Source organism: Pseudoalteromonas sp. G5_S1_54_S4 (genome assembly GCF_054968565.1).
Genome location: NZ_JBQKUL010000019.1, coordinates 1 through 57,671, shown reverse-complemented (window position 1 = coordinate 57,671; position 57,671 = coordinate 1). Strand labels below are relative to the sequence as shown.

Sequence of the window (57,671 nt, the reverse complement as noted above, 5' to 3'; positions counted from 1 at the left end):
CGACACTACCAATAAACAAAGAGATAGGTGCAACCAAGTAAACTGGAAGTGCTACAATCATGGCCACGCCAACAAAGGCTTCTAAAAATGGATATACATAAGCGTAAGGAATCACTTTCATGGCGAGTAAGTCGTAAGTGATAAAGGAATTTGAAAAACTGGTTAAATCTTGTAGCTTTTGAATGGCTAGTACCGCCATTGTTAATGCCACGAAAAGCTCAAGTGTATACATGCTTAATCCTGCACCGCTCAACGAAAAGGCTAAACTGAGCAACAAGGTAACCGCAAAAATCGCTATCACAGGGGTATAGGTTGTACCTTGCTGACCGGCAGGGGATTTATTAAAGTACTCTCTGAGTTCATCATAACCACCGATACGCTCATCATCTATAAATGTTTGTGGTGTTGTTTTTACATCGTATTTTTGTTTGAAGGTATCGGTATCGGCTCTTGAGGTGAGTAAATGATCGTCTACTTCAAAGCCTTGACGTTCAAGTAAATCTTTAGATTTTAAACCAAATGGGCAAATATGTTCATCGGTTGCCATTCTATACAATTGGGCTGACTTGGCCATATTTTACTCCTGTATATTTATGCCAATTTGCAATAATATTTAATCATTTTGAGGGGGCAGATTAGACGCTAACAGCGTTAAAAACGTCTCATTTAGAACAACTCAATAACGAAATTTTTTGCCTTGCTATCGACACGATTTTCCTCCCTCAAAATAGCTCAGTTAATTAAGCGAATTGGTATTAGAGGGGTTAACTGAGTTATATAACCTTGAAAGATCAACAGACCCTAAGTGTAAAATTTACAACATGTGCCGTTTTATTGTTAATAAACTCAGTGGTACAGGCTATGCGTTCAAAAATCAGGCCGCTTTTAATGCTTTAAGCGCTGAAGGGGGACTTGCAGCGCGTGCCAGCTAATTAATTATAAAGCTATAGGAGGGGCTGTTGAATCTCTGACAACCAGTTCTGGTGTGTATAGTTTAATAATATCGCGGTCATTGCCATTACGAATTTGAGCTATCAGTAAGCTGGCTGCATCTTCAGCAATTTTATTATTTGGCTGATGCGCTGTAGTGAGCTTTGGCCAGGTTTGACGCGAGAATGGACTATCCTCAAACCCTGTTATAGAAAGTTCACTGGGTATATCAATGTTCATTAATCTGGCTGCAAATAACGCACCGGCGGCTATTTCATCGTTACATGAGACAATAGCGGTTGGCCTGTTTTGTTGATTAATGAGTGTTTTAGCACCTTCAACCCCGGATTCAAATGAGTATTCGCCATCAATAATTAAGCTAGGGTCTATAGTAATGTCGTATTGTTTTAAAGCCGCTTTGTAGCCCTCTAAGCGCTCTTTGGTGGAGTTATGTTCGCTGCCACCGGCTAAAAAGCCAATGCGCGTGTGGCCATTATTTATAAGGTGTTCGGTAATTGATTTAGAGGCGAGGTTATCGTCAATCATAATACAGGGCGTTAATGTATCGGGGGCGTCGTGCCCCGATAAAATACGCACAACTTTTAGGTCAAGCTGTGTCAGCTTTTCAACAAAATGTGGCATCTCTGAAAATGGCGGCGTGAGTAAAATACCGGCAATTCGGGTGCGTTTTATCATGCTGGTTATTTCGTCAATAATATGTGCTTCTTTGGCATCGCATGGGTGGATAAGTAGTTCAAACCCTTGCTTTTTACACGCATCTAAAATGCCGTTTTGCATATCTATAATATAGTAGGCATTTGGATTGTCGTAAATGTAAGCAATGCTGTAAGCTTTTGTTCCTGCGAGACTTCTTGCAGCAAGGTTAGGCTGAAAGTTCAACTTTTTAACCGACGCCATGACTTTCTCACGGGTGTTGTCACGCACCGAGGTTTCGTTATTTATTACTCGTGATACCGTTTTTATTGATACCCCGGCATCTTTTGCCACGTCGTTTATTGTTGTTCTCATAGGCTTAATAGACCTTTACATATCATTTTGGGTACTAATTTATCTTTATCGGTTAACAACTACAGCAAAAGCAGTTAACAGTGCTCGGTTTTTATTATTTGACGGCTAAATTATAAAGACATCATTGAATATTAACAGTTAATTTATACGCCTTTCTTGTGAGAATGGTAGATAAAGTTTTAGGTAATAATTTAGTAATATTTAAATTTAATTTAAATACAATAGTTTAAAAGAATATTAAGCACATACATGTAAATTTTTTGTATCTTTTTTGCCCTTCTGTGTAGCTATAAAAGAAAAAAAAGGATACATTAACAACTTGATGACAGCGTTGTCATAAATTGGTGCGCGCTGTTAATTATTATTTAAACCCTAAGGTAGCGGATTGTGTGCGCTAAGGTGGCAATTGCTAGATGTGAATAGTGATTGATTTAAAAGCGGGATTAATTTAAGTACCTGAAAGAGATACTTGAGTGACTAAGTTAATAACAACAGAGGGAAAGTAGCGAATGAAGATTAAATCATTACTGACAGCATGCTGCTTAGCACTGGGTTTGAGTGCGTGTCAGGGCAATGTTGATGAACAAAATACGGTATCGGTTCAGCTAAGCCCTGCAAACGATAGCGCCGTAGAGTTACTTGCTAAAACCTTACAAATAAAATATCAGCAGGTTGATAACCGTCCATCAGCACAGTGCGATCCAGATATAGAAAACGGTCACTGTTTTAAAGCGTATTTACATTTAACCGCCAACTCGGCGATTAACGTTGACCAATGGAAAATTTACTTTAGTCAAATTACACCTATTCAAACCGCGGTTAGCGATGAATTTACTATTAAACGCGTTAATGGCGATATTCATGTCATTGAGCTTAAAGACGGGTTTACTGGCTTTAAAGCGGGTGAGACTAAAACGATTACTTTTTATGCGCACTTTTGGTCATTATCGCAAAGCGACGCAATTCCTAATTATATAGTTGTTAATAATAATGACACCGCTAAAGTGATTGAAAGCACAAAACCTAAAATTGACCCAGAGACAGGGTTAGAGGTGTTGCCACATGTTATGCCTTACACCGATTATGAACGTCAGTTTAAACGTACCGCGAATGATAAAACGCAGTGGCTTAGCGCTGAACGCTTGTTTGAGCGCAATGAAAAATATGACTTTTCTGCTTATTTAACGTCGCAAAATCAAGTGAGCAATGTGATTGCTCAACAAATTATTCCGACCCCACGTTTTAGCGAATTTAGCCAAATTCAAACGCTAGATATAAGCCAAGGGCTTAATATTAACTACTCAGGAATAGATAAAACACACTTATCTGCCGCAACACAAAGGTTAGCACTACTAGGTATTAATATAAGCGATGATGCAGCGGCTATTAAGGTCACACTTAATACAGTAACTAAAAATGATGAATTTGAAGGCAGCTATAAGTTAGCGATTAAAGCTGATGAAATTGTGATTAATGCCGCTGATGAAGCGGGCATTTTTTATGCTTTGCAAAGCTTAGCGAGTTTGTATCAGGTTAACAGTAATATGTTACCAGTGGGAGAAGTAATTGATGCACCGCATTATCAGTTTAGAGGTGTGTTGGTGGATGTTGCGCGTAACTTTCGCGACAAAGGCTTTATTTTAAAGCTGCTTGATCAAATGGCGGCTTATAAACTTAATAAGCTGCATTTACATTTAGGTGATGATGAAGGTTGGCGTATAGAAATCCCATCACTTCCTGAACTTACAGATATAGGTGCAAAGCGCTGTTTTGATCAAAGCGAGCAACAATGTTTAATGCCACAGTTGGGTGCAGGGCTTGATACTTCTAGTGCAGCAAACGGCTATTATTCGGTGGCTGATTATCAAGAAATACTTAAAGCGGCGAGTGCGCGTCATATTCAAGTGATTCCATCACTTGATATGCCAGGGCATTCTCGCGCTGCAATTAAAGCCATGCAAGCGCGTTATAATAAATACATAAAACAAGGCGATAAACAAAAAGCCGAGCAGTTTTTACTCTATGATCCGCTTGATACAACCGTGTATTCGTCGGTACAGCACTATAACGACAATACAATTAATGTGTGTTTAGACTCATCGTATGCGTTTATTCGTGAAGTAATGGAACAGGTAAAAGGCATACACAGTGATGCACAGCATCCGTTAACCCGTTATCACATAGGCGCCGATGAAACCGCCGGAGCGTGGGTTGACTCACCAGCTTGTGCTGATTTTATTAAACAAAATAAGTTAGAAATTACTGAAGCGAGTCAGCTGGGCAGCTATTTTATTGAACGTATTGCGAATATGTTGGCTGATATGAATATTGAAACCGCTGCATGGAGCGATGGTTTATCGCATACTAATCCAGAGAATATGCCAGAGGTTGTACAAGGTAATAGCTGGGATTTATTAATGTGGAACGGCCATCAACGTGCCCATGAATTTGCTAATAGAAATTGGCAAGTGGTACTCTCGTCGCCAGATGTGCTGTATTTTGACTTTCCGTATGAAGCAGACCCACAAGAGCACGGCTATTACTGGGCTTCAAGGCATATAAATACCGAAAAAATATTTCAGTTTATGCCAGATAATTTACCTATTCATGCTGAATTTTGGCTCGATAGAGAAGATAAGCCTTATGTAGCTGATGACACGTTAAAGCATGATGAGCAAGGCAAGGTAGTATCAGCGCCTTTGGCAAAAGATAAACGCTTTATTGGTATTCAAGGGCAGTTATGGAGTGAAAATACGCGCACCAATAATATGGCCGAATATAAGCTCTTCCCACGGTTATTATCGTTGGCACAAAGAGCATGGCATAAGGCAGATTGGGCGGTACCGTATGATCACAATGGCTTTGTTTATAGCCAACAAACAAATCGCTTTAGCTCAGCATTAAAACAGCAGCGCGATCAGCAATGGCAGACTTTTGCAGCCACAATGGGACTAAAAGAATTTCCTAAGCTAGAAATGGCTGATGTGCATTATCGTCTTGCAAATGCGGGCGCAAAAATTGAGAACGGCATGTTGTACGCCAATATTGCCTACCCTGGTTTGGTAATTGAATACAAACAAGGAAGCGGCCAATGGCAAACCTATAAACAACCCGTCAAAGTAACACAAGATGTATGGATTCGCTCTAAGACTCCATCAGCAAGTCGTGTAAGCAGAAAGCTCAAAGTAACGCACCGATAAGGTGCGTTTTCCTTTAAATTATTGAAGATGAAAGAAGTTATTTATTTGTAAATAAAAATAATGACAACGCTGTCATTTGTGCTAGTATAAGATTCATACAGTATGACAGTCCGGTTTTATTTTCAGTGTTTTGCAAAACGGTCGAACAAATTAAGAGGCAAAAATGATCACCAACAATATTAATAACAATCAACTCTTTGTGGGGATCGATGGCGGTGGCACTAAATGTAAAGCAATTATCGTCAATAGCTGTAATGAAATAGTAGGCACCGGTGTGGCAGGCCCTGGTAACCCGTTACATGGATTTAGCCAAGCAACGCATTCCATTGAGCAATCAGCGCGTTTAGCCTTGCAAGATGCAGGACTCAAAGAGACGCCTTTATCTGCATTAATCGCAGGGGTTGGCCTAGCGGGAGTTAACTTACCAAGTTTGCATAATCAAATGACCCAGTGGCAACACCCATTTAAAACTATGCATTTAACGACTGATTTACTCATTGCTTGTATGGGCGCTCATCAAGGTAGTGATGGCGCAGTGATGATTGCAGGTACTGGCTCGTGTGGATTTTCATACGTTAATGCTCAATCGTTTATGATTGGTGGTCATGGTTTCCCACACGGTGATAAAGGCAGCGGTGCATGGATAGGCTTTACTGCTTGTCAGCAGGTGTTGTTAAGCCTAGACAAGTTAATCCCAAGTGGTGCGCTTACTAATTTGATTATGAAGTATTTAGAAGTGCGTGATGCAATGCAACTAGTTGAAGTGATTGCGAATAAACCCGCCGCCTTTTTTGCGCAACTTGCAGGTTGTGTTTTTCAATCAGCACAAGCAAACGATGCCATTGCGATTGCCATTTTAAAAGAAGGTGGCGCGTACTTAAGCGATATTGCACGTCAATTATTAGATAAAAACCCACCAAGGCTTTCGTTTATCGGTGGCTTATCAGCCGTGATGACAACATGGTTAGATCCAGACATTCAAGCTATTTTATCAGCCCCATTATCGTCACCAGAAATGGGGTCTGTACTTTACGCTAAACAACAGCACGTTAATTACAGCAGCCAGGAGTTATGATGTTTAACACCCTAATGGAAAAAGAAGCGGCGCAAACGCCAAATGTTATTGAAAAGCAAATTATTGCCAACCAACCTTTAGTGGAAAAAATTGGTCATAAGCTTCGCGATATGGCCCCTAAGGTGGTGATGATGATTGGTCGCGGTTCATCAGATCATGCTGGCGTTTTTGGTAAGTACTTAATTGAAATTGAAGCCGGTGTACCGGTCAGTTCAGCAGCGCCATCAGTGGCGAGTGTATATAGTAAAACATTAAAGCTTGAAGGCGCTGTGGTGATTGTAATTTCTCAATCAGGACGCAGCCCAGATATTCTCGCTCAAGCAAAAATGGCGAAAGAGGCGGGCGCTTATTGTATTGCACTGGTTAACGATGAAGCGTCACCATTGCAAGACATAGTAGATGATTTTGTCCCCCTTAAAGCCGGTGATGAAATTTCGGTGGCGGCAACAAAAAGTTACTTAGCCACGTTATCGGCATTGGTACATATTGTTGCTAATTGGACGCAAAATGAGTCATTATTACAAGGGCTTAAAGAGCTGCCTAGCGCGCTTGATGCAATGATAGACTCGCCAACTCAGTTACAGCCTAGTGAGTTTGCAAACATTAAGAACATGGTGGTATTAGCCCGTGGTTTAGGGTTTTCTATCTCAAAAGAAATGGCACTTAAGCTTAAAGAAGTGTGTGCTATTCATGCTGAGTCATTCAGTAGTGCAGAATTTTTACATGGTCCGGTAACCTTAGTTGAGCAAGGGTTAGTGATTTTAGATTGCTCGGTTGATGATGAAACTAAAGAGTCACATCAGCAGCAAATTGCTGAGGTTAAAAAACGCGGTGCACACGTGATTAGCCTTAATCAAAACGGTATTAACGTACACCCTCGATTAGCGCCATTTTTAGTATTGCAGCGTTTTTATCTTGATGTGGCAAAAGTAGCGTTAAGCCGTGGTTTTAACCCTGATGAGCCTAAGGGGCTTAAAAAAGTAACAAGGACATTATAAATGTCAGTAAAACGTATTCATGTAGCAGAGTTTTTTGATGGCGAGCAATTTGTTAACGACAAAGTGTTGAGCATTGATGCGGGTATTATTACGGCAATAGATGATAACGTGCAACAGGCAGATGAGCACCTAACGGGGTTAGTTGCGCCAGGCTTTATTGACTTGCAAGTGAATGGTGGCGGTGGTGTATTGTTTAATCGTACTAGCAGTGTTGCTGGGGTTAAACAAATGCTGCTGGCACATGCCAAGTATGGCACAACTGCCATGTTGCCGACTTTAATTACTGACACGGTTGAAGTGATGCACCAAGCAGCCGATGTCATTGCTGATGCTATTGCTTTGCAGACTCCCGGTATTATTGGCATTCACTTTGAAGGCCCGCACTTATCTGTTGCAAAAAAAGGCGCTCATAGTGCTGATTATATTCGCCCTATTTCTGAACAAGAATGGCAGGTATTATCTCGCCAAGATTTAGGTAAAGTGGTGGTAACAGTTGCACCTGAAAATGTTCTGCCAAGTGATATCGCTAAAATGCGTGAGGTAGGCATACACGTTTGTTTAGGTCATACCAATGCAAGCTTTGCTCAAGCTCAGCGCGCGGTTGATGCTGGCGCAACCGGATTTACGCATTTATATAATGCTATGTCGCCATTACAGGGGCGTGAGCCAGGTGTTGTAGGCTGTGCATTATTAAACGATGACACCTATTGCGGCCTAATTGTTGATGGGCATCATGTTGATTACGCTGCATGTCAGCTTGCGTTAAAAGCAAAGCCAATGGGTCGTGTTTTTTTAGTCACTGATGCGATGCCACCAGTGGGTACGAATGACACCGAATTTGCTTTTTTTGACCGTACCGTCACCTTAGATAATGGTAAGCTCACCTCTACCACGGGTGAACTGGCAGGATCTGCGCTTGATATGGCAACCGCAGTAAGAAATACAGTAACCCATTTAAAGCAGCCATTAGCGCAAGCGCTTAATATGGCAAGTTTATATCCTGCTCAGTATTTACAGTTGCCCGCCACACACGGGCGATTAATACCGGGCAGTCCAGCAGATTTTGTACAATTAAACACACAACAACAAGTCATTAGCACGTGGATTGGCGGCGCTCAGGTTTGTTAACAACATAATAAATATAAATAAAGGAAAATAACATGACAACCAATGTTATGGATACGTCCAAAAATAGTAGCGTGGTTCCAATGGCCATTGTTGCGGTATTATTTTTTATACTGGGCTTTGCTACTTGGCTAAATGGCTCATTAATGCCGTATTTAAGTCAAATTTTACAGTTAACTCCGTTTCAAGGGTCGTTAATTTTATTTTCCTTTTATATTGCCGTCACCTTTACTGCGCTTCCCTCGGCCGTGTTAATTAAAAAAGTTGGCTATAAGAACGGGATGGCGCTTGGCATGGGGTGTATGATGTTAGCGGGTTTACTGTTTATTCCTGCTGCTATGTCACAGTTTTTTCCTCTGTTTTTATTAGCCCAGTTAGTGATGGGCGCAGGTCAAACTCTATTACAAACTGCGGTTAACCCGTACGTAGTGCGTTTAGGGCCAGAAGAGTCGGCTGCTGTGCGTATTAGTATTATGGGTATTTTAAATAAAGGCGCAGGGGTTATTTCTCCGATGGTATTTACCGCCTTAATTTTAAGCAACTTTACCGGTACGGTAGGCACAGAGCTTAGCCAAGAGCAAGTTGATGATATGGCCAACGGCCTTATTTTACCTTACTTAGGCATGGCCATATTTATTGGTGTATTAGCTTTTGCGGTTAAAAAGTCGCCGCTACCTGAACTTATTAATGATGAAGTTGAAGCAATAAACGATAAGGGTGAAATTCGTGAAACACTCTCTCATCCAAACTTAGTGTTAGGCGCTATTGCGATATTTTTGTACGTGGCGGTTGAGGTTATTGCAGGCGATACCATCGGTACTTTTGCACTATCGCTGGGAGTCGAAAAATATGGGGTAATGACCTCATACACTATGATGTTTATGGTGTTTGGTTATATTTTAGGTATTTTACTTATCCCTAAATTTATTTCTCAGCAGAGCGCTTTAACCGCATCGGCTGTATTAGGGATTGTTATTACATTATGTATTTTACTGCTCGATGCACAGTCGTTTGTTATTGCCAATGCGTTATTGGTGCCTTTAGGCGGCGCTAATTTGCCTGATGTTTTACTGCTGATTGCCTTTTTAGGCTTAGCAAACGCGATTGTTTGGCCTGCGGTGTTCCCACTAGCATTATCAGGATTGGGTAAACTTACTAGTACTGGTTCTGCGCTTTTAATTATGGGGATTGCCGGAGGTGCATTTGGTCCCGTTTTATGGGGGCTACTGAGTGGCTTTACCTCGTTACAAACAGGCTACTCGGTGTTGTTACCTTGTTATCTATTCATATTATTTTATGCCGTGAAAGGCCATAAAATGAAAAAGCAATAACCTCCACCAGCTATCCCTAGCTCAGTGCACTTTGCAGTATAAAGTGCACTGATTATTTGGGCTATTTATCAGCTTAATCGCGTTACTTTAAGTTTTATCCTACCGGCATTTGCACCATAAAAACGACTTAAATCATTAGCAAATGGGCAAAACTCTCCCGATTTTTTAATGGTTATTTCAACGCCTTCGGCAATTTCAAAGGCATGTTCATCGCTTTGACCAATCGTACCGATTAAACTAAACCACTGCGCTGTAGCTAAACGTCTAAATGGCTCAAGCAATGCCATGGGGATTTCTTTAACGCCGAGTTGCACGTTATCGCGATGCCACCCAGAAGGAGAGCACTTTATACCATCGTCATACCAATATTGATTAGGATAAGGTGTAAAACGGTAGGTCGCACCTTGGGCAAGCATTAAGCCGGTGGCGTTGTAGGCTTCACTGGCATATACCATCACATCTTGGCTTTGGTTTATGCTAAGTAAACTCATATTTTGGTTGGCTAGCATTATATGGGCACTCAGTCCCATAAAGTTTAACGTGCTGTCGTCGCTGTAAATCATTTTATAATGTAATTTTTTTAATGATTCAGGACGATAGCTGGTTAGTTTATTAATTCGCTGTGCAACACTGTGATGTATTAATGGGGCGACGTGGCTGATTTCATCGTCAATTAATACACAGCACTGCCTATCAACAAGTTTAAAAAATGGGTTTAGCCAAAAGTAATTTTGCTGATGACTTAACGCCAGTGGATCGGGAATAACAGTCACATCGTCTTGGGCAACCAAGTTACTCTCAGGTAAAAGGTTTTCGTAATCGATGTCATGACTGGTTAGCAATGAAACTGACAGTGGCTGAGCAATGAGCCACTCAAGTGCATAACGCAAGCAAATATCGGCAAGTCCATCGCGATAGTAGCCGCCTCCCACATCAGAATGGGCTCCTGCAAACCACAGCTCGGTAATGTTAGCTTGCTGGTTCATTAACGTCGGTTCAAACGCGCGACGTTTTTCATCAAGCGCTACACAGTGCAGCGCCTCAGAGACATTACTGGCAATGGTGTGATTTTCAAAAATAACATGCTCTGCACCCCAAGTGGCTTTACTCACTTTTGACATGCCAATTGAGGCCACTGTATCAAACACACATAAATACACCTTTTCATGTATGAGTGGCTCTAAGCACTTTGCAAATCGCCGCGCTAATGCAGCGCCTCTGCTAAAGCCGGTAAGTAGGAGGGTATCGCCGCTTTGATAATGCTGTTTAAAATCATTAATAGCTTGATTTAAAATGCTGGCTACATCGTCTGAACGTGGGGCGAGTGCTTGATTTAAAATTCGTTTTAAACGACTGCCTTTAGTGCCTATGCCTTGGTAATAAAAACTTAACTGTTTGGAAAATGGGGTGGTGGGAGAATCATCAAGTTTACCACCGAGCAATAAGTGTAGTTTTAAAATATTAGAAATACTGGCGTCTTCTTTAAAATGCTCTGTACTAAACTGATCTGCGTCTCGGGGTTCACTGCCGGTACCGTCAAAATTAAAAATAAGCGTTTTATCCGACATAGCCTGTTTCCTTAAAATTTTTGTGTACTTTATATAGCTAATATTAAAAATTAAAGACAGTGGTAACTTAAATTACCACTGTCTTTAATTTTGGCTAGTGCAGCTTCATTTTAGGACGCACAACACGCAGCACTTTTTCGCTGATCCACAAAGCAAAGGTTTTGGCACTGCCATGAATAGCGCGCTGATGCATTCTATATAATGAAATATACATAAAGCGGGCAATTTTACCTTCAATAAAAAAGCTATTACTGGTTAGGTTACCCATTAAGCTGCCTACTGTGCTGTAGCGCGATAAATTAACCAGTGAGCCATGGTCGTTATACTCGAATTTTTTAAGGGGCTGCTCACGTAATGTGGCGATTAAGTTTTTTTCAACGCATTGTGCCATTTGATGTGCCGATTGTGCGCGTGGCGGCACTTGCGTACCATCATCTTGCGTAAACGCGCAGCAATCACCGAGCACATATATTTGTGGGTCAAGATGACTTTGTAAGTACTCGTTTACTTTTATTTGGTTATTACGAGTCAGCTCAAAAATACCCAGCTCTTTAATAAAGTCAGGTGCTTTTACGCCCGCCGCCCATACCATAATATCCGCGTTTATTTGCTCATCATCATTGGTGATAAAGCCATGTTCGGTTGCTTGTTTAACTTGGGTATTTTCCCGAACGGTGACGCCTAATCTTAATAACTCACGCTTGGCTGAACTGGCAATTCGCTCAGACAGCGCCGGAAGAATCCTGGGGCCCGCTTCAATCAGATGAATATGTAAACGCTTAGCCGACATATTGGTTAAACCGTATATTTTTAGTAAATCAGAAACATGATACAGCTCAGCCGAGAGCTCAACCCCAGTTGCTCCACCGCCAACAATGGCGATGTTTAATGAGTGTAATGGGTCATCGTCTTGATGAAGGCGAGTAAAGTTATCCAGCAGCGCGTGTTGAAAGCGCTCTGCTTGTTGATTTGAATCTAGGTAAAAACAATGCTCTTTAATGCCTGGCGTATTAAAGTCGTTACTCACACTGCCAATAGCAATAACTAAATGATCATAGTGAACGGTGCGTTTAGGTAAAATTTGATGCCCTAACTCGTCATATAGAGGGCTTAAGGTAATGGTTTTATTGTTGTTATCGAGGTTGCAAAAGGTACCAAGTTGAAAGTTATAGTGGTGTTTGGCAGCATGCGCGGAGTAAACAACCCCATCTAAATCGGCATCAATAGAGCCAGTTGCAACCTCGTGCAATAACGGTTTCCATATATGAGTGCGATTTTTATCGATGAGTAATATATTTGCGTGTTGTTTCTTTCCTAGTTTGTGCCCTAATTGAGTTGCTAGCTCCAGCCCACCAGCGCCACCGCCGATGATGACGATTTTTGGTATGGTTATATCCATGACTATGCCCTTAAAAATAATATACCGAAGCAATTTCTGTACGTTGATTTTTAAAATGACTTGGGTATCAAAAAATTATTTTGGCAAAGCACGTTTTTATGGGGCTATAGTGTGCGCCTAATTAAAGGATATGTCAGCAATAAATCACGTCATTTGATGTATACTGATATGCAAATATTTCATCTACTGCGCATTTACAGCATTTATGGGCACCGACATAAAAAGGACGCTTTTATGAGTACCTCGCTAGTTCAGTCTCTTGAGCAACATTTTGGTTTTAATCAGTTTAGAGCAGGGCAACAACAAACCATAGAGCAGCTGCTAAATGGCCAATCATCACTGGCAATATTTCCTACAGGATCGGGTAAGTCGTTGTGCTATCAACTCACCGCGTTACATTTACCGCATTTAACGCTGGTGGTATCGCCGTTATTGGCCTTGATGAAAGATCAAATTAGCTTTTTAAATAGCAAAGGCATCTATGCCGCCAGCCTCGACTCAAGCCAAGACCAAATGCAAAGTAGCACTGTAATGAACGACGTACGAAGTGGTAAAGTTAAAGTGTTAATGGTGTCGGTTGAGCGCTTTAAAAACGAACGCTTTAGGGAGTTTATAAGCCAAGTGGCGCTTTCTATGTTGGTTGTTGACGAAGCGCATTGTATATCTGAATGGGGGCATAACTTTAGACCCGATTACTTAAAACTACCTCGTTACCGTGAAGAGCTAAATATTCCGTTGGTGCTACTATTAACCGCTACCGCCACTAAAAAAGTAAAACGCGATATGGCTGAGCGCTTTGCTATTGAGCCACAATGTATTGTGCAAACGGGGTTTTATCGCGCTAATTTAGATTTAAATGTGCTGAGTGTTAAAACGGCGGATAAAAACAATGAGCTTACTAAAATTGTCCGTGCGCAAACCGGCCCCGGTATTGTGTATGTCACGCTGCAGCAAAGTGCTGAGCAAGTGGCCAATATGTTAAGCGTGCAGGGCCTGCACGCGGTGGCGTATCATGCAGGGCTTGAAGACACCCTACGCGGGCAAATTCAAGACGATTTTATGGCAGGCAAAATAAATGTAGTGGTTGCTACCATTGCCTTTGGTATGGGGGTTGATAAATCAGACATACGCTTTGTAATTCACTACGATTTACCTAAATCAATAGAAAACTACAGCCAAGAAATTGGCCGCGCAGGGCGTGACGGCAACCCATCAAATTGTTATACCCTGGCTAATTTAGATGGCTTAAATACAGTAGAAAACTTTATTTACGGCGATACTCCAGAGCTCAGCGGTATTGAATATGTTATTAACGATATTCGCCAAGCTCAACAGCAATGGGAAATGCAAGAATATAGCCTTTCAAGCGAGAGTAATATTCGCCAACTTGCCCTTAAAACCTTGCTGGTACAGCTTGAAATGCAAGGCGCAATAACCCCGCAGTATGCTTATTATGCCGATTTTAAGTATAAATTTTTGGTTGATAAAAATGAGTTACTTAGCCAGTTTGATGAGCAGCGCCAAGCTTTTTTAACACAAATATTTAGTCATACCGACTTTAAAAAAATATGGGGCACACTTAATTTTGACTCCCTAACGCAAGCCGCGCAGGTTGACCGTAAACGTGTGGTAGCCGCGCTTGACTATTTGGCTGAAAAAAACCTTATAACCCTTGAAACCAAACGTATTACTCACGTGTACAAAGTGCATAGCGAGGTGATTAATAATCCTGCACTTGCCCAGCAGTTACACGATTATTTTACCGATAAAGAGCAAGCGGAAATAAAACGGATTGCTGCTTTAGTGCGCTTTTTTGAGCTGCAATCTTGCTTAAGCTATAACTTAGCCCGTTACTTTGATGATGCGAATGCGCCACAGCAGTGTGGACATTGCTCGGTGTGTCGTGGGCATTCAGTTAAGCTTGAATATTCAATTCCCCCTGCAACGATTGATACAGCGCTTATTTATCAAAAGGTCGATGAGTTTTTAGCGCACATGGCAACTAAAGGTGTACACAATGTAGGTATTGAAACCCAATGCCGGTTTTTAGCGGGAATGAGCGTGCCACTGTTTGCGCGTAATAAAGTACGTCAACTAAGTGGTTTTGCACTGTGCGAGCAACAGCGCTACAGCGAAATTAAAGGGACATTGCTATCAAGGTCGATGGCTAAATAATATTAGAAATCAGTATAAAAATAAAAGAGTGTTAATTTTTTGTTTCTTTTTCTTGCTTTACTATACTCAAGTTGGCTATGACAGCCATTATAATAATGAGGTGATCAATGAAACTGCAAAAAATTATACTATTGGAGCATTTATATCTGCAAGTAGTTATGCTGAAATTAATATTTCGGGTTTTGCAAGTATTAATGCAGGTAAGGTACTGAGCGGTACAGGTGTCCCGCAATATGGCGTTGAACCAACATTTCTTGCGGACTATCCAAATGTTAGTGCATACACTGAAGATTTATCCTTTTCGCCAGAGTCTTTGATTGGATTACAGGTATCAGGCGATTTGGGTGAAGGTCTTTCTGTAACAGGTCAGCTAGTTGCCAGAGGAGTCAACGACTTTGAGGCAAATTTTGAATGGGCTTATATTTCTTACGATATTAATGATAATTGGACTATTCAAGCAGGTAAGAAGCGTTTACCACTATTTTACTACTCAGACTTTTTCGATGTAGGTTATGCATATGTATGGATGCGAGCCCCTGCAGATAACTATACATGGCAAGTATTTAACTACGAGGGCGTTAATTTACTCTACTCAGGTTCTATAGGTGACTGGGGAGTGTCTGCGAATATTTATACCGGTAAAGAGGACGATGACGATAACAAGCTATTATCAGACTTCTTCTTTCAAGAGCCAACAAGAGAAATTTGGGAAGATATGTTAGGCGGCGTACTGTTACTAAATCGTGACTGGCTCGAACTAAGAGTGACCCACATGCAATACACCAACAAGCGTTTTCGTGCGGGTGAACCGGTTTTGTGGGACGGCAAAGATAGCAGAGATGGTAAATTTTATGGTTTAGCTGCAAATCTTGATTTTGGTGATTTTTTCGTTTTAAGTGAGCTTAACCGCTTAGACTTAGATGGTAATCTCGACACTTATATGATCAGTGCGGGCTATCGTTTTGACTCTATTACACCTTATGTCATGTTTTCAGACTTCGAACAAGAAGGTGAAGGTGATACAGAGCAGCATAATACATTTGCTGTTGGTGTGAGGTGGGACTTTCATCCGTCAGCTGCATTTAAAGTGCAATACGATAGAGTCAAAGATGACTCGTTTGATTTAGCTGTGGCCGGTGATAGTAAAGCTATCACGCTTGGTGTCGATGTTGTATTTTAAGGAGAAGTAAAATGAAAAAATTAATATTAAGTGTAATATTCCTGTTTACGAACTTCGCCTATGCAGATTTTGCTATTATCGTGCATCCTTCAAATGAAAGTAGCTTTGATGAGTCTGTTATCAGCCGAATTTATACAGGAAAAGAAAAGTCATTTAGCAATGGCAATAAGATCATTCCAATATCTCAAGAACCAAGTAGTGCTGCAACCGAGCAATTTAATAGTAAATTACTTAATAAAACGTCTTCTCAGTTAAAAGCATATTGGTCAAAACTAATTTTCACAGGAAAGGGCACACCACCTAAAGAGTTAGAAAATGACAGTGAAGTAATCAAAATGGTCGCAGCTAACCCTGACACCATTGGCTTTGTCTCTTCATCAGCTGTATCGGATAACGTTAAAGTGGTTTTCAATTTTTAATCTTAAATAAGCGTGCTGGTTAATCAGCACGCTTTTTTAGTGATTAGTTAATTACAATATAACGATGTTTAATATCTGACGTTATTTTACTGTCACCCTTGCCTCGCTCGTGTATCCTATAGCTTGTATATCATTTATCAAAAGTCTGTATGCCAAACTCAATCATTGCTGTTGAAAATATCAATACCCAACCAGTCACTTGCGCTAACTGCCAAGCGTGTTGCTGCCAATTAGAAGTGCGTATTGTCACTGATACCGGTGTTCCTTTTCGATATATTGATTACGACAAATGGGGCAGTGAGGTCATGAAGCGCGGCGACGATGGCTGGTGCGAAGCACTTGATAGAAATACCCTCATGTGTACTATTTACGAAAATCGCCCATTAACGTGTCGAGAATTTGAAATGGCTTCGGGTGAGTGTATTACTGAGCGGGAGCTATGGAGCAAATGACTATATTACCAAACCGTTTAGCGCGAATGAGTTACTCGCCAGAATTCGGGTGTTATTGCGCACCCAAAGTCAGCCGAGTGTGGCGTTTACCTGTGGGAATATAAAAATAGATCCACAAAAGCACATAGTAACCACCTCGGGGAATGAGATAAAACTGACTAAAAAAGAGTACGCAATATTATTATTGCTGTTTCAAAATAAAGATAAAGTACTCACTCATAATGCAATTTTAAGCCATATTTGGGGAGCGCAGTACATAGACCGTCCTGAATATGTGCGGGTACATGTAGCGCAGCTCAGACAAAAACTAGAAGCTAACCCTGCTAGTCCAAAATACATATTAACTGAACCCGCTGTGGGTTATCGGTTGGTCGATTAAACAATAAGAACTTTACAGTCTGCTCTACAACTTAGCGAGTCTGATAAATTATATAAATAACGCTTTTGTTTCCAAGCGATACTCTATTTAACAACCTTGTCCGTTATATAGCGGGTATTTTAATACCCCGCTTCTGCATTAATTTCTACACAATTGATTTGCCTAGAAAGTTTTTATAGTCTAATTTTTAAGCTTAATACTTCAGATCCTCAGGATGTTGGCTTGCTTGTTCAAGCCTAAAATTATGCGACTACCACTCATACACTCTTTGCAAGGAAAGATGCTGCTGTATTTGGCATTGCCCGTCATGCTCATTATTGCCAGTATCTTGAGTTATTGGTATTCAACTAGCCTTAATCAGGCTGTTATACAAGCAAAACTAAATTTAAGCCAGACGGCAGATACGATTGCCGCGAAGGTAAATGAAGAAACGCAATTAGCGATACGCACTACAGAGATTATGGCCTTAGCACAGCAAAATGGGTTGTTTGGTGATAGAGAGGCAAGTATTAATTTTGTTCGTGCAGTGCTTAAAATGACCCCTTCATTTGTGGGGGCTTCGTTTGGTTATGAGCCTAATGCCGATAATCAAGATCAAGCCTATATTAATGCTCCACCGTTAAAAGAGGGCGTTTATGTAGACCAAACTGGCCGTTTTTTACCTTATTGGCATCGTGATTTTAATGACTCTGAACGTTTGTTACTTGAGCCCTTGGTCGATATGGAATCAAGTCTTTATTATGAGGGAGTACGTCAACAGTTTTTACGTGATGGTAATACCGAGACGATGATCACTGAGCCCTATGTTTACGAGGGAAGAATGCTGGTTGAACAAAGTTCGCCAATTATTATTAATGGCGAATTTGTCGGTATGGCAAGTGTAGATAGAGCACTTGCTGATATAACGGAATTCTTACAAACCATAAAGCAGCAACTAAAAATTGATGTTTTGTTACTCAGCCAACGTGACAACGTGATTGCCACGACATTAAATCATTCAGGACTAAAAACGAAAGCCATTTTAGACACAGATTATGCAAGTATAGCCAAACAGCTAAAATCACAGGGGCAAGCAAGAGAAATATTATCTGCTAACGATCCTTTTGATTCTGGAATATTCTATTTTGATAAAGCCAAGGTTGCCACTGGGCATTGGACAGTGATAGTGCGTCGCTCTGAAACCGATATTATTGGGCCTATTCAAGCGCAATTTAGCCCATTATTGGCAGCGGCTTTTGCAAGTGTATTACTGGTGTTTTTACTCTTTTGGTATTTTATTAACCGAACAACCAAGCGTATTAATATTGCGATTAAATCTGTTGAACAGCTAGCTAATGGAGATTTATCTATTCATGTTCAAAAGTATATGACTCAAAAGGATGAGCTTGGCACCATGTTTAGAAGCTTTGAGCGTTTAATTAAAGCCAGTAAAGATATTGATCAGGTTTGCTCTGCGATTGCAGCTGGGGATTTTTCTCAAACAGTTTCTAAGCGCAGCCCTTATGACAGTTTAAGTGATTCTATTAATTTAATGTCGAGTAAACGCCATGAGGCAGAGCAGGCTCTACTTGAGCAAACCATAGAGCTTCGTCGCACTCAGCAGGAACTTGTTGAAGCAGAGAAAATGTCTTCACTTGGAAGTTTAGTCAGTGGTGTGGCACATGAGGTGAATACACCGTTAGGTGTTTGTGTGACAGCGACATCTCATTTGCGAGAAATGTTAATCGAAACTAAAAACAAAGTGGCTTCTGGCACCTTAAGTAAAACGCAGTTTAGTGAGTTTATTAGTGAAGTTGATTTAAGCTGTGACATTTTGCTAAAAAACATGCAACGTGCCGCTGATTTAATAAGCAGTTTTAAACGTGTAGCGGTTGATCAAACAACCGAAGAATTACGTAATTTGTATGTAAGTAGTTATTTTAATGAGGTGCTAAAAAGCCTCTATCATACCCTTAAAGCAACACCGGTTGATATTACCATTAGTGCAACGGAGCCTGAGCCAGAAGTGTATTCTGATCCCGGTGCCTTAGCGCAAATTTTCACTAATTTAGTAATGAATTCAATTATTCACGGTTTTCAAAATGGTAGAAAAAAAGGGCAGATAAGTGTTCATATTGAGTACTTAGACTCTGTCTGTATTCATTATCAAGACAGTGGTCAAGGCATGACAGATGAAGTTCAGAAAAAAGTGTTTGACCCGTTTTACACTACAAATAGAGCGGGTGGCGGCAGTGGCTTGGGGATGAATATTGTTTATAACCTCGTAGTTCACCGCCTGAAAGGGCAAATTGCAGTAAAGCAAAAAGAATCCACAGGCGTTTATTTTTTCATTCAATTTCCGGTAACGCCACCGAATTAATTAATAGCAGGGTGTGTTTATGGAGTGGTTACAAGATGATGTAGTGTCAGATAAAGCGGTTGCCAACAGCAATGCTAAGCCATGGAAAATCTTAATTGTTGATGACGATGACTCTGTGCATCAGGTAACTCAACTTGCAATGAAGCGCTTTGAATTTGAGCAACGCCCTGTTGAACTACACAGTGTTTACAGTGCATCTGAGGCGAAAGAGAAACTACAAAGCTCAGAACGTTACGCATTAATTTTACTAGATGTCGTAATGGAAACAGAACATGCAGGATTAGATCTTGCGCGATTTATTCGCCAAGACTTACAAAATGGTTATAGTCGAATTATTTTGCGAACAGGTCAGCCTGGGGTTGCGCCTGAGCGCAGTGTTATTCGCGATTATGATATTGATGGCTATAAAGCGAAGAGCCAACTGCAAAGCCAAGATCTTGAATTGATTTTTTATACCTCTTTACGAGCCTACCGCGATATTTGTATGCTACAAACTCACTGCTATAATTTAAAAAGACTAATAAAAGCTATTTCTACCATTACCCAAATTGGTGACTTGGTAGAGTTTACCTCTGTTGTCATGGAAGAGTTAAAACTTGTACTGAATATGAGCTCGGCCAATTTATATATTGATGCGCCTAAAGTATTTGGTATTTGTCAGTTAGATGAAAAGTTGCAAATGATTGAAGGGGAAGTCTCAGGTATACATCTGTTCACGGGAAGTGGTATTGATAGTATTCCGAAAAAGCATCAAGAGTACTTTTTAAGGGCGAAACAAACCAAGCAGAATTTTATTGCAGAAGATCATTATGTTTATTTTCATCATTCACAAAAAGGTCTAGATTCAATACTCGCATTTCAATCATTGCAACCGGTTAAAAAAGAAGCGCAACAGCTTGTTGACTTGTTTTTGGGCAATGTTGTTCTCACATTTGAAAGTTTATTATTAGCTAATTCAATTGAAGAAACCCAGCAGCTGGCTATTTCACTGATGGGAGGTGCCATGGAGTCGCGCTCCAAGGAAACGGGATCTCACGTAATTAGGGTTGGCTTATATGCAAAATTACTCGCGCAGCTGCATAATCAAAATCAAGCGTACTGCGATAAAATTAGCCTAGCTGCGCAATTACATGATGTAGGAAAGGTAGGTGTACCAGATCTCATTTTAAACAAGCCGGCAAAATTAGATGCTGACGAGTGGGAAATTATGAAACAGCATACCACTAAGGGCTGGGAAATTCTCAAAGGGACAGCTAATCCTGTTATTGATATGGCTGCAAACATTGCGATTGATCATCACGAGCGTTGGGATGGAGCCGGTTATCCGCACGCAAAAAAACAGCAAGAAATCAGTTTAGAGGGACGAATTACTGCGATTGCTGATGTGTTTGATGCGTTATGTTGTCGCCGTTGTTATAAAGAGCCTTGGAGTATGGATGACGCAAAAGCGGAAATAATTAAAGGTGCAGGTAATCATTTTGATCCAAACTTAGTTGCACTTTTTGAAGCACATTTTAATGATTTTAAACAAATCTACCTAGATAAGCCTGAATAGAAAAGCGGGTATCGCTTTGACTGTGAAACCACAATCAAAGCGAAAGGTAAGTTAGTCGTACTTGGCTTCTAACTCGTTAGCGGTATGAAATTTTTCATGAGATTGTAATTGCTCATCGTATTTAACCAGGTTTTTAAAGTGCTCTAACTGGCCTGCATTTTTAACGATTTCAACAATAAACGACATCATAAAATCGGCACCGGTTAGGGTCTCGCCCACTAAATAACGCTTGCCTTCAAGACGGCTGTTAAAATAGCTAATCACTTTAGCGGTTTCTGCATCAGCATAGCCCTCTAAAAACTGGGTTTTAGCACCATCTTTTTGCACAAACATTTTGAGTAAAAGCGGTAAAATTGCTGAGCTTTCTGCAAAATGTAGCCATTGCTGGTAGTCAACGTAATCAGGGGTGCCTGCTTTTGGGGCTAATTTACCTTTGCCATATTTAGTGATCAGGTAATCTGTGATAGCGCCAGACTCGGCAATCACTAAGCCATCATCTTCTATAACTGGCGATTTACCCAGCGGATGCACATTTTTAAGCTCATCAGGGGCTAAAAAAGTCTCAGTGTTACGTTGGTAAGCAACAATTTCGTAATCGACCTCAAGCTCTTCTAGTAACCAAATAATACGTTTAGAGCGAGATTTATTTAAATGGTGTAGTTTAATCATTTTCTTCCTTATTGAGCTGTGTTGAATTACAACACAGCCTGAATGTTATTATAGTGGGCTGTTAATCTTTACTACGGTTTTACCAAAGTTCTTCCCACTGATCATGTCGTTAAATGCACTGATGGTGTTTTCAATGCCTTCTACCAGATGTTCGCGGTATTGAATTTTTCCGTCTTGTAGCCATTTTTGCATGTCTTGTGCAAATTCGTCATAGCGGTGGCCATAATCATCAAAAATAATAAAGCCTTGCATTTTGATGCGCTTAGTTAGTAATTGTCCCATTAACATGCCCATTCGGTCTGGGCCCTCAGGCAAACTGGTCGCATTATATTGCGATACCAAACCACAGATAGGAACGCGCGCTGAGGTATTAAGCAAAGGTAATACGGCGTCAAACACTTTTCCGCCCACATTTTCATAATAAACATCAATGCCTTGGTCACATGCTTTTTCTAATTGCTCGGCAAAGTCATCGGCTTTGTGATCAATACAGGCATCAAAGCCTAGCTTTTCAACGGCATGAGCACATTTTTCGCTGCCACCGGCAACTCCAACCACTTTACAGCCTTTAATTTTAGCAATTTGGCCAACCGTTGCACCAACAGGTCCCGTTGCTGCTGCAACGACCACGGTTTCACCTGCTTTAGGGGCGCCAATATCGAGTAAACCCATGTAGGCGGTAAAGCCAGGCATACCCATAATACCCAATGCGTATGAAGGGTTTGTTGGTTCTTTACCTAATGACATTAAGCCTTCGCCATTTGAGATGGCGTAAGTTTGCCAACCTGTGTACGCTAATACCCATTCGCCTTCGCTAAATTTATCGTTTTTAGATGTTTCTACTTGGCACACCGTTGCACCAACCATTACATCACCAATTTCGACAGGGTCGGCATACGATTTAGCATCGCTCATACGGCCACGCATGTAGGGGTCTAATGATAAGTAAATTGTACGCAACAGTACTTCGCCCTCTTTTAACGATGGAAGCTCTTTGCTTTTAAATTCAAAGTTGTCATTGGTAGGGGCGCCATGTGGGCGCGAGGCTAAAGTAAATTGACGGCTAGTTGTAGACATAAAAATCTCCAAAATAAAGTGAAAAAACCACCTATTACCGAATGTTTAAGCTTTAAAACAATACACGGCTCAACAATAATGCGCGGATAGGCAGATAAAATTTGTACCTTGATACACGAGCTTTGGGCGAGAGGGGGTTAATTCAACCTTTGCAAACATTTAATTAGAATAATTACTCTGTTTTTAGCATGCTAAATATATGGCTATCAAAATAGTGACCATTTTTATAAATTGCTTGTTTTAAAATAGCCTCGGTATTAAAGCCACTTTTAAGCAGCGCCTTTATTGAGCCCGCATTACCAGCAAATACAGCCGCATAAATACGGTTTAAATTAGTACTTTTAAACACTTCTTTAGGGTCTGTTGACCTTTGCGGATTACAATTTGTTCAAACTAGGGGCGGTTTAATCGCGGCGCGAGGTTTGTAACCTAGTGGGCTAAGTCAAAACCGAGCAACAAAGAGTAAATAGCCCCTAGGCAGAACCCGAAGGGCAGCGCCTGTTTAGCATTAATGCTGCGTTATCGCCTATTTATGTGGAATAACCACACCTCATAGGCTCTGCCTTGCCTAAATACCAAACAGACTGTTGCAAATTTAACCTTGAAAGGTCAACAGACCCTCATAATCAACCCAATGGCTTGGGTGATAATACCTTGCCCCCAATATTGCTGACTAAGCCAATAGCCAATTTCGCCACTGCGGCTATACTCAAATTCACCAGGGGTAATACCAATACAACCAACACACAGGCCATCAACTTCAATGGCTTTAATGATGCCACATTTTGCTCCCTCGTTTATCCACCAATTCGCATCTGCCTGCCTATAAGGAAATGGAATTTTAGAGGACAAATAGCGAGCTACTTGTTGATTGTTCAAAATGGTTACGATTTGAAAGGTATCGTGTTGCTTGAACTCACGTAAAATCATCATATGGTAAATAAGTTTATTATTATCAACCAATAACCTAGCAAGCTTTAGGCGTTTAAACAATGAAACTATCTTTTTAAAATTAAAGTGTATACAGCTATAACTTTGCTTTAAACTCTTTTAAAATATAATAAAAAGTACCTACACAGAGTCACTATGCACCCACACATTGCCGCCCTTTATAATAGCGCTAAAAAGCCCAGTCGTTTAATTATTGGCCTAATGAGTGGCACCTCTTTAGATGGTTTAGATGTGGCGCTATGTAAAATAACCGGAGCGGGTTTGCATACCCAAATAGAGGTATTAAAATTCACCACGGTTGAGTACAACGACGAGTATAAAACTAAAATAAAACAGGTGTTTGCTAAGCGCGAATGCGATTTAGAAGTGCTGACTTTGTTACATCCGTGGGTAGGTAAGCTCCATGGTGCTATGGTTAATCAGTGTTTAGCACTGTGGCAAGTAAATCCAGCCGATATTGATGTAATAGCCAGTCACGGGCAAACTATTTATCACTGCCCGCAATCCCAACATAACCACCACGATTTTAAAAATGGCACGCTACAAATTGGCGACAGCGATCAAATAGCGGTTACTACAGGCATTACCACGATAGGTGACTTTAGGCAAAAGCATATTGCTGCTGGTGGTGAAGGCGCACCATTAGCTGTGTATGGAGATTATTTATTTTTTGCCAGCCCAAATGAAAATCGTATTTTACTCAACATGGGGGGCATTGCTAATTTAACATTTTTACCTAAAAACGGCGATACTGGAGCGGTCTTTAGCTCTGACATTGGCCCTAGCAATACTATTATGGATGCTTATGTACAGCATTATTTTAAAGGGCTGCATTATGATGAGGGAGCTAAACTTGCCAAAGCTGGTAAAGTGAATACAAAGCTTCTTGCTGCGCTTACAGATAACGCGTTTTTTAAATTACCTCTGCCTAAAACAACCGGACCTGAGGTGTTTAATTTAGCTTATTTACGGGCGGCACAAATGCATTCAACGACACAAAGACTAAACCACGAAGATGTTTTAGCGACTTTAAATGCCCTTTCTGCCACTACGATTGCTAAGGCATTAAATGACTGTGCTCAACATACTCAAGACTGTGTAGTGTATGCCAGTGGTGGAGGTATTCATAATCCATTATTAATGAAGCAATTACTGATGCACTGCCCAAACATTAAGGCGTTTAAAAACACCGAGAGTTTAGGCGTAAATCCTGATGCCAAAGAGGCCGTGCTGTTTGCTATTTTGGCAAATGAATGTTTGGCAGGGCAACGTCAAAGCTTAAATAATAACAACCAAGGGATTTTAGATATCACTATGGGTAAAGTGAGCTTTGCTGATTGAGTAATAAAAAACCAGTGGAAAAGTGTGCGCCAATAACTAAAAAAGCGAAAGCAAAGCTGTTCCCATATTAGCGAAATACTGACGTACCCGATGCGGCTTAGGCGGCGCTATATAAGTTGCAGGTGCAGTATAACCACTACCAAATTGGTTAATATGCATATCAAACTGCAAACTATTTTTTAACGTGCCGTGCTTACCATGCAAAATCATTTGCATCACAAAATCATGACTATGTGCTATTTGACTCAAAGTCAGGTTGACTCGCCCTTGTTCTAAATCAGATAGGTTGAGTGTTTTTTCTGTGTAGTATTGAGCCGCTCGTGCATTTGGCTCAGTTGCGCTGAGTGAAATAATATCACTTTCATGAGCAGCCTCAGGTAAAACGCATTGCAGTGTGATTTGATGCTGACTGTTAGCATCCTGCGATAGCGTTTCAAATTCCATGCTGTGGCTCATTGCCGCAGACATAGGATCTTCAAATGACGGAAGTGCAAAAGTAAGTTGCACTATAGATTCGCTCATGAGGGGCTTCAAATGCTATTTTTGATTAATAATACAGCTATTATTACCGATCATTATTGCAAAATTATGACTAAACAAAGCGACTTCATATATGGGCTGATTTAAATTACATTTTACAACTAAAGCTATTGTTTTAAATCAATATTATATTTAATAAATAAACTACAATGGTCGCTAAATAATATGGTTTATTAAATGCAAGGATACAACGAGGCCTTAGCTTAGCAATAACAATAATGCTTTTATCGAGCTTGCCGGTTGTTAATTAATGTTGCTTTTATTGTTAATTAAAGGTGTTTATTTGTATGTATTTTCTTAATTTTGCAATAAAATTGCTTGAAAAAAAACCAAGCTAGCCATAAAGTGCATTTAAGAGCCCAAATACATAACACACTACCAAACAGGTTGTGGCGGGGTTGTGAGAATTAGATGGCACTAATAAAAAATAATTTATGGAAACTCTTCTGTTTTTTGCTGTTGGGTGGCTTAATTTTATTAAGCGTGCTTTTGGTTTACGAGTGGAAAAACATCAAAAAAGATTACCGCACGAGCTCCCAAAATCGTGTGGAATTTTCTGCGCAAGCACTTAAAAGCACCCTTAGAAATAAAGAGCTGATGCTAGATTTAATTGGTAGAGATATTCTCTCTAATAATAATTTATATGAAAAAACGTCGACAATTAAACTTCTTGATAATATTTTGCTCGAAAATCCCGTGTTATTAGGCTTTGGACTGTTTAATCCGCAAGGCGAGATTATTTATTACAGCTCAAACTTAAACGCTTCAACCATGATCAACCTGAAAGAAAATAAAAATACACGCCAAAGCTTTGCGCAAACCCTCGTATCAGACAAAATGGTATTAGGACAGACTTACTTTAATGAATCTTTACAAGAGTGGGTGATCCCAATAAGAAAAGCATTACGCGATAAGAGCGGCACAGTAATCGCGGTTATGACGGCAGGTATGGCGGTGTCGAGAGGGACTAAGTACTTAAATATTTTGCAAAGTAATCGTGATGATTACATCATGCTAGCAAGAGAAATAGATGGCTTTATTCAATACAGCTCGGTTAGAGATGCAGATATAGCAAGTTATATAAAAACCCAGACTAAAGAGGCATTGGGGTTATCGGGTAATGCTTTGATAGAGCAAACAGGTAAAACAAAGCAAACACTTAAATCTTCCGAGGAAGTGTTTAGCATAGAAACGACGGTAAAAGGCAAACCGTATATCACCTCAGCAAAATTTGATAACCGTTATCAGTTGTGGACTCTGTCACAAATGGCGATGCAACCAATAAAAAATCTGTATTATTGGAAAGTTGGCTTGTATGTCCTAGTTTATGTGTTTATTTGTATGGTGCTATTTTTTGGTTTTAGGCTTATTGCACGTGCTGAAAAAAAGCGTATTGATGAGCTATTCCATCTTTCAAGACATGATGATTTGACCAAACTCCCAAATCGAAAAGCGTTACGTGATAGCTTTGAAGAGAAAAAAGAAACATCGTTTAGCTTAGCAATCATTAACATTACCAACTTGCGTTCTATGAATAATCGCTTTGGCATGGAGTTTGGCGATAAAGCGATAAAAACCTTTGCTGGCTTTTTAAAAACAACATTTTTATCACCCTATTTAGTATTTAGAAATAGTGGGAATGAATTTTGTATTATTGCACCTCACACTTTTGATGAGCAAAACAGACGTGCATTCGAGCATATTTTAGAGTCAGCAATCCAGCAATATGAAACCAACAATAGTGAACGATTACTTAATATAAGTGTGGGCATAGCCTGTTATCCAGAGCATGGTATAACAAAGAGCAAGCTCGTACGAAGTGCGCATTTAGCGAATCAATGGGCAAAGGATACAGGTCAATGGCTGTGTCATTATCATGCTGATATTAAACAAGCTTACTTACGTCGTTTAAAAGTAGAAGAGCGGCTTAATATGGCGTTAAACGAGCAGTCATTGTCTATGGCGTATCAGTGCCAAGTAAATGAGCAGGGTAAAATTCATGCTATGGAAGCACTAATTCGTTGGCATGATAGCGAGTTGGGTATGGTTTCACCTGCTGAGTTTATTGCTATTGCGGAGCAAAGTGATTTAATTTTTAAAATCGGTGACTTTGTTTTAGCGCGCTCTATTAGTGAGTTTGCAAAAATGCAGCAACACAGCGATACCCCTCTTGAATTGGCAATAAACATTTCAGTAATGCAATTTCAAAGTAGTGTATTTATTCCTACATTATTACACAGTTTAGAGACGCACAATGTTACTGCGCAAAGTATCATTTTAGAAATAACAGAATCCCTCTTTATGGATAATCTTGAACATGTGATTGATACGATTAAGAGCTTAAAGTCACGTGGAATACGCTTTTCAATGGATGATTTTGGCACAGGCTATTCATCACTGAGTCTTTTGAGACGCTTACCGATAGATGAACTGAAAATAGATAAGAGCTTTGTTGATGATATTTTGGTGGACTCTAAATCAAATAGTATGGTGCAAAGTATTATTGCCATTGCCAACAGCCATAACTTAAGTGTTATAGCTGAGGGCGTGGAAGAGCAAGCACAATTTGATATGTTAGTGGATATTGGCTGTAAACGTTTTCAGGGGTATTACTTTTACAAACCTGTGAACGCGACCTCTGTAATTGAATACCTGCAAGCTAACTAGTAGCCGCGCGACTAAGGCGATCATTCACTGCAGCCCACTCACTGCTTATTGGCGGCTTTTCGATATAAATAGTTAATGGGGTCGTCTCATCAATAAGATGCAGTGCTTTATACATATTTTTAGCGTATTCAATAGGGCAACTACTGAGCTTAGTAATACGCTCTGATGGAATGTCGCCCGCTAATAACTGCTGTTGCAATTGAGTAGAATAGATTAAATAGTGACTTTTACTCTGAGAGTTTTCACTCAAAATTTTAGCGAAATCTTCAGTATTAGCCAACATGGCTGGTGCATGAGGCTGATAATGCGCTTTTACATTACCCGGTACCACTTCGTTATGTGAATGTGGCGTGCTGACATGCAGTCCAGTTTTTTGCAAAATATCAGATGCTGAAATTGGTCCTGGGCGTAATATGCGTAACTGCTCTGAGCTGGCATCGACAATGGTCGATTCAATACCTACATTACATTCACCTCCTTGTAATACCGCACTAATTCGACCATTCAAATCGCGCATAACATGAGCTGCGTTGATTGGGCTCAACTGCTTGTATCGATTAGCCGAGGGAGCTGCAAGACCAGTATTTAATTGTTTTAAAACGGCTAAAAATTGCGGATGTGCTGGTACGCGTAAACCAATGCTATTCAAGCCACCTGTTACAGGGCTATTTAAATTATCTTTTGCATTTAAAATAAGTGTGAGCGGCCCTGGCCAAAAGGCTTCAGCAAGTGTAATCGCTGCCTTATTTACATTTTTTGCCCAGTGGTGCACATGTGATAGTTCAGGAATATGCACAATTAACGGGTGGTTTGTCGGGCGTCCTTTCGCGGCAAATATTTTTGCTACAGCATCACTATTGCTCGCATCGGCAGCAAGGCCGTACACAGTTTCTGTGGGTAAGGCAACGCATTCGCCCGCTTTTAATAGTGCCACGGCTTGGTTAATACGCTCTTCAGTATTCAATAATTGAGTGGGTTGTAATGATGTCATAATAACTCTTAAGGATTACAAAACTGGCAATATGTTGCATCAGCAACGCGTTTTTTATTCGTTTCAATGTGGCTAAAGCCGCAACTATCACACACTGAAGTAGTTGATTTCATTTGTTCTGTTGGCATATTACATAGCTCACAGGGCAAGCCTTTTGTAACTTGTTTAGCAACAAAGTTAGGGTTTTGGCACTGTGGGCATGTTGATGATAGTCGCCTTGCAAGATCTTCTGCAGCTCGGCTAATAATTACTTGGCGTTGCGGGCTATACATGGCCCTCAGATCAGGCGTGATTGTACCTGTGCTTGGCGTTTTTTCTGTATACAAAGCAATAAGCGCTTCTATGCTAAGCCCTTTATGAAGCGTTTGGGTGTCGTCAAGTATCCAATGCTGGTTTTCATAGCGCTGACATGCAGTAGTGATTGATTCAGTACTAGTTTCACTGTTTATAGTTAAACTGCTGGGCGAAAATGGTCCACCAGCGTATCCATAAATAGTATTGTTATTGTGTTTATCGTAAAAACAAATAACTTCTTCGTCCCAGTTCATTAAACCCGGATATGGCCCACCCCCAAAACTGCCTTCACTGCCAAGCCCAAATTGCTCGCCTGTGAGTTCACATGCGCGCTGAGCTTTTGTCAGTGCCGCTGTGTTGGCACTGCCATGACGTTGTACTTCGTGACTAAACATCCCAAGTGTATCGGTATCAAATAAATCAGTAGTGAATACCTCAAAACCAAGTGGCTCCAGAGCGGGAGCTACTAAAGGTGCCTTTTTATGTTTCGTGGCAATGACTATCTTTGGCATAGCTTATATTGGCTCATTAGAGGCTGAAATAGTTGAGAAATATCCATTTTCGAACTGCTCGAGAGTATTATCATCGCCCCAGCGAATGAGAGTGAGCCAATGGTTATCAATCAGCTCCTTCACCATGACATGTTTGTTATAAATTGCCGCGATTGCAGATTGCGGCGCAGCAATATATACATTAAGGCGAATTGGTTCGTGCATCCATTTTTCCCCATTGTGCAGTGACTGCATGGCTAAGCCAATACGAAGGTCACCGCCATTACCTTCAAATAATCCAATATTACCGCCGACTGCATTGTGGAGTATTTTATTACCACTGCCGTATTTATGGTTGTCGGTAACCGAGGCATTATATTGACTATTGATCCAATGGGTTACTATCATGGGGGCGGTCATGATCAGTTCTAATACCGCAAATTCGTTATCGTTTTCCCATTCATAATCATGTAAAAAACAGCGTCCTTGTAAGTTAACACTGCGAGTCCAGGCCCGTGGTGCAACAATAAAGGCGGCGTTATTAGCAAGCCCCCATTCTGGGCGTACTTGCGACCAATCGCGGGCACGCTGATGATAAGCATGGTTAATTTCATCCGCGGTTTTATTAACTAACTGTGGGTCGATATTTACTAAGCGTTCTTGCTGAGCGGTTTGCGTGGCAACGGTTAGCCATTTTTTTAGATTGTCATTAAGCTCGGTATCGTAAGCGGTGATGACATCCGTGGTTGTGTTATGAATAGCGGCAATAAATTGCGTGCTCTGTGCCAGTGTTAGCCCTCGCTCTTTAAGCGCTTGGCGCACTTGAGTATCGTTTAGTAAGTTAGCCAGCACGCGTACATTAACTTCGCCACTTTGCCCTCCACAGGCTCCACATTCTAGGCCAGCACTGTGTAAGTTATTGGTTGTATGGCTGGCGTGCCCCACCAACATAACATGCGGCGCAAACTCTTTTATTCCTAAGGTGTTAAGCACTTTTTGAGCTAAGTCGGTTTTGTCTTTTAGGGTCAGTTGTTGCTGATTTTGTGTTAATTGCCAGTCGGTGGTTGCGCACTTTTTAGCTTTACCTTTAGATAAAAAGGTATTTTTTATTAATTTAAATGCATACAGCCAGCCTGCTGATTCAACCATAGAAAACGATGAGGGGGCTGATTTTGACCAACTTTGCCATGTAGCACTATTTTGACGAGATGCTTCAAGCGCCGCGTCTTTGTGTGTTTGTGTGGCATGTATGGCTGGTTTGAGTAGCCCGGGTAGTTGAGGACGAGTAATTGCACTACCATTTTCTTGATATTCTAGTGGCAAGCCAAAAAAGCCGGCAAAGCCGAAGGTTTCTATATTTTTACTTTGCGATTCAAGCGCGCGGCGAATAACCTCTGAGCGTACATCAATACAAAACACTGCTTGTAATTGAGCGTTGTTCACTGGCGTTTTAGTGGCGTTTTGCAGCGCATGATTAAGCGGGTATTGATAGCTCAGCTCCAGTGCTTTTGCCCACACCCATAATGGCTTTTGTGCCAATTTGTGTGCATGCAGGCGCTCAATTACGAGTGACTTTTCTTGCTGCCACTGACTTTGTAGTTGTTTAAATGAAGCACTATCATGATCTGCCAGATACTGCCAAATAACCAAGTCCCATGCCATTCGCATGGCCAGTAGCTGTTTCATATCATCTTTTGGCTTAGCGTAAAGTTGGCCTTGGAATCGCAAATACGCTAACCACGATGCCCAACCATTAATATCTAAAAGCAGCGAATGAGCATATAACTCTAACGAGTCGTTATCTATATTAAGGGTTGAGAGTGTTAGTGCAATCAGTTCATCAGCGGATGTGGGTAATTGCTTAAAATAGCCATTTAAATGCCGTTCATCCATAACAATGCTAATGCCTTTATCAGCTTGAATAACAGTAAGCCAATGGCGATATAATTCAGATGGGGCTTTAGTATCATTACGATGCAGCATAGGACCGAGTTGTTGATAATGCGCAGCACAAAACTGACTTAACTGATGAGTAATTTCATCATGCCAAGCCATTTTATGTTTATTGCGCTGCTGGTCGAGTAAATCTGCAATGTTGTGCCAATCCACTAAAGGAACATCAATGTGAAGGGTTTTTATGAGTTGCTCATGCGTAAAGTCACTGTTAAGTAACTTGGCTGCATCGGCTAAGTGGTTATCAGTAATTATGCCGTTGTCGTACTTGTGCTGATAAAAGTCTTTAGGCATGAGCATATTGGCATTACATAAGGTATCAATGCGTGCGCTTACATCTTCAATAGGCAGGTGGCGCATTTCCCAAAATGGGTTAACGGCAATCATCTGATCTAAAGGCCAGTTTGGTGCTATGTAACCGCATACTTTATTAAGTATGTTGTTTTCAGTGTCACTTAACGATAATGCCGTGTGATTTGAATGCGTTTGATTGCTCATTTTGATTCCTCAACGGTGATTCCAGCTGCATGATTTTTTAAATCGGTGTGGCCATTATTAGGTAAATTTATCGGCCATATTTTTAGGGTTAATCGCGTAAACCACTCATCTAAATACAAGCCTGCAAATAATAGGGTGGAAAGTGATTTAACCTGTGGTCGCCAAGACTGGTAGCGTAAAAAGTAGCTGGCAATCATTAACGTTAAAATAAGGGCTATTACCCAGCTATCGGCGAGGCTAAATGCAGCTTCGCGCCACTGCTCAAGCTCTAGTGCTAAAGTAAATATATTTTTAGCAACCACATAACTAATAACAACTAATAGTGCAACTAGCAGTTTTTTACTGTGAGTTTGCACGCTAGAAGCGCCATGTTGGTTGGCCAGTAAAATAGTTAAAGCCGATGCTAAAAGTAGCCACACACTGACCGCGCCTTGATAGCCACTAATGGTCCAAGCAGCGCCAACTAGGGTAATCGACACCAATGCCCCCGTTAACCAAGCAAAGCACGTGGGTGATTGTTTTGGAATGTGGCGGCGAATCAGATCTTCGTTTACACCGTTGCCTGAGTTTAAAAATGCAAAGGCTTTATAGGTTGAATGAGTAACAAGGTGAAGCAGAGCCAGTTCAAATAATCCCAGCGCACATTCTATGAGCATTAATCCCATTTGCGCACTGGTAGACCAAGCAAGCCTTACTTTAACGCTTATTCGGGTAGTCATTATCAAAGCGCTGATCACCGTAGTTAAACCAGCAATAATTAAAATTAACCACTGTGCAGCCGCAGCTTGAATAAACAAAGGCGCAAATAAAATTAATAAAAAGCCACCTAAATTTATCACCCCAGCATGCAATAACGCACTGACGGGTGTTGGCACCTCAACCACTTTGATTAGCCAGCCATGTATAGGCAACTGAGCACATTTGATTAAAGCAGCAAAAGCGATTAAAAAGGCTGCGAGTTGTTCAGCCAAAGATAGCGGCAGTGTGGTGGTGTGATAAAAAGTAGTGATATCGCTAATGTATAGGCTGTTGTGAGTAACCGATAAAATAATAAATGCGACGAGTAATAAGGATTCGGCTACGCGTGCCACAATAAACTTTTTATGAGCGGCGAGTACCGCACGAGGGCGCTCAGGATAAAACATTAATAGCTTGTGCAGTGCCAAACTAATTGCCACCCAGCCTAGCCAAAATAGCGCTAAGTGATTGCTCATAACTACAATCATCACTGCGGTTACGGTCAATAGCAGCCAGCGCCAAAAGTAATTTACACGTGGCTCACCTTGCATATAGTGTTTGCAAAACCGAATTAATATTAGCGTTATGAACAGGATTAGTCCTAGCATAATAGTGCGGGTCACTGAGAGCGATAAGAAACTCAGTAAATCAAAGGCATAAATACGATAAAGTGCAACGGCACTGATAAATGCAACACTATTAAATAGCATCACTTTAAACAGTACATTGCCATTTGAGGCACAAGGTTGTCGGCCAATTAGCCACGCCGCTAAAAATGTGCTCAATGGCATCATTAGTAATAACAACGAAATAATATACTCGCTCATTCAGTGCTCCTTATTTAGTTATTGGAGTATGACAAACTAGATAACTAAATAAAAATAGATATAATGCATATAAACGTTCTATAAAAGAGAACTATAATGAGCCGTTTGAACTACCATCACTTGTATTATTTTTGGTCTGTTGCCCGAATTGGTAACTTAACCCAAGCCGCTAAAGAGCTGCATTTATCGCAGTCAGCGCTCTCCACTCAAATTAAACAGCTAGAGCACACCATTAATATTGAGTTATTTGAACGCAAAGGACGTACCTTGGCATTAACCGATATGGGAAAGCGGGTGCAAATGTACGCTAACGATATATTCACTAAGGGCGAAGAACTGTCGTCTTTTATTCATAAAGGGATGATTTCCCAAACTCAGCATTTATCAATCGGGGTGCTTAATACGCTCTCTCGTAACTTTATCGAGGAATTTATTAACCCTTTAATGAGTAACGACGAAGTACGCTTTTCCCTTACTGCAGGGCGTATGGATGGTCTGTTAAATGGTTTGGCAGAGCACGAACTGGATTTAGTTTTAACCAATAAACCCATCGGACTTGAGCACTACGATCAACTGTGGCAAAGCCAGTTGGTATCTCGTCAGCCATTAGCCATAGTGGGTCCAGCGGATAAAAAAACACGCGGTCAATTTCCTACCGGTTACACTGATGCACAATGGGTGCTACCCAGTAAAACCTCCGCGATTAGAGACTCATTTAATGCTTTGTGTGCTCGTTGGCAGTATCAGCCAAAAATAAAAGCAGAGGCTGACGATATGGCTATGCTGCGATTACTTGCCCGTGATAGTGGTGCGTTATCGGTATTGCCATCAGTTGTAGTAAAGGATGAAATAGAACAAGGCCTACTAGTTGAATATCAGCGTTTACCCGATGCATTTGAGCACTTCTATGCCATTACCGCGCAGCGCAAGTTTGTACCAGACATATTAAAGTCGCTGCTTGCCAAAACCTGCTAATTACTTTTAAAGTATGTTTTTTGCGTAAATACTTTATTTTTAAATAATAAAAAATAATTAAAGCTTTTAATTCGTTGGCCGATACCGTATTTATATTGTACTGAAGATTAAGGATAATCATGGTTAATAAACTACAAGGCAATTATGCTAACTTAAATGCGTTGCTTGCCCAATCGGTCAATAATTCAAACCAAACCAGTATGCCCACAGGTTTGCAATCGCGTGCTCACTTAGCGCCAAGTTCGGCAACAATCACTGATGAAATGCTTAGTCAGTTTAGTGACCAACAAGTCGATCAAATACTTAATCAGCAATTATCCTCGTTACTCACGATTTCCAGCACACCCAGTGGCTCAAATTATAAGCTCTCTAGTGAAGAGGTTGCACTACGTACGGTGATAAGTTCTCAGCAAGAGGGCCTATTAAAAAATGAACGTAGTGATCAGTTAATTGAGCGTTTAAACAGCTCGGTAAAAAATATTCAGGGCGCTTATGCTAACACTAGCGATATTTTATCAAACTTGGGGCAGCTTGGGTTCAATCAAAAAACGTTTTTAGCGTCTAGTCAGCAGCGTGTTGAACGCTCACTTAATCCTTTCATGGAAAGCTTTAATCGCGAGCGATTTGAAGACGATGATAACTATGGGTTTGAGCTTTCGGTAAAAACCAAAGAAGGTGATGTTATCAATATCACTTTTCATTCTGCGCAAGGTTACGATGAAGAAACTGGCGAAACCACTGACGAATTTAGCGTAAGTTATGAAGTAGATGGCGACTTATCTGAGGCTGAACACCAAGCATTAACGCAAGTACTTTCTGGTGTTGGTGAAATGGCGGATGAATTTTTTAAGGCCAAACAAAGCGCTTACAGTCGTTACGTACCCGCAAACCAAGCTGATTTAGATTTAAGCTTTCTAAGCAATTTTGATAACAAAGAACTTTCGGGTTTTGATTTGTATTTTTCAACGTCAGAGGGAAATAATGTCGATGCTGATGGAGCGATGCTCGGAACAGATAATGAGCTTAATTTAAGCTATACCCTTGATGAGGATTCTGAGCAGCAAATACTGGAGTTCGAATCGGTAAACGGACAAAACAATATTGATTTTTCGCTTGATATGTCAACCATTGGCGCTCAAGACAAAAGCCAAATGCAGCAATACATAAAAGCGCTTGATAAGAGTTTAGAAGATAGCCAGCTCAATAGCTCAGAGAAAAGTACGCGTTCGGCGTTTGGCCAAAAAAGTGATGAAGTAATGAAACAAGGGTTGGCTGTTTTTAAAAGTGCGTTTAGTAGTATGTCATCAGCCGCTGAGCGCTACAGTGAAATTGAGTCAGTTGCTACAAAGCAGTTTACTAATGGACGCGAGCTTGTCGCTAATTTGGTTGACAACATGATAACCAAAGATCCACGCTATCAAGGGCTAGGAAGCAGTAATAAAAATTCCTTAGGTGATGGTATATCTAAGTTAGCTGATTTTGATGCAAAATTCTCTTTTGCAATGGATCAAGGTGATTACATAGCAACAAGCACCACAAAGCTGAGTCAAAATACAGAACACCAAAAATCAGCAGGGTTAACTGGGGTCACTCAAGATAAAACGGCGAGCACGCGTTTTAATTATGAAGAAGGTAACCGCTCAGACATCCCCCCTGATTATTATGATAAACAAGAAAATTACACTATTGGTACCGCTGTAAAAAATAACGAATTGGTTGCCCTTGATCAGGCTCATGAGGTGGATGTAGATAAAAAAGTGTATCAGTTTAATCCCGAAATATCTCAATACGAGCTAAAAAAGGAATTAAAAGAAACAACCACCAGTGAGAGCAATATTCGTCTTATTAACGATATTTGGCTCGAGAAAAATGAAGATAGTCATCGTATGGATGAAAGAAAACGACTCAGTGGTGTGGGGGCGTCGAACGAGTTTAGAACAACATCGAGTTATTCACATACGCAATTAGTAACATTAATCGGAGACTTAGATAAATTAGAACAAAACAAAGAAGCCAAACGTGAGTACTTAGCCGTTTTATCACAAGTGGATGATTTTATGGATAAAAGCAAGTAACTTTTATTTACTTAAGCTCGATTGTGGGTATAGTAACTAAAACACTATTTAAGTATAAGATTATGTTTAAACAATTAATTTTTCTTTTAATGTTGAGTTTACCACTGGCAGTGAATGCAACGCTCAAACCACACTCGGACGCTATTTCTGCTAAGCGTTTATTAAGCGAGCACGATAAATTTGCTAAACAATACCAAGCATTTTCGCCTACACCCCAAGACGTTGCATTGATGCAAAAACTAGCAGGTAAAGAGGTGTTAGTGCTTTTAGGTACCTGGTGTCATGACAGTGCCCGTGAAGTACCTCGATTAATAAAGTTACTTGATGAGTCTAAGGTTGAACTTTCGAAAATAACCTTTGTTACTGTAGGTTATGACAAACGTGATGAGGCAGGTATTGCCTTGGCGCATGACTTACAATATACCCCCACTTTTATTGTGAAGCATAACGGGGTTGAAATTAACCGCGTAGTAGAAAAGCCCAGCGGCACACTTGCCCAAGATTTAACCTTGGGCTTGTAACGAGAGTCAGCTAGCCAGTATTATGTTTGAGGTTTTGTTATTACACAGGCCAGTCGGCGGCGTCTAAGTCATCTAACTGTGCATCGCAGTGCTCATTCCCTTGCCATTTGGCAATATATTCACCGTGTGGGTCGTATTGCTGGGTTTGTTTTGCCAAATTAAAGTGTCGCCCACCGCGCGGATCGACCCCAACCCCAGCAATATATTGCCAGTTGCCCCAATTAGCGGCTACATCGTAATCAATAAGTTGTTGTTCAAAGTAAGCAGCGCCATAGCGCCAGTCTAGTTGTAGTTCGTTGACCAAACAGCTGGCTGCAATTTGTCGTGAACGGTTAGTGATAAAGCCCGTTGCGTTAAGCTCTTTCATAATAGCGTTAACTAGCGGAAATGGGGTACTGCCTTGGCACCATTTTGCAAAACGGTTCGGGCTAAAAGTGGTCAGTGGCGAGCTTTGTTTTTTACCTTTAAAAGTAAATAACTGATGCTTCACATTAATTGCATGCCACTTAAAATACTCACGCCAGAGCAATTCAAACTTGATCCAGTATGTTGATTCATTTTCCCCATGCTGCGCTTCATAAGCATCTACTGCACAAAAAATTTGCTTGGCACTAATACAACCAAAAGCCAGCCAGCTACTAAATTTAGTCGAGTTATCAAAGCCATCCAGCTCATTACGGGTGATTTTATAGCTGCTTGGTAAAGCTGATGAAAAGTACTGTAGACAATGCGCAAGGCCGGCTTTGTGTCCACCTTGGAGTAAAGGGTTTCCTGTTGGCGGCTCTGATATAGGCTGTTTAGCACATAAAATAATAGGCGGTGGAAGTCTTTTTGTTGAGAACGGCACTGCGGATAAACTGATACCAGTGGCTTCGATTTTTTTTCTAAAAGGGGTAAAGCCGGTTGGTAAATCAGCAAGTTCAAAGGGCAGTTGTTGCTGTTGATATAAGGTATCTTGCATCACAGATTTAAATACCACAGTAGCGCATTTCGATTTAAGTGCGGTAATTTGGCGTTGCTCATAAACGCCTATTTGCTCGCTATAAACAACTTCATCAATGCCAAGCTCATTAACACGCTGTGTTAATACCCTTACCGGATCGCCTTCTAAAATATGCAAGGTTTGGCCAAGCCCTAAAACAGACTCCTGTAGCTCGTATAGGCTTTGCATTAGAAAGCGTTGTTTATGTACACCATAGGGTTTTTGTTGATAGTTATTGCTTTTGAACCAAGCAGGGTTAATCACAAAGACCAGGTCCAACTCACATTGTTGTTGTGATAAATCATTGAGTATGGGGTTGTCATCAATGCGCAAATCATTTTGCAGCCAATACAGAATACGTTTTTTCATACTTAAGCTCTGGTTTTTAAAATCATTAACTTTACGAAGCAAAAGCGGGTAGGGATTAGTTTTGAGGTGTTTAATAGGGCTTTAAAAAGAGGCGGTAACAATACCGCCTCTCAATTTGTTCTAGCTTTATTTTAAATAGCTGATTTTTGCTGTGCTATCCAGTCATTAATTACATCTTCAAGTACCGCCATAGGGAGTGAACCTTGACCAATAACGGTATCGTGGAAGCTGCGTATATCAAATTGTGCGCCTAGCTGTTTTTCTGCTTTGGCACGTAGTTCGCGTATTTTAATTTCGCCCATTTTGTATGAAAGCGCTTGGCCTGGCCAAGAAATATAGCGGTCTATTTGATCTTCCACTGCGCTTTGTGGCAAAGCGGTATGATCAGCCAAATAATCAATCGCCTTTTGGCGGCTCCAGCCAAAGGCATGAATACCGGTATCAACCACTAAGCGCACTGCGCGCCACATTTCGTAGCCTAAACGGCCAAAGTCACTGTATGGGCTTTGGTAAAAGCCCGCTTCTTTACCTAAACGCTCTGTATAAAGTGCCCAGCCTTCGCCAAAAGCAGAGTGGCTCAGTGTGCGTCTAAACTCAGGAACGTCTAATTCCATAGCAATGGCATTTTGTAAATGATGCCCAGGAATAGCTTCGTGCAGGCTAAGTGCTTCTAAATTATATAAAGGTTGTAATTCAGGCGTTGAAGCTAAAAAGTAAGTCCCCGGTGAACGGTTATCTGGCGGTGGCATATAAAATGCGCCACGACTCGCTGAGCCTTTAATGGTAAAAGTATTGCGCGGTAAATGGCCAAAGTAAGTAGGGAGTTTGCCATACATTTTTTGGGTTATAAAGGCGGTTTTTTCGAGCAAGTCTTGGGGATCGGTTGCGTAAAACTGCTCATCGGTTGCCAAAAATTCTAAAAACTCGCTATAGCTGCCATCAAAGCCAACTTTATCAATAATACTTTGCATTTGCGCTTTGATGCGTGCCACTTCTTTAAGGCCAAGCTCATGGATTTGCTTGGGGGTCGCATTTGTTGTGGTGTAATAATTTACTGTATATTTGTAATAATCAAGGCCCCCTTTGATGCTTGCAATACCGGGCTGCGCTCTACAATGTGACATATATTCGTTTTCAAAAAAGTCGTAAAAGTGCTCGTAAGCAGGCACGACTTTTGAGGCAATTAACGCTTTAGCTTTATTTTGGTAAGTTTCTTTTTGCGCTGCGCTAAATGTATTAGGGATGCGAGTAAATGGCTCATATAAGGCGCTATTCTCAGGTTGTTTAACTATATGGGCGCTAATACTTTGGCCATAATTTTTAAACGTTTCGCAGTAGTGGGTAAAACCAGTTTGAATGCCTTGCTTCAGTAAATTAATGTTTTGCTGATTAAAGCGCGGGTAATCACCAAGGCTCACTAAAAAGGCATCGTAATCATCAATGGTTAAAAAGGCCATGTTAGCCGGCGCTTCTGCAAAGTAAGTGTGCCAGCCACTTAAAAAATTAACCGGAAAGTATTTATCTTGGTAAAGGTAGCTTTGCTGCTCGGTTTCTCGCTCATATTTAAACAAGCGGTAGTTCATTAACTGCTCGCTATTGAGCGTTTTAGGATCAATGCTGGCTAAGTTTTTTAGTACGCTGTTGTTGTAAGCTTGGCGCTTCGCAATGGCTTGCTCGCTCCAATCGGGTAGGGTACCGTTGGGCTTCCAACCATCAGGATCGGTTCTAAAAAATATTTTCTCAGCTTTGGCGTTTTGCCAGTGGTTATCAATAATGGTTTTTAAATCGCTGTTACTGTCGGCTAAGCTTGGCAGCGAGGTGGCTGCTAAGGCAATAGCTAAGATTGTTTTTTTTAGCATGTTGAATTTCACTTTTTTAAAATTTTAATTATTATTTATGCGCGCTGATTTTATGATAATAACAAGTTCACTCAATTAATGCGTTGGTTTTTAACAGCAGTCTAGCTTATTGTTTTACTGGTGTTTAAAATAAAACATATTGGAGTAGCGATATTTAATAACGTATTTTGCTAACCGATAAGGCGAATAGCCAACACCCAAATATTTATTGAGCATTTCATGCTTAGCTTTGCAGGTTCGAAATCCGATTATGATGAAGAAAAATGGATTGGGATTACTCGCTGTACTTGGAAAAAAATGTCAGATAATGCACATGAGTTTGTATTGGCAGGTCACACACCATTAATTGGCCTGATACACAAAGCGTTAGAATAACTATTTAACTTTAGGTATTAAAATAAAAAGGATTTTTGAAAATGTTGTGCCCTCGTACAAATACACCATTGGAGCCTATATTAGTTGGCGGTATCACTGTTTATACATCGTCGTTAGGCGGCGTTTTTTTCGATAACAGCCAAATTTTTAAATTTAACTCGCCAGAGTTAAAACATGGTCAGGTTTTACTTAAGTATTTGAGTAATTATGCCGAAGGTGAGGGTGAAGTCGCAATGCGAGTAAATTGCCCTAAATGCCCAAGCATAGTGATGATGCGTAGGTATTTTTCACCGCTAAAAGCAGTTGAAATAGATGAGTGCCCAAGCTGTGCAGGAATATGGCTTGATAGTGGTGAACTGGAAAGAATACACGAAAATCATCTAACGCCCAAAGAGCGTAAGCTATTAGCTAATGAGATGGCTACAAATCATGGTTTCATATCCATTAAAACGCCAAAATCGAAATATTACCCTAAAGCGCCTAAAAATCTTCAAGGCACCACAGTTGAACGGCTGGTGCAATTAGCATTAATTAATTTTGAATCATAAAAAACGGCGTACTATAAAGTACGCCGTTTTATTAAACTGACTTAATCAAAATCGTTATGACTTATTGCGGTTTTCTTTACTAAACGCACGAATTTTACGTTTTTGCGACAGGGTTACTTTATTAGTACGCCCTGCAAATGGGTTATCGCCTTCTCTAAATTCAATTTTGATTGGCGTACCCATAATTTTTAGTGCTTTACGGTAGTAGTTCATTAGGTAGCGTTTGTAGCTATCAGGTAAATCATGAACTTGGTTACCATGAATGACGATACGCGGTGGGTTATAACCTCCAGCATGCGCATATTTAAGCTTAACACGACGACCGCGAACAAGCGGTGGCTGGTGATCTGCTTGTGCCATATCCATGATACGACGTAACATAGCGGTGCTTATACGTTTAGTTGCCGACTCATACGCTTCGTCAACTGATTCAAATAAATGACCAACACCCGTACCATGTAGCGCAGAGATAAAGTGCAAGCGGGCAAAATCAATAAAGCCTAAGCGACGATCAAGCTCAGTTTTAATACGATCTTTAACGTAGTTATCTAGGCCATCCCACTTGTTCACGGCAATAACCAATGAGCGCCCTGAGTTAAGGGCAAAGCCTAATAAGCTTAAATCTTGATCTGAAATACCATCGCGGGCATCAACCACTAATAGCACCACGTTACAATCTTCGATTGCTTGTAGTGTTTTAATGACTGAGAATTTCTCAACCACGTCACTTACTTTTTTACGTTTACGCACACCAGCGGTATCGATAAGAATATATTCTTTGTCGTTACGGGTCATCGGAATGTAAATTGAGTCGCGGGTTGTACCTGGCATATCGTATACAATAACGCGGTCTTCACCTAGTATGCGGTTAGTAAGGGTTGACTTACCAACATTTGGACGACCAATAATTGCCAGCTTTACCGGCTTGTCGGCAAACGCTTGGTGATCTGTGTCATCTTCTTCACCTTCTTGATATAAGTCGATAAGCTCTTCATCGTCATCGGCTACATCTTCATCAAGTGCGGCAAGTTCAGCAATAACTGGCTGAAGTGTTTGTTCGAGCAGTAAAGTAATACCACGACCATGAGCGGCAGCGATATGATGAACTTCACCAAGTGAAAGTTGATAAAACTCAGCACAGTTCGAGTCAGCATCAATGCCGTCTGTTTTATTGGCTACCACAAAGCACTTTTTCTCTTGCTTACGTAAGTGACTAGCAATGGCTTGATCAGCGACTGTCATACCCACGCGGGCATCAACTAAAAATAAAACAATATCCGCTTCTTCAATGGCTAGTAATGACTGATCAGCCATTTCGGTTTCGATACCTTCTTCTGAGCCATCAATACCGCCCGTATCTACCACGATAAATTCAAAGCCATCGTAATTTGCTTGGCCATATTTTCTATCACGCGTTAAGCCAGGAAAGTCGGCAACGAGTGCATCACGAGTACGTGTTAAACGGTTAAATAATGTGGATTTGCCCACATTGGGTCGCCCTACAAGAGCGATCACGGGAAGCATAAACTACCTCTTTAAAAAACAACAAAAGGCTTCGCAGTGCGAAGCCTTACAAAAAATAATTAACTATTAGTGCCTTACACTAATAGTAGACAGTTAGTTTGGTATTTTTACCGCGCTAACTTCACCATCACGGGTGTATAAAATCAACTTATCGTCAGCAACAACAGGCTCAACAAAAAAACCTGAGGTGTCAAAGTCTTCACGAGATACTAGCTCGCCAGTGTCTTTATTTAACCAATGCAAATTGCCTCCTTGGTCACCTAACGCTAAATAATTACCGGCAACCGCTGGGCCTGTTAAGTACCAGCCACGAAGAGCGGGTTGGCTCCAACGTTCAATGCCTGAATCTTTATCAAGTGCATAAACAACGCCGTTACTATCAACAACGTAAATTGTTTGCAAATCCATGGCAATTTCACGGTAGCTGCTGTATTCACGTTTCCATACAACATTACCAGAACGAATATCTACTGCTGATAAGTTCCCATTGTATGCAATCGCATAAGCAAACGGGCCACTAATAAGTGGTTGTGTATCTACATCAACTAAACGCTCAAACTCTGATGCGCCTTTTGCTACAGCAATTTCTGCGCTCCACGCTGAGTAGCCGCTCTCAGAAATTAAAACACTGAGCTTACCTGTTTCAAGGCCAACCAACACACCACCATTAGCGACGGTTGGTGAACTTTGACCGCGTAAGGTAAGTGCTGGCACTTCTTGCTCAAAGCTCCAGCGCTCTTCACCCGTATCAGGATGCAGGGCCAGTAACTTACCTGATGCTAAATTAACAAACACTAAACCATCGCCTGCAGCAGGTTTAGACAGTGATTCGCCTGGCACTTTTTTACGCCATACCTCTTTACCTGTCTCACGATCAAGGGCAATGACATAGCCATGTTCTGAACCTAAATAGATTTTACCATAAGCTTGTAATATTCCGCCTGATAATTTTGCACTATCGTTATCGCTCCAAGGCCAAAACGATAAATCATGACGAACATCGGTTTCCCAAAGCGTATCACCATTGGCAAGTGATAACGCTTCTACTTGGCCTTCGCGACTCGCTACATACACAGTATCTTTATAAACAGCTGGTGATAGGCGTGAGAAGTAATGCTCTACACCGCTACCTATTGATTCTTGCCAAACAACTTCTGTTTCAAACTGATTGGCTATTTCAGGAAGTACCAGTTCTTCTTCATCATCACTTGATGAACAGCCCATAAGTGTTGCCATACAAAGGGCGAGCGTTGCTGTTGTTATTTTTCTCATGCCTAAAACCTTATGCCGCTGGGCTAGTTACTGCTAGGTCATCTAACTTAATTTGTAATAGAGGATTGCTGGTTAATCCACCGGCATCAACCGCAGCTTGGTAGGCTACGCGTGCTTGTTCTTTATTGCCTTGCTGAGTGTAAATATCGCCTTTTAACTCTGCAACATTTGCATTAAATGCCTCTGGCAACGGCGAATTTAACGTGGTTAATGCATCATCGTATTGTTGTTGAGCAATTTGCACACGCGCTAAACGCGTAGTGGCAATGGCTTTTAACTGCGCGTTATCGACATTTGATACAATCCAGCTTAGCTTTTCATTCGCTACATCTAATTTTTGTGCATCTACCGCTTCTTTTGCAGCAACAAATGCCGCTAAAGTTGCGTACTGAGTGTCTTTATTTTCACTGATGAAGGCATCAGCAGAAGCTAATACGTCATCACTTTCAACAAGCTTAGTGTAAGCATCAGATGCTTGCTCTGCTGTTGTTATTTGGTTTTGGTTGTAGGCCTTCCAACCGTACAAACCACCTAAGCCAACAATTACACCTAAAGCAAGTGATAGGCCGTTTTCACGAAAAAAGCGTTTAATCGCTTCTGCTTGTTGTTCTTCAGTTGAATAAATTTCCATGCTTACCTCTATTAAAGCGCTTTACTCGCTGCGCTTTATGTAATTTTAGCTATTAATTAGTTCTGCAAGTAGCGCTTTAGCTTGTTCTAGTTCTAATGTGACTTGTTCTTTACGCTCACGTAAATACTTTATGGTCACAACGCCTTGCTCTAATTCATCTTCACCGATAATAACCGCGACTAATGCATCGCTTTTATCAGCACGTTTTAATTGTTTTTTAAAGTTACCACCGCCAGCATGCACCATAACGCGTAATCCAGGTACGTCTCGACGTAACGTAGATGCAATAATAGGCGCTTGAATGCTGGCTTTGTCGCCCATGGCTGATAAATATACATCAGTACTACGGCGTATGTCACCTACACATTCAAGTGCTTGAAGTAGTAAAACTAGGCGCTCTAATCCCATCGCAAAACCAACTGCTGGGGTTGATTTACCGCCTAATTGCTCAACTAAGCCATCATAACGACCACCGGCACATACTGTACCTTGTGCACCTAAGCTATCGGTTACCCATTCAAATACAGTACGGTTGTAATAATCTAAGCCACGAACTAGCTTTTCATTAACCGTGTATTTGACGCCTGCGGCATCTAATCGTTCACATAAATTTTCAAAATGTTCTTTTGATTCAGTATCTAAATGTTCAGATAATTTTGGTGCATCGACTAAGATTGCCTGTATATCTGGGTTTTTAGTATCCAAAACGCGCAGCGGGTTAGAGTACATACGACGCTTAGAGTCTTCATCTAGTACATCGGTATGTTGTTCTAAGAAGGCAATTAAGGCATCACGGTACTGCGCGCGCGCTTCATTTGAGCCTAATGAGTTAAGCTCCAAGCGTACATGATCGCTTATGCCAAATGCTTCCCAAAGTTGCGCCGTGAGTAATATAACTTCAGCGTCTATATCGGCGCTGGCAATACCAAACGTTTCTAAACCAAATTGGTGAAACTGACGGTAACGACCTTTTTGTGGGCGTTCATGGCGAAACATAGGGCCCATGTACCAAAGGCGTTGTTCTTGATTGTATAACAGGCCATTTTCGTTACCTGCACGTACACACACCGCGGTACCCTCAGGGCGCAGAGTTAAATTATCACCGTTACGATCGGCAAAGGTGTACATTTCTTTTTCTACAATATCGGTTACTTCACCAATAGAGCGTTTAAATAGGTCGGTTGATTCTACAATTGGAAAACGAATTTCTTGATAACCAAACGATGATACGGTCTCGCGTAAAATGTGCTCTACTTTCTGCCAAACTTGCGTATCGCCTGGCAGGCAATCGTTCATACCGCGAACTGCCTGAATTTGTTTTGCCACTGATAAATCCTAAATCTGTTTATGTGCAGTCTTAGACTGCAACCACGTAAAATTAAAAAAATCGACCGCGCATTATAACCCTAACTACAAGGTAATTGCGAGTATAGCGGTGTGTATGTAATTTGTACTGCGCTGTGAATGCCGCTACTAAAAAAGTCAATTGAATGCATATTGCTGGCGTTTAAATCACTCTACGATTTTTATATCGATTTGTGTTTGTTGCTGCTTTTGCTCGATAAAATCGCGCACATAGCCTTCGAGCTGATCAACAATATTATTGTTATCAATACGGGCTTTTTGGCGTTCGCCATTTATGTATAAGCCTGAGCGACGGTTTGCACCAGCAAGGCCAATATCACTCACTAGCGCTTCGCCTGGGCCGTTAACAACACAGCCAATTACAGACACTGAAACCGGTTCAATAATGTCTTCTAAACGTTCTTCAAGTTGGTTCATAGTGCTCACCACATCAAACTCTTGGCGTGAACAGCTTGGGCAAGCAATAAAGTTAATCCCGCGCGAGCGAATACGCAGTGATTTTAATATATCAAAGCCAACTTTTATTTCTTGTACTGGATCTGCAGCGAGAGATACGCGCAGCGTATCACCAATGCCTTCTGCTAATAACATCCCTAAACCAACGGCCGATTTAACAGAGCCAGAGCGCATGCCGCCAGCTTCAGTTATTCCTAAATGCAGTGGCTGGTCTATTTCTTTAGCGAGCAAGCGATATGCGCCTACCGCTAAAAATACGTCTGATGCTTTTACTGAAATTTTAAATTGATCAAAGTCTAAACGGCGTAATATATCTACGTGGCGCATAGCCGATTCTAATAGGGCTTCTGGAGTAGGTTCGCCGTATTTCTCTTGTAAATCGCGCTCAAGTGAACCGCCATTTACCCCTATTCGAATAGGAATATTATGCTCACGCGCTGAATCAACTACCGCTCTAATACGCTCTTCACTACCAATGTTGCCTGGGTTGATACGCAAACAATCAACACCGTATTTTGCTACTTTTAATGCAATGCGATAGTCAAAGTGGATATCGGCGACAAGGGGTATCGAAACTTGCTCTTTAATACTTTTAAATGCCTCAGCGGCATCCATGGTCGGTACTGACACGCGAACAATATCTGCACCGGCATCTTGAATAGCTTGAATTTGGGCTACAGTGGCATCAACGTCCATCGTGTCTGTGTTGGTCATCGACTGCACGGCAATAGGTGCACCATCACCAATAGGAACATTACCCACATTTATGCGTGTGGATTTTCTGCGTTTTATAGGAGATTCTGAAAACATAGCGACTACTCTGCTAAGGGTAATTTAAATTTAGCTAAACGGTTTTTAGGAAAGGCCGAAATATCAACTGGCTCACCATTTAGGGTAATACGAACAACATCATGCTTGCCTAATACCACTGAAAAAGGCGCTACTCCGGTTAGGGTCATTTCGTAGCCTGCTTTTTTTACACCAAAAGCAATTTTTTCATCATTGGCATCGTGAATTTCTACCCAGCTCTCATCGTTAAACATCATAAAAATGGTGCTTAAATCACTGTTTTTTGGCTCACTGGTGCTCTGTGCATTATTAACTGGCGCAGCTTGAATTGTTTGTTGTTCATTTTGTAATGCAGAATCTACTTCTTCTGTAGATTCAATGTCATTTAATAGTGCCTCGTCGGCGGCTTCAGCTAACAGCTTGGTGTTTTCTTGTTGTTGAGTTATGAGCGAGTTATTAGCATTAATAGTTTTAGTTTGTTCATCAATAGGCATTGCATTTTGCCACCACCACACTGCAGAAGAACCAATAACGATAGCCAAAATTAAGTAACTTACGGTCATAAGTCGGCTGTCATGGGCTTCTTTTTCTGTGCGCCTTGAAAAGCTTTGCATATCGACCGGTTTATCTGATGTGCTAAAAGCCGGCAGCATGGCTAAAATAGCTGCGCTATCAATGTTTAGTGTACGACAATAATTTTTTATATAGCCTTTAACAAACGTTTTTGCACCGAGTAAATGATACTCGTCGCTTTCAATATGCTCAACTTGTGATTCTGTTAGCTTTAATAGCGAGGCGATTTCAGCAATGCTGATATTTGCATTTTCTCTATGCGATTTTAGTATTTGTCCTACAGAGGGTTCGTCGCTCTGCGGTTGTGTATTATCTTCATTCATAATATGTATGAGTCTGGATCCACGAGTAAAAGTTAATATTTTGGCTTAATAACCAGAGTAAGACTTTGTTTTTATTTTTTAGTGTTCGTTAATTCTTGCTATTAGAGTGCGCGCTTTTAAAGGGTATCATCAGCTGCGGTTTTATAAAAACGTTAGTATCGCCCTTTTAAAATTTTTGCTGTTTTTTACTTTTAAAACCCTTTAATGCACCTAACATATAGCAGTTTAGCATTGAATCACACTGAAATGCTAAATTGGTTTATAGCAAAACGAGCGATATCAACCGATACACTAGTTTTTACTCTTTTTTTACTAATTTAAAAAGGTATTTGTGTCTCTGTTGTATTTTTGCAGCTTACTTTACTGAATCATCAGAGCTTACTGCAGATGTTGGACTTTTTTTACGAATAATTTTTATTTTTGGCTCCACAATAATATGATTGTTATTACTGCTTTCTTGCAATTCATCAAGTTGTGCTTGGCGGTACTTTTCGCGCAGCACTTCAAACTCTGTTTGCCTTAATTGGTTGTCACGAATGGCGTTAGCTTGAACACTATTTGGGTACGTTTGCAAAATGGTAGCTGCAATTTTTTCAGCATCTTCTATTCTACCCATGCGTTGTTTAACCAAGTAGCCGAGTAACAATGCTCGCGAAGAAACCTGTGCAGTATCGTCATAACGTTTTATTAAAGTACTGGCTTTATATAAGTCACTTTTTGCGTAATACAAAGCCGCTAAGCTTATTAATGTAGAGGCGCGTTGCGAGCTGTGATTTAGCGCTTGTTGAAAGTAGCTTTCTGCATTGGTGAAGTCATTAAATTCAATGGCGCATAAAGCTAAATTTTCATAGCTTTGTGCTACACGAATATAGCTAGGAATTTCAATCGCTTTTAAAAATTGATCGGTCGCGCGATCATACTCATCAATACTACATAAAAACGTACCGTAGTTATTTAGGGTATTCGGATCGTCAGGTTTAATCGCCAACGCTTTTTGATAGGCTTTGTCGGCTAATGCATTTTCGCCAACTTGTTGGTAGTAATAAGCTAAAGAATAATGAACTTCGGGGAGGTTTGGTGCATATTCGCTCGCACGCTCAAGGTTATATTTTGCTTGGGAATTATTGCCGGTGTTTAAATATTGTAATGCCAAAGCAATGCGGGTACGCGCTGCGCCTGCGTTGTTTATTTTATTTTCGACGACGGGTTTGTCACTGCCGTTGTAACTATTTTCAGTAACACAACCGCTTAAAAGTAGTGTTGATAGTGCTAAAGCAAGTAAAGATCGCATTACTTTGTCTCTTTATTTATATCCATAACCTCTATCTTACCTCAAAGCCTTTGTGTTGCATCATTTATTTAAAAATAAACGATATATCACAAAGGCTCTTGATTACTCAAAAAATTAGGCTTGATGAATATTCACTGCAATTGCATTGTCATCACGCATTTTCTTTTTCGCCATACGCTTCGTACGGTCTACAACATCGCCAGCTAACTGGCCGCAGGCAGCGTCAATGTCATCCCCTCGTGTACGACGAACAATACAGGTAATCCCCGCAGCTTGTAATACTTTAGAGAAGCGATCAATTCGACTGTTGCTTGAACGAGTATATTCATTACCTGGGAATGGATTAAATGGAATAAGGTTAACCTTCGAGGGCGTTCCCTTTAACGTTTTAACCAGTTCATGAGCTTGATCGGTACTATCGTTAACACCGTTAAGCATTACATATTCAATAGTCACATCTTTATTGGCTTTTGAACCGTCAATGTAACGACGACACGCAGCTAAAAACTCTTCAATTGGGTATTTTTTATTGATCGGTACTAAAATATCACGCAGGGCGTTATCTGGCGCATGCAGTGAAATAGCCAGCGCTACGTCTATTTTTTCTTTCAATAAATCAAGAGCAGGTACCACACCTGAGGTGCTTAATGTAACGCGGCGTTTAGATAAACCAAAGCCCCAGTCGTCCATCATTAATTCCATCGCCGGTACCACGTTTTTAACGTTAAGTAACGGCTCGCCCATACCCATCATCACTACGTTAGTGACAGGGCGCTTTTCACTGTTGCCATCAAGGCCAATATCTTTGGCTACACGCCATACTTGGCCAATAATTTCAGACACTTTTAAGTTACGGTTAAAGCCTTGTTGTGCCGTTGAGCAAAAAGTACATTCCAGTGCACAGCCCACTTGAGAAGATACACACAAGGTGGCGCGATCTTTTTCTGGGATCCAAACTGCTTCAACTTCTTGACCGCCTTCTAACACGAGTGCGTATTTGATGGTACCGTCGCTGGCTTGTTGACGAACTGATATTTCTGGTGCAACAATTTCGCATTCATTTTTAAGCTTTTCTTTTAGCTTTTTGTTTACGTTGCTCATTTCGTCGAAATTATCTACGCCAAAATGATAAATCCATTTCATCACCTGATCGCCACGGAATGGCTTTTCACCGAATGATACAAATAGCTCTCGCATTGCATCTCGGTTTAAATCTAATAAGTTAATTTTTTTTTGCTCGGTCATGTAACAACCTCAATCGGTGGCAGTGATGGTAAAAATTTACAAGGACGAATTGTACACAATTCATCCACTATAATCATTAAGTAAAACATCATAAATAAACGGCTAATATTTTACTTAATGACTAAAAAAGGGCTCGAAAGCCCTTTTCATACTTTGCATCACAGGGTTAGCTGTGAACTCGAATTAACGAGTACGTGGGCAAAGTTCTTCGTCAGCGAAGAAGTACGCGATTTCGCGAGCAGCAGATTCAACAGCGTCAGAACCGTGAACCGCATTTTCGTCGATGCTATCAGCGTAGTCTGCACGTAAAGTACCAGCTAGTGCTTCAGCAGGGTTAGTAGCACCCATGATTTCACGGTTTTTAAGAACAGCGTTTTCGCCTTCAAGAACAGTAACCATTACTGGGCCAGAAGTCATGAAAGATACTAAAGCGCCAAAGAAAGGACGTTCGCTGTGTTCAGCGTAGAAACCTTCAGCTTTCTCTTGTGAAAGGTGAACCATTTTAGCTGCAACGATTTTAAGACCCGCAGTTTCGAAACGGTTGTAGATTGCGCCGATGTGGTTTTTAGCAACTGCATCAGGTTTTACGATTGAAAAAGTACGCTCTAAAGCCATCTTTGTGCTCCAATAATTTAAATAAAAGGTTGAATATTAACGGGCGCGAATTATACGCGTTTTAGTCGAAAAAACCTAATTTATTCTACGTTGACGAATATTTTAATTTAACAACCTATACTTACTGAACTAAAAAAGTGGCTATAACGTTAATATGAGTTTATAAATCAGTGCTGCATATGATTTGTATTATTTTTAGTCATAGCGATTGTCAATGCGTCTATCGACTCCAAATGCATGAAGAATACATGCAAACTTTAAGGTAAAAATATGTTTTTTAACCAACCTTTAAAAACTCAAATTGCTGATTTACAAAGTAAGCTTTCTGTGAGGGAGCAGGTTAAGCAAAGTTTAGACAGTGAAATGCTGGTATTAGAGCTTGATAAACAAGGCGCTATTTTAAGACAAAATAAAAACTTTGAGCGAGAGTTTAACTACTCAAATAATAAAATAATTAATAAAAACATTTTAGATTTCATCTCAGAAAATGCGAGAAATAACGCTGATTTTCATGCCTTTAAAAAAGCGTTAAGTAAAGCCGAACATTTTGCTGGCGCTATTCAAGTATCTCACGAAAACGGACAACGAGATTGGTTACGCTGTATTTTACACCCGATAAAAAATGAGCAAGGTCAGCTTGAGTATTTAACCCTGCATTGCACTGTGCTTACACAAATAATTGAAAGCTCGAGAGAAAACGAAGATTTAACCAAAGCATTGCATCGTTCAACAGCGGTTATTGAGTTTGATACTCAGGGTATAGTTCTACGTGTTAATGACAACTTTTTAAAAAGTATGAGTTATTCAAGACAAGACGTGGTGGGCAAGCATCATGTTATGTTTTGTGACGAACAAGAAGCGAGTAGTAAAGAGTATCAAGTCTTCTGGCAACGGTTGCGCAATGGCGAGTTTATTGCGAGCAGATTTAAACGTATTGATAAGCACGGTCATGAGGTGTGGTTAGAAGCATCATATAATCCGATTTTTAATGAAGCCAATGAGCTCTACAAAGTAGTAAAGTTTGCTACGGTGATCACTGATCAAGTAGAAAGAGAACTGGCTACAGAGCAAGCGGCAAATATTGCGCATGGCACCTCTATCGAAACTGACAATAACGCGGATAAAGGCGCGGAGGTGGTACAAAAAACTGTACAGGTTATGAACGAACTGTCGGTGCAAATGGAGCAAGCTGCTCAAGAAATTTCAGCATTAGATAAACAATCGCAACTTATTGCGAGCATAGTGCAGAGTATTAGCAGCATTGCTGATCAAACTAATTTATTGGCGCTTAATGCGGCTATTGAGGCCGCGCGTGCTGGTGAGCAAGGCCGTGGGTTTGCCGTAGTCGCCGATGAAGTACGTTTACTCGCTTCAAGAACCAGTAAAGCTACCGAAGAGATTGTGGATGTTGTACAGCAAAACCAAAATTTAACCCAATCAACGGTGGCTGTAATAGAGCAAGGCAAACACAAAGCTCAGCAAGGATTAGATCTTTCTAATGAGTCGGGCCATGTGATGAATGATATTAAAAAAGGCGCGCAACAAGTTGTTGATGCCGTTAGTCAATTCTCGAACCAATTAAGCAGTAAAAAATAACTTAAATCTGCTGCTCTTCATTTATTAGCGCAGAAAGAAATTTTGATGATCTTGATCAAGGTTTCTCTTTTGCCCCCTCATTATACTTGCGCGGTTTATTTTCCTTAATACCAATTCGCTTAATTAAGTGGTCTATTTTGAGGTTGGAAAAACGTGTTGATAGCTAGGCAAAAAAATTGCTATTTAGTTGTTCTCGGCAATTGCTCCTGCATTGCTCTACCTTCTGTATCCATGTAGTCGTAAATGAGATTTTTTTAACGCAGGTAGCGACACGTTTAGCCCCGTAAAATGATTAAGTATTATTGCGGGTTGGTATAATTATTCATGCAACCGGCTTGAACCCGGTTCGATGTATGGAGCGCACATGTCAGCTGTTTCTTCCTCAACCCCGTTTATTCCTGAACTACTTTGCCCTGCTGGTAGCTTAAAAAACATGCGTTATGCCTTTGCTTATGGTGCCGACGCTGTGTATGCAGGCCAACCTCGTTACAGTTTAAGGGTTCGCAACAACGAATTTGATTTAGATACATTACAAATAGGTATTAACGAAGCACATGCGCTAAATAAAAAGTTTTATGTAGTGTCTAATATTGCCCCACACAATGCGAAAGTAAAGTCGTATTTACGTGATATAGAGCCAGTAATTGCTATGAAGCCGGATGCATTGATCATGTCCGATCCGGGTTTAATAATGCTAGTACGTGAAAAGTGGCCCGATATGCCAATTCATTTGTCGGTTCAAGCCAATGCAGTTAATTTTGCAAGCGTAAAATTTTGGGCAAAACAAGGTATTGAGCGGGTAATTTTGTCTCGCGAGCTATCGCTTGAAGAAATCAGCGAAATTAGTGCTCTGTGCCCAGAAACAGAACTAGAAGTATTTGTCCATGGTGCACTGTGTATGGCTTATTCAGGGCGTTGTTTACTCTCAGGCTATATTAATAAACGCGATCCCAACCAAGGCACCTGCACCAATGCATGTCGTTGGGAGTATGATGTTAAACCTGGCACTGAGAACGAAACCGGTGAAATGGTACATAAAATTGACCCTAAAGCGGTTATACCTACGTTAGGTGAAGGCGCACCAAGTAACGATGTATTTATACTAGAAGAGCAAGGTCGCCCGGGTGAATATATGCCTGCATTTGAAGACGAGCATGGTACTTATATCATGAACTCAAAAGACTTACGCGCCGTGCAATATGTAGAGCAGCTAACAAAAATGGGAGTGCATAGCCTAAAAATAGAAGGGCGTACTAAGTCATTTTATTATGTTGCGCGTACCGCTCAGGTGTATCGTAAAGCGATTGACGATGCCGTTGCAGGTAAACCATTCGATGCTGATTTATTTAAAACTCTTGAGAACCTAGCACACCGTGGTTATACCGAAGGTTTTTTAAAGCGCCACGCTCATCAAGATTATCAAAATTACGAATACGGTTACTCTGTATCTACCAAGCAGCAATTTGTAGGTGAAGTACTTGGTCGTAATGTTAATGGTTTAGTTGAAATAGATGTAAAAAATAAATTTTGTGTTGGCCATTCATTAGAGCTAATGACGCCGAAAGGTAATATTAGCTTTACCCTTGAGAGTATGGAAAATAAAAAGGGCGAAAGCATTACTGATGCTAAAGGCTCAGGCCATATCGTAAAAATTCCACTGCCTGACACTATCGATTTAGAGCACGCCATACTGATGCGCAACTTGGATGAAAACCAAGACACCCGCAATCCTTTCAAACAAGCTGTTTAACGGGTAAATCATGGCTCTACTCATAAATAGCAAATGCATTAACTGTGATATGTGCGATCCAGAGTGCCCAAATGAAGCAATTTATATGGGCGCTAAAATTTACCAAATAGACCCTGAAAAATGCACAGAATGTGTAGGTCATTACGACAAGCCAACGTGCGTCAGTGTATGCCCCATTGATTGTATAAAGCCCGATCCTAATCATCGAGAAAGTGTGGACGAACTGGCAGAGAAGTATGTGAGATTGATGGGTTAGTTTAATACTTATTTATCATTTAACATGTGTGATTTTAGGCTAGAGACAGTTTCTTTCGTTATAGTTTTTTGAAATGTGGTTATTTCAAGCTTCAAAATAACTCTCTAATGTTTATCAGTATTGCCAATCTTCATAAGCTAAAGGCAAGCTGTTTAGTAAGTCTCGGCGCTCGCGCCAGTTATGCATATGCTTATCCATCAATGCTTTAAAACGTTCATTATGGTGTCGTTCAAGTAGGTGGATTAGCTCATGCACTAAAATATATTCTAAACATTCAGGCGGCTTTTTAGCAAGTTCAAGGTTGAGCCAAACCCGCTTTGCCTGAATATTGCAGCTGCCCCATTTTGTTTTCATTTTTTTAATATTAAGTGAGTCTGCTTTTACGCCAAGTTTTTTTTGCCATGAGGGCAGTAACTTTTCAATTGATCGTTGCATTTCATCACGATAAAAACGGTTTAATAACTTGAGGCAATTATCGGGTGATGTATTCTCATTCACTTTTAACTCTAACTGACCGCTACCTTTCGCGGTAACGGTAAATTTACCCTCAGGCTTTTTTATTGCTAGCCGGTATTTTTTTCCCCAAAGGTAATGACACTCACCATTGACCATTTCACGGATTGACTGTCGTTCTTGCTTGGCAAAGTCAACTTGTTGCTTTTTTATCCAAGCAAGTTTGTTAACAATAGCAAGCCGAATGGTTTGTTCGCTTGTTTTATTAGGTACCGATAATCTAACCTTACCATTGGGCGGTAAAACACTTAGATGGATGTTCTTAATGTCTCGTCGATTAATTTCAACATCAATACCGCCAATTTGTATCACTTCAGTATTAGCTTTATCCACTAATGATATTCCTTTTGGGCTTTTACAAGCTCCATAACTTCATTAATATCGACTTCATAACTCGATGTCTCTTGCCTAATTGCATTAACAATCTCACGCTCTTTAAACCTATCGCCAAGCCACTCAGCTTTTTTTGTGTAGCGCACTGCGGTATCAATTTTACTTGTAAGTACTTCATCATTGCCAAAATTATCGTAAATAGCCTGTTTGGCAGGGCTATCTACTGAAGTAGGGTAGTTATGGGCATTATTGCCTGTAGGGTTCACAACTTTTTTAGCTAAAGCTTTAATTTGTTCTAGGTATTCTTGGTAGCTTATAGCTTGCTCTCTGCGCTGCGCAATAATAGCGTCAAGTAATGTAGCCATGCTTTCAAAGTACTTAGGGTTTACAGGATTTTCATCAACGATGGTTTTTCTAACGTTATTTTCAATCGCTTCCGCCATCGATTCTTCATTATTTCTAATGCCTTCAGGTAATGAATCAAGTCCTGCGCCATTATTATTTACCACTAAATCTATTAAGCCAAGTTCCTCAAAATCCATGAGTACTTCGCTGTCATCAGCACGAATATACATATCAAGCAAATGTCGCATTGCAGGCTCAAAGCGTTTCATTTCGAGTAAGTCGCCACTGGCTAGTTTTACTTCGTCACGAACTTTCTCAAAATAAGCGACTTCTTTTTTTATTTTTTCAGCTTCAGTCAGTGAATAACCAGCTTGATCCATCTCATTTGCAACATTGGTGTACGCACGTATAAGTTTGGCAACAGTTTGATAAAGGGTTAAACGTAGTGCTTCTTTTTCATTGCGTTCGTTTTCATCTGTTGGTTCAACTCCTGATTCACCACAAAAGTAATGAATAAAGTCTTTAGTATTTCTTGGTGCTTTTACTGGTTCACATAAAGCTCTAACAGCTTCTAATGCATTGTCTAAATCAGATTTAGATTCTTTGAGGCGATCTTTTAATAAACCAGCAACATCGTCTTCATCGTAACCATCAAAAGCTTCAGCGGTAAAATCTTTAATCGCTTTATCTAATGAGCGAAATAAATCTTTATAATCGATAATATAACCATAGTCTTTATCTTCACCGTCAAGCCTATTTACACGACAAATTGCTTGAAACAGATTATGATCAGCCATTTTTTTATCAATGTATAAGTAGGTCGCAGAAGGAGCATCAAAACCGGTTAATAGCTTATCTACTACAATAAGTAACCGCATT

General features: G+C 40.6%; 45 protein-coding genes and 3 pseudogenes (1 of these 48 running past the window's edge). 22 read left to right on the top strand and 26 right to left on the bottom strand.

Going from position 1 to position 57,671, the window contains the following annotated elements; translation table 11 throughout:
• Nucleotides 1–574 carry the 5' portion of a MauE/DoxX family redox-associated membrane protein gene (locus tag ACTRWE_RS09330; RefSeq protein WP_016899119.1) on the bottom strand. 152 nt of this gene lie to the left of the window's left edge, so the window shows 574 of its 726 coding nt (coding positions 1–574); the start codon lies at nucleotides 572–574; its stop codon lies beyond the left edge, outside the window.
• Nucleotides 575–936: 362 nt separating this feature from the next.
• A complete protein-coding gene (locus tag ACTRWE_RS09325) occupies nucleotides 937–1,959 on the bottom strand; it encodes a LacI family DNA-binding transcriptional regulator (RefSeq protein WP_016899123.1) in 1,023 nt (340 codons plus the stop codon).
• A 509-nt stretch (nucleotides 1,960–2,468) separates the two neighbouring features.
• Between ACTRWE_RS09325 and ACTRWE_RS09320 the strand changes: the two genes are divergently transcribed.
• The 5 genes from ACTRWE_RS09320 (at nucleotide 2,469) to nagP (ending at nucleotide 9,688) form a co-directional block, all read left to right on the top strand.
• Complete coding sequence (locus tag ACTRWE_RS09320) at nucleotides 2,469–5,159, top strand: family 20 glycosylhydrolase (protein ID WP_138764379.1); 2,691 nt, start codon at nucleotides 2,469–2,471, stop codon at nucleotides 5,157–5,159.
• Nucleotides 5,160–5,322: 163 nt separating this feature from the next.
• Complete coding sequence (gene nagK / locus ACTRWE_RS09315) at nucleotides 5,323–6,234, top strand: N-acetylglucosamine kinase (RefSeq protein ID WP_138764378.1); 912 nt, start codon at nucleotides 5,323–5,325, stop codon at nucleotides 6,232–6,234.
• A complete protein-coding gene (gene nagB-II, locus ACTRWE_RS09310) occupies nucleotides 6,234–7,232 on the top strand; it encodes a glucosamine-6-phosphate deaminase NagB-II (RefSeq protein ID WP_138764377.1) in 999 nt (332 codons plus the stop codon). The genes nagK and nagB-II overlap by 1 nt, the downstream gene beginning before the upstream one ends.
• Nucleotides 7,233–8,360 (top strand): N-acetylglucosamine-6-phosphate deacetylase, encoded by a 1,128-nt coding sequence (gene nagA / locus ACTRWE_RS09305; protein ID WP_013462892.1) that lies wholly within the window; start codon nucleotides 7,233–7,235, stop codon nucleotides 8,358–8,360.
• Between the two features lie 32 nt (nucleotides 8,361–8,392).
• Nucleotides 8,393–9,688, top strand: coding sequence for an N-acetylglucosamine MFS transporter NagP (nagP, locus tag ACTRWE_RS09300; RefSeq protein ID WP_138764376.1), 1,296 nt, complete (start codon nucleotides 8,393–8,395; stop codon nucleotides 9,686–9,688).
• 68 nt (nucleotides 9,689–9,756) lie between these two features.
• Here nagP and ACTRWE_RS09295 read toward each other — a convergent pair whose 3' ends face one another.
• Both ACTRWE_RS09295 and ACTRWE_RS09290 read right to left on the bottom strand, forming a co-directional pair.
• Nucleotides 9,757–11,256, bottom strand: a complete 1,500-nt coding sequence (locus tag ACTRWE_RS09295; protein ID WP_138764375.1) for a phospholipase effector Tle1 domain-containing protein — start codon at nucleotides 11,254–11,256, stop codon at nucleotides 9,757–9,759.
• Nucleotides 11,257–11,350: 94 nt separating this feature from the next.
• The gene (locus ACTRWE_RS09290) at nucleotides 11,351–12,655 is read right to left on the bottom strand and encodes an NAD(P)/FAD-dependent oxidoreductase (protein ID WP_462879897.1); all 1,305 of its coding nucleotides are present in this window, start codon (nucleotides 12,653–12,655) and stop codon (nucleotides 11,351–11,353) included.
• A gap of 234 nt (nucleotides 12,656–12,889) precedes the next feature.
• Here ACTRWE_RS09290 and ACTRWE_RS09285 point away from each other — a divergent pair, with 234 nt between their 5' ends.
• The 7 genes from ACTRWE_RS09285 (at nucleotide 12,890) to ACTRWE_RS09255 (ending at nucleotide 21,174) form a co-directional block, all read left to right on the top strand.
• On the top strand, nucleotides 12,890–14,830 hold the full coding sequence (locus ACTRWE_RS09285) for a RecQ family ATP-dependent DNA helicase (RefSeq protein WP_462879896.1): 1,941 nt from the start codon (nucleotides 12,890–12,892) through the stop codon (nucleotides 14,828–14,830).
• Nucleotides 14,831–14,933: 103 nt separating this feature from the next.
• On the top strand, nucleotides 14,934–16,010 hold the full coding sequence (locus ACTRWE_RS09280) for a porin (RefSeq protein WP_462879900.1): 1,077 nt from the start codon (nucleotides 14,934–14,936) through the stop codon (nucleotides 16,008–16,010).
• Nucleotides 16,011–16,021: 11 nt separating this feature from the next.
• Nucleotides 16,022–16,429, top strand: a complete 408-nt coding sequence (locus tag ACTRWE_RS09275) for a substrate-binding domain-containing protein (RefSeq protein WP_013462898.1) — start codon at nucleotides 16,022–16,024, stop codon at nucleotides 16,427–16,429.
• 149 nt (nucleotides 16,430–16,578) lie between these two features.
• Entirely contained in the window at nucleotides 16,579–16,881 is a 303-nt protein-coding gene (locus ACTRWE_RS09270) for a YkgJ family cysteine cluster protein (RefSeq protein WP_350607807.1), read from the top strand.
• A complete protein-coding gene (locus ACTRWE_RS09265) occupies nucleotides 16,844–17,260 on the top strand; it encodes a response regulator transcription factor (RefSeq protein WP_350607809.1) in 417 nt (138 codons plus the stop codon). The genes ACTRWE_RS09270 and ACTRWE_RS09265 overlap by 38 nt, the downstream gene beginning before the upstream one ends.
• 244 nt (nucleotides 17,261–17,504) lie before the next feature.
• Nucleotides 17,505–19,619: an ATP-binding protein gene (locus ACTRWE_RS09260; RefSeq protein WP_462879895.1), complete on the top strand. Its 2,115-nt coding sequence runs from the start codon at nucleotides 17,505–17,507 to the stop codon at nucleotides 19,617–19,619.
• Nucleotides 19,620–19,638: 19 nt separating this feature from the next.
• On the top strand, nucleotides 19,639–21,174 hold the full coding sequence (locus ACTRWE_RS09255) for an HD domain-containing phosphohydrolase (RefSeq protein ID WP_462879894.1): 1,536 nt from the start codon (nucleotides 19,639–19,641) through the stop codon (nucleotides 21,172–21,174).
• A 51-nt stretch (nucleotides 21,175–21,225) separates the two neighbouring features.
• Here the strand turns inward: ACTRWE_RS09255 and ACTRWE_RS09250 are convergent, their stop codons facing one another.
• The 4 genes and pseudogenes from ACTRWE_RS09250 to ACTRWE_RS09235 form a co-directional block, all read right to left on the bottom strand.
• A complete protein-coding gene (locus ACTRWE_RS09250) occupies nucleotides 21,226–21,843 on the bottom strand; it encodes a glutathione S-transferase family protein (RefSeq protein WP_462879893.1) in 618 nt (205 codons plus the stop codon).
• Nucleotides 21,844–21,891: 48 nt separating this feature from the next.
• Nucleotides 21,892–22,920, bottom strand: coding sequence for an NADP-dependent oxidoreductase (locus tag ACTRWE_RS09245; RefSeq protein WP_013462909.1), 1,029 nt, complete (start codon nucleotides 22,918–22,920; stop codon nucleotides 21,892–21,894).
• Nucleotides 22,921–23,092: 172 nt separating this feature from the next.
• A complete protein-coding gene (locus ACTRWE_RS09240) occupies nucleotides 23,093–23,269 on the bottom strand; it encodes a GNAT family N-acetyltransferase (protein WP_013462910.1) in 177 nt (58 codons plus the stop codon).
• A gap of 275 nt (nucleotides 23,270–23,544) precedes the next feature.
• Nucleotides 23,545–23,853 (bottom strand): annotated as a pseudogene (locus tag ACTRWE_RS09235) (GNAT family N-acetyltransferase); the annotation flags it as partial.
• Between the two features lie 153 nt (nucleotides 23,854–24,006).
• Here ACTRWE_RS09235 and ACTRWE_RS09230 point away from each other — a divergent pair.
• Complete coding sequence (locus tag ACTRWE_RS09230) at nucleotides 24,007–25,212, top strand: anhydro-N-acetylmuramic acid kinase (protein WP_462879892.1); 1,206 nt, start codon at nucleotides 24,007–24,009, stop codon at nucleotides 25,210–25,212.
• 36 nt (nucleotides 25,213–25,248) lie between these two features.
• Here the strand turns inward: ACTRWE_RS09230 and ACTRWE_RS09225 are convergent, their stop codons facing one another.
• On the bottom strand, nucleotides 25,249–25,734 hold the full coding sequence (locus ACTRWE_RS09225; RefSeq protein ID WP_033103012.1) for a hypothetical protein: 486 nt from the start codon (nucleotides 25,732–25,734) through the stop codon (nucleotides 25,249–25,251).
• A 429-nt stretch (nucleotides 25,735–26,163) separates the two neighbouring features.
• Here ACTRWE_RS09225 and ACTRWE_RS09220 point away from each other — a divergent pair, with 429 nt between their 5' ends.
• Nucleotides 26,164–28,419 carry a bifunctional diguanylate cyclase/phosphodiesterase gene (locus ACTRWE_RS09220; protein WP_462879891.1) on the top strand — a complete coding sequence of 752 codons (2,256 nt, stop codon included), beginning with the start codon at nucleotides 26,164–26,166 and terminating at the stop codon, nucleotides 28,417–28,419.
• On the opposite strand, the gene ACTRWE_RS09215 is transcribed toward ACTRWE_RS09220, so the two are convergent.
• From ACTRWE_RS09215 to ACTRWE_RS09200, 4 genes are read right to left on the bottom strand one after another with little or no spacing between them, the layout of a single operon-like run.
• Entirely contained in the window at nucleotides 28,412–29,410 is a 999-nt protein-coding gene (locus tag ACTRWE_RS09215) for an L-threonylcarbamoyladenylate synthase (protein WP_350605712.1), read from the bottom strand. The genes ACTRWE_RS09220 and ACTRWE_RS09215 overlap by 8 nt on opposite strands.
• Before the next feature lie 8 nt (nucleotides 29,411–29,418).
• On the bottom strand, nucleotides 29,419–30,216 hold the full coding sequence (locus tag ACTRWE_RS09210) for a DUF6671 family protein (protein WP_462879890.1): 798 nt from the start codon (nucleotides 30,214–30,216) through the stop codon (nucleotides 29,419–29,421).
• Nucleotides 30,217–30,219: 3 nt separating this feature from the next.
• Nucleotides 30,220–32,646 carry a DUF2309 domain-containing protein gene (locus tag ACTRWE_RS09205; RefSeq protein ID WP_462879889.1) on the bottom strand — a complete coding sequence of 809 codons (2,427 nt, stop codon included), beginning with the start codon at nucleotides 32,644–32,646 and terminating at the stop codon, nucleotides 30,220–30,222.
• Nucleotides 32,643–34,211: an NADH-quinone oxidoreductase subunit L gene (locus ACTRWE_RS09200; protein ID WP_462879888.1), complete on the bottom strand. Its 1,569-nt coding sequence runs from the start codon at nucleotides 34,209–34,211 to the stop codon at nucleotides 32,643–32,645. Before ACTRWE_RS09200 ends, ACTRWE_RS09205 begins: the two co-directional genes overlap by 4 nt.
• Before the next feature lie 96 nt (nucleotides 34,212–34,307).
• Here ACTRWE_RS09200 and ACTRWE_RS09195 point away from each other — a divergent pair, with 96 nt between their 5' ends.
• From ACTRWE_RS09195 to ACTRWE_RS09185, 3 genes are all read left to right on the top strand, one after another.
• Nucleotides 34,308–35,186 (top strand): LysR family transcriptional regulator, encoded by an 879-nt coding sequence (locus ACTRWE_RS09195; RefSeq protein ID WP_028834276.1) that lies wholly within the window; start codon nucleotides 34,308–34,310, stop codon nucleotides 35,184–35,186.
• Between the two features lie 119 nt (nucleotides 35,187–35,305).
• Nucleotides 35,306–37,261 carry a hypothetical protein gene (locus ACTRWE_RS09190; protein WP_462879887.1) on the top strand — a complete coding sequence of 652 codons (1,956 nt, stop codon included), beginning with the start codon at nucleotides 35,306–35,308 and terminating at the stop codon, nucleotides 37,259–37,261.
• Nucleotides 37,262–37,323: 62 nt separating this feature from the next.
• Nucleotides 37,324–37,782, top strand: coding sequence for a TlpA family protein disulfide reductase (locus ACTRWE_RS09185; RefSeq protein ID WP_462879886.1), 459 nt, complete (start codon nucleotides 37,324–37,326; stop codon nucleotides 37,780–37,782).
• A 40-nt stretch (nucleotides 37,783–37,822) separates the two neighbouring features.
• Here ACTRWE_RS09185 and ACTRWE_RS09180 read toward each other — a convergent pair whose 3' ends face one another.
• Both ACTRWE_RS09180 and ACTRWE_RS09175 read right to left on the bottom strand, forming a co-directional pair.
• A complete protein-coding gene (locus tag ACTRWE_RS09180; RefSeq protein ID WP_462879885.1) occupies nucleotides 37,823–39,133 on the bottom strand; it encodes a DASH family cryptochrome in 1,311 nt (436 codons plus the stop codon).
• A 131-nt stretch (nucleotides 39,134–39,264) separates the two neighbouring features.
• Entirely contained in the window at nucleotides 39,265–40,992 is a 1,728-nt protein-coding gene (locus ACTRWE_RS09175) for a DUF885 domain-containing protein (protein ID WP_462879883.1), read from the bottom strand.
• 201 nt (nucleotides 40,993–41,193) lie between these two features.
• Between ACTRWE_RS09175 and ACTRWE_RS09170 the strand changes: the two are divergent.
• Together ACTRWE_RS09170 and ACTRWE_RS09165 are read left to right on the top strand one after the other, a co-directional pair.
• Nucleotides 41,194–41,367, top strand: a pseudogene (locus tag ACTRWE_RS09170) (DUF4202 domain-containing protein); the annotation flags it as partial.
• 41 nt (nucleotides 41,368–41,408) lie between these two features.
• Nucleotides 41,409–41,915: a TFIIB-type zinc ribbon-containing protein gene (locus ACTRWE_RS09165; protein WP_350644941.1), complete on the top strand. Its 507-nt coding sequence runs from the start codon at nucleotides 41,409–41,411 to the stop codon at nucleotides 41,913–41,915.
• Between the two features lie 54 nt (nucleotides 41,916–41,969).
• Here the strand turns inward: ACTRWE_RS09165 and der are convergent, their stop codons facing one another.
• From der to ndk, 9 genes and pseudogenes are all read right to left on the bottom strand, one after another.
• On the bottom strand, nucleotides 41,970–43,439 hold the full coding sequence (der, locus tag ACTRWE_RS09160) for a ribosome biogenesis GTPase Der (RefSeq protein WP_076923098.1): 1,470 nt from the start codon (nucleotides 43,437–43,439) through the stop codon (nucleotides 41,970–41,972).
• 93 nt (nucleotides 43,440–43,532) lie between these two features.
• The gene (gene bamB, locus ACTRWE_RS09155) at nucleotides 43,533–44,711 is read right to left on the bottom strand and encodes an outer membrane protein assembly factor BamB (protein ID WP_462879882.1); all 1,179 of its coding nucleotides are present in this window, start codon (nucleotides 44,709–44,711) and stop codon (nucleotides 43,533–43,535) included.
• A 10-nt stretch (nucleotides 44,712–44,721) separates the two neighbouring features.
• Nucleotides 44,722–45,342: a YfgM family protein gene (locus ACTRWE_RS09150; protein ID WP_028834270.1), complete on the bottom strand. Its 621-nt coding sequence runs from the start codon at nucleotides 45,340–45,342 to the stop codon at nucleotides 44,722–44,724.
• Nucleotides 45,343–45,387: 45 nt separating this feature from the next.
• Nucleotides 45,388–46,668 carry a histidine--tRNA ligase gene (gene hisS, locus ACTRWE_RS09145; RefSeq protein WP_350605695.1) on the bottom strand — a complete coding sequence of 427 codons (1,281 nt, stop codon included), beginning with the start codon at nucleotides 46,666–46,668 and terminating at the stop codon, nucleotides 45,388–45,390.
• A 186-nt stretch (nucleotides 46,669–46,854) separates the two neighbouring features.
• On the bottom strand, nucleotides 46,855–47,973 hold the full coding sequence (ispG, locus tag ACTRWE_RS09140) for a flavodoxin-dependent (E)-4-hydroxy-3-methylbut-2-enyl-diphosphate synthase (protein ID WP_462879881.1): 1,119 nt from the start codon (nucleotides 47,971–47,973) through the stop codon (nucleotides 46,855–46,857).
• Between the two features lie 5 nt (nucleotides 47,974–47,978).
• Nucleotides 47,979–48,848, bottom strand: a complete 870-nt coding sequence (locus tag ACTRWE_RS09135; RefSeq protein WP_036955299.1) for a RodZ domain-containing protein — start codon at nucleotides 48,846–48,848, stop codon at nucleotides 47,979–47,981.
• Nucleotides 48,849–49,233: 385 nt separating this feature from the next.
• A pseudogene (gene pilW / locus ACTRWE_RS09130) lies at nucleotides 49,234–50,139 on the bottom strand (type IV pilus biogenesis/stability protein PilW); the annotation flags it as partial.
• Nucleotides 50,140–50,253: 114 nt separating this feature from the next.
• Nucleotides 50,254–51,384, bottom strand: coding sequence for a dual-specificity RNA methyltransferase RlmN (gene rlmN, locus ACTRWE_RS09125; protein WP_010389431.1), 1,131 nt, complete (start codon nucleotides 51,382–51,384; stop codon nucleotides 50,254–50,256).
• Nucleotides 51,385–51,567: 183 nt separating this feature from the next.
• Nucleotides 51,568–51,999: a nucleoside-diphosphate kinase gene (gene ndk / locus ACTRWE_RS09120; protein ID WP_008111339.1), complete on the bottom strand. Its 432-nt coding sequence runs from the start codon at nucleotides 51,997–51,999 to the stop codon at nucleotides 51,568–51,570.
• 270 nt (nucleotides 52,000–52,269) lie between these two features.
• Between ndk and ACTRWE_RS09115 the strand changes: the two genes are divergently transcribed.
• From ACTRWE_RS09115 to ACTRWE_RS09105, 3 genes are all read left to right on the top strand, one after another.
• Entirely contained in the window at nucleotides 52,270–53,595 is a 1,326-nt protein-coding gene (locus ACTRWE_RS09115) for a methyl-accepting chemotaxis protein (RefSeq protein WP_462879880.1), read from the top strand.
• Between the two features lie 364 nt (nucleotides 53,596–53,959).
• The gene (gene trhP, locus ACTRWE_RS09110) at nucleotides 53,960–55,345 is read left to right on the top strand and encodes a prephenate-dependent tRNA uridine(34) hydroxylase TrhP (protein ID WP_462879879.1); all 1,386 of its coding nucleotides are present in this window, start codon (nucleotides 53,960–53,962) and stop codon (nucleotides 55,343–55,345) included.
• A gap of 10 nt (nucleotides 55,346–55,355) precedes the next feature.
• Complete coding sequence (locus tag ACTRWE_RS09105) at nucleotides 55,356–55,601, top strand: YfhL family 4Fe-4S dicluster ferredoxin (protein ID WP_198522847.1); 246 nt, start codon at nucleotides 55,356–55,358, stop codon at nucleotides 55,599–55,601.
• A gap of 114 nt (nucleotides 55,602–55,715) precedes the next feature.
• On the opposite strand, the gene ACTRWE_RS09100 is transcribed toward ACTRWE_RS09105, so the two are convergent.
• Nucleotides 55,716–56,447, bottom strand: coding sequence for a M48 family metallopeptidase (locus ACTRWE_RS09100; RefSeq protein ID WP_462879878.1), 732 nt, complete (start codon nucleotides 56,445–56,447; stop codon nucleotides 55,716–55,718).
• Nucleotides 56,447–57,671: type I restriction enzyme subunit R domain-containing protein (locus ACTRWE_RS09095; RefSeq protein ID WP_462879877.1), on the bottom strand; the 1,225-nt coding region annotated here is incomplete at its 5' end. The genes ACTRWE_RS09100 and ACTRWE_RS09095, both read right to left, overlap by 1 nt.

Coding starts and splice junctions, on each gene's coding strand:
- ACTRWE_RS09205 (WP_462879889.1), bottom strand. CDS start 32,646: ATGAGCAATCAAACGCATTCAAATCACACGGCATTATCGTTAAGTGAC.
- ACTRWE_RS09190 (WP_462879887.1), top strand. CDS start 35,306: ATGGTTAATAAACTACAAGGCAATTATGCTAACTTAAATGCGTTGCTT.
- ispG (WP_462879881.1), bottom strand. CDS start 47,973: ATGTTTTCAGAATCTCCTATAAAACGCAGAAAATCCACACGCATAAAT.
- nagK (WP_138764378.1), top strand. CDS start 5,323: ATGATCACCAACAATATTAATAACAATCAACTCTTTGTGGGGATCGAT.
- trhP (WP_462879879.1), top strand. CDS start 53,960: ATGTCAGCTGTTTCTTCCTCAACCCCGTTTATTCCTGAACTACTTTGC.
- ACTRWE_RS09320 (WP_138764379.1), top strand. CDS start 2,469: ATGAAGATTAAATCATTACTGACAGCATGCTGCTTAGCACTGGGTTTG.
- bamB (WP_462879882.1), bottom strand. CDS start 44,711: ATGAGAAAAATAACAACAGCAACGCTCGCCCTTTGTATGGCAACACTT.
- nagB-II (WP_138764377.1), top strand. CDS start 6,234: ATGTTTAACACCCTAATGGAAAAAGAAGCGGCGCAAACGCCAAATGTT.
- ACTRWE_RS09195 (WP_028834276.1), top strand. CDS start 34,308: ATGAGCCGTTTGAACTACCATCACTTGTATTATTTTTGGTCTGTTGCC.
- ACTRWE_RS09260 (WP_462879895.1), top strand. CDS start 17,505: ATGCGACTACCACTCATACACTCTTTGCAAGGAAAGATGCTGCTGTAT.
- ACTRWE_RS09215 (WP_350605712.1), bottom strand. CDS start 29,410: ATGACATCATTACAACCCACTCAATTATTGAATACTGAAGAGCGTATT.
- ACTRWE_RS09295 (WP_138764375.1), bottom strand. CDS start 11,256: ATGTCGGATAAAACGCTTATTTTTAATTTTGACGGTACCGGCAGTGAA.
- ACTRWE_RS09325 (WP_016899123.1), bottom strand. CDS start 1,959: ATGAGAACAACAATAAACGACGTGGCAAAAGATGCCGGGGTATCAATA.
- ACTRWE_RS09230 (WP_462879892.1), top strand. CDS start 24,007: ATGCACCCACACATTGCCGCCCTTTATAATAGCGCTAAAAAGCCCAGT.
- ACTRWE_RS09270 (WP_350607807.1), top strand. CDS start 16,579: ATGCCAAACTCAATCATTGCTGTTGAAAATATCAATACCCAACCAGTC.
- ACTRWE_RS09135 (WP_036955299.1), bottom strand. CDS start 48,848: ATGAATGAAGATAATACACAACCGCAGAGCGACGAACCCTCTGTAGGA.
- ACTRWE_RS09180 (WP_462879885.1), bottom strand. CDS start 39,133: ATGAAAAAACGTATTCTGTATTGGCTGCAAAATGATTTGCGCATTGAT.
- nagA (WP_013462892.1), top strand. CDS start 7,233: ATGTCAGTAAAACGTATTCATGTAGCAGAGTTTTTTGATGGCGAGCAA.
- ACTRWE_RS09275 (WP_013462898.1), top strand. CDS start 16,022: ATGAAAAAATTAATATTAAGTGTAATATTCCTGTTTACGAACTTCGCC.
- ACTRWE_RS09225 (WP_033103012.1), bottom strand. CDS start 25,734: ATGAGCGAATCTATAGTGCAACTTACTTTTGCACTTCCGTCATTTGAA.
- ACTRWE_RS09150 (WP_028834270.1), bottom strand. CDS start 45,342: ATGGAAATTTATTCAACTGAAGAACAACAAGCAGAAGCGATTAAACGC.
- ACTRWE_RS09175 (WP_462879883.1), bottom strand. CDS start 40,992: ATGCTAAAAAAAACAATCTTAGCTATTGCCTTAGCAGCCACCTCGCTG.
- ACTRWE_RS09245 (WP_013462909.1), bottom strand. CDS start 22,920: ATGTCTACAACTAGCCGTCAATTTACTTTAGCCTCGCGCCCACATGGC.
- ACTRWE_RS09115 (WP_462879880.1), top strand. CDS start 52,270: ATGTTTTTTAACCAACCTTTAAAAACTCAAATTGCTGATTTACAAAGT.
- ACTRWE_RS09285 (WP_462879896.1), top strand. CDS start 12,890: ATGAGTACCTCGCTAGTTCAGTCTCTTGAGCAACATTTTGGTTTTAAT.
- ndk (WP_008111339.1), bottom strand. CDS start 51,999: ATGGCTTTAGAGCGTACTTTTTCAATCGTAAAACCTGATGCAGTTGCT.
- ACTRWE_RS09200 (WP_462879888.1), bottom strand. CDS start 34,211: ATGAGCGAGTATATTATTTCGTTGTTATTACTAATGATGCCATTGAGC.
- ACTRWE_RS09210 (WP_462879890.1), bottom strand. CDS start 30,216: ATGCCAAAGATAGTCATTGCCACGAAACATAAAAAGGCACCTTTAGTA.
- ACTRWE_RS09165 (WP_350644941.1), top strand. CDS start 41,409: ATGTTGTGCCCTCGTACAAATACACCATTGGAGCCTATATTAGTTGGC.
- ACTRWE_RS09185 (WP_462879886.1), top strand. CDS start 37,324: ATGTTTAAACAATTAATTTTTCTTTTAATGTTGAGTTTACCACTGGCA.
- ACTRWE_RS09255 (WP_462879894.1), top strand. CDS start 19,639: ATGGAGTGGTTACAAGATGATGTAGTGTCAGATAAAGCGGTTGCCAAC.
- rlmN (WP_010389431.1), bottom strand. CDS start 51,384: ATGACCGAGCAAAAAAAAATTAACTTATTAGATTTAAACCGAGATGCA.
- nagP (WP_138764376.1), top strand. CDS start 8,393: ATGACAACCAATGTTATGGATACGTCCAAAAATAGTAGCGTGGTTCCA.
- der (WP_076923098.1), bottom strand. CDS start 43,439: ATGCTTCCCGTGATCGCTCTTGTAGGGCGACCCAATGTGGGCAAATCC.
- ACTRWE_RS09105 (WP_198522847.1), top strand. CDS start 55,356: ATGGCTCTACTCATAAATAGCAAATGCATTAACTGTGATATGTGCGAT.
- ACTRWE_RS09250 (WP_462879893.1), bottom strand. CDS start 21,843: ATGATTAAACTACACCATTTAAATAAATCTCGCTCTAAACGTATTATT.
- ACTRWE_RS09290 (WP_462879897.1), bottom strand. CDS start 12,655: ATGGATATAACCATACCAAAAATCGTCATCATCGGCGGTGGCGCTGGT.
- ACTRWE_RS09220 (WP_462879891.1), top strand. CDS start 26,164: ATGGCACTAATAAAAAATAATTTATGGAAACTCTTCTGTTTTTTGCTG.